Annotated in this window: 59 protein-coding genes (1 of these 59 cut by a window edge); 18 read left to right on the forward strand and 41 right to left on the reverse strand. The window is 41.4% G+C overall.

The genetic code is table 11. From position 1 onward, the window contains the following. Window positions 1-163: 163 nt before the first annotated feature. On the reverse strand, window positions 164-742 hold the full coding sequence (locus HFU86_RS14285; protein WP_036952050.1) for a YceI family protein: 579 nt from the start codon (window positions 740-742) through the stop codon (window positions 164-166). 13 nt (window positions 743-755) lie between these two features. Next, complete coding sequence (locus HFU86_RS14290; protein ID WP_036952053.1) at window positions 756-1,313, reverse strand: cytochrome b; 558 nt, start codon at window positions 1,311-1,313, stop codon at window positions 756-758. Between the two features lie 433 nt (window positions 1,314-1,746). Here HFU86_RS14290 and HFU86_RS14295 point away from each other — a divergent pair, with 433 nt between their 5' ends. Next, a complete protein-coding gene (locus tag HFU86_RS14295; RefSeq protein WP_132496664.1) occupies window positions 1,747-2,376 on the forward strand; it encodes a glutathione S-transferase family protein in 630 nt (209 codons plus the stop codon). Window positions 2,377-2,463: 87 nt separating this feature from the next. On the opposite strand, the gene HFU86_RS14300 is transcribed toward HFU86_RS14295, so the two are convergent. Beyond that, window positions 2,464-3,084, reverse strand: a complete 621-nt coding sequence (locus HFU86_RS14300) for a malonate decarboxylase holo-ACP synthase (protein ID WP_036952061.1) — start codon at window positions 3,082-3,084, stop codon at window positions 2,464-2,466. Between the two features lie 223 nt (window positions 3,085-3,307). Between HFU86_RS14300 and HFU86_RS14305 the strand changes: the two genes are divergently transcribed. After that, window positions 3,308-4,285, forward strand: a complete 978-nt coding sequence (locus HFU86_RS14305; RefSeq protein ID WP_036952064.1) for an FUSC family protein — start codon at window positions 3,308-3,310, stop codon at window positions 4,283-4,285. Between the two features lie 83 nt (window positions 4,286-4,368). Here the strand turns inward: HFU86_RS14305 and HFU86_RS14310 are convergent, their stop codons facing one another. Next, on the reverse strand, window positions 4,369-5,061 hold the full coding sequence (locus tag HFU86_RS14310; RefSeq protein WP_132496665.1) for a DAPG hydrolase family protein: 693 nt from the start codon (window positions 5,059-5,061) through the stop codon (window positions 4,369-4,371). A gap of 104 nt (window positions 5,062-5,165) precedes the next feature. Here HFU86_RS14310 and HFU86_RS14315 point away from each other — a divergent pair, with 104 nt between their 5' ends. Together HFU86_RS14315 and HFU86_RS14320 are read left to right on the forward strand one after the other, a co-directional pair. Next, window positions 5,166-5,801, forward strand: a complete 636-nt coding sequence (locus HFU86_RS14315) for a TetR/AcrR family transcriptional regulator (protein WP_187129523.1) — start codon at window positions 5,166-5,168, stop codon at window positions 5,799-5,801. Window positions 5,802-5,888: 87 nt separating this feature from the next. Next, window positions 5,889-6,530: an NAD(P)-dependent oxidoreductase gene (locus tag HFU86_RS14320; RefSeq protein ID WP_187129524.1), complete on the forward strand. Its 642-nt coding sequence runs from the start codon at window positions 5,889-5,891 to the stop codon at window positions 6,528-6,530. A gap of 492 nt (window positions 6,531-7,022) precedes the next feature. Here HFU86_RS14320 and HFU86_RS14325 read toward each other — a convergent pair whose 3' ends face one another. Beyond that, window positions 7,023-7,277, reverse strand: coding sequence for a helix-turn-helix domain-containing protein (locus tag HFU86_RS14325; protein ID WP_036952076.1), 255 nt, complete (start codon window positions 7,275-7,277; stop codon window positions 7,023-7,025). Between the two features lie 967 nt (window positions 7,278-8,244). Between HFU86_RS14325 and HFU86_RS14330 the strand changes: the two genes are divergently transcribed. Next, complete coding sequence (locus HFU86_RS14330) at window positions 8,245-9,129, forward strand: helix-turn-helix domain-containing protein (protein WP_132496667.1); 885 nt, start codon at window positions 8,245-8,247, stop codon at window positions 9,127-9,129. Between the two features lie 54 nt (window positions 9,130-9,183). Here the strand turns inward: HFU86_RS14330 and HFU86_RS14335 are convergent, their stop codons facing one another. From HFU86_RS14335 to napF, 19 genes are all read right to left on the reverse strand, one after another. Continuing rightward, window positions 9,184-11,226: a TonB-dependent copper receptor gene (locus tag HFU86_RS14335; RefSeq protein WP_187129525.1), complete on the reverse strand. Its 2,043-nt coding sequence runs from the start codon at window positions 11,224-11,226 to the stop codon at window positions 9,184-9,186. A gap of 182 nt (window positions 11,227-11,408) precedes the next feature. Then, window positions 11,409-11,837 (reverse strand): DUF2946 domain-containing protein, encoded by a 429-nt coding sequence (locus tag HFU86_RS14340; protein WP_187129526.1) that lies wholly within the window; start codon window positions 11,835-11,837, stop codon window positions 11,409-11,411. Window positions 11,838-12,016: 179 nt separating this feature from the next. Further along, the gene (locus tag HFU86_RS14345; protein ID WP_187129527.1) at window positions 12,017-12,895 is read right to left on the reverse strand and encodes a DMT family transporter; all 879 of its coding nucleotides are present in this window, start codon (window positions 12,893-12,895) and stop codon (window positions 12,017-12,019) included. Continuing rightward, entirely contained in the window at window positions 12,885-13,568 is a 684-nt protein-coding gene (locus tag HFU86_RS14350; protein WP_222717617.1) for a hypothetical protein, read from the reverse strand. The genes HFU86_RS14345 and HFU86_RS14350 overlap by 11 nt, the downstream gene beginning before the upstream one ends. After that, entirely contained in the window at window positions 13,565-14,680 is a 1,116-nt protein-coding gene (locus HFU86_RS14355; RefSeq protein WP_187129528.1) for a ThiF family adenylyltransferase, read from the reverse strand. The genes HFU86_RS14350 and HFU86_RS14355 overlap by 4 nt, the downstream gene beginning before the upstream one ends. Window positions 14,681-14,732: 52 nt before the next feature. Continuing rightward, window positions 14,733-14,822, reverse strand: a complete 90-nt coding sequence (locus tag HFU86_RS14360) for a pantocin A family RiPP (RefSeq protein ID WP_071992151.1) — start codon at window positions 14,820-14,822, stop codon at window positions 14,733-14,735. 382 nt (window positions 14,823-15,204) lie between these two features. Continuing rightward, complete coding sequence (locus HFU86_RS14365; protein WP_187129529.1) at window positions 15,205-16,278, reverse strand: cytochrome c-type biogenesis protein CcmH; 1,074 nt, start codon at window positions 16,276-16,278, stop codon at window positions 15,205-15,207. Continuing rightward, window positions 16,275-16,832 carry a thiol:disulfide interchange protein DsbE gene (gene dsbE / locus HFU86_RS14370; RefSeq protein ID WP_187129530.1) on the reverse strand — a complete coding sequence of 186 codons (558 nt, stop codon included), beginning with the start codon at window positions 16,830-16,832 and terminating at the stop codon, window positions 16,275-16,277. Before dsbE ends, HFU86_RS14365 begins: the two co-directional genes overlap by 4 nt. After that, complete coding sequence (locus tag HFU86_RS14375; protein ID WP_187129531.1) at window positions 16,829-18,760, reverse strand: heme lyase CcmF/NrfE family subunit; 1,932 nt, start codon at window positions 18,758-18,760, stop codon at window positions 16,829-16,831. Before HFU86_RS14375 ends, dsbE begins: the two co-directional genes overlap by 4 nt. Continuing rightward, window positions 18,757-19,236, reverse strand: a complete 480-nt coding sequence (gene ccmE / locus HFU86_RS14380; protein ID WP_036952093.1) for a cytochrome c maturation protein CcmE — start codon at window positions 19,234-19,236, stop codon at window positions 18,757-18,759. The genes HFU86_RS14375 and ccmE overlap by 4 nt, the downstream gene beginning before the upstream one ends. Next, window positions 19,233-19,445, reverse strand: a complete 213-nt coding sequence (ccmD, locus tag HFU86_RS14385; RefSeq protein ID WP_036952095.1) for a heme exporter protein CcmD — start codon at window positions 19,443-19,445, stop codon at window positions 19,233-19,235. Before ccmD ends, ccmE begins: the two co-directional genes overlap by 4 nt. Then, window positions 19,445-20,197, reverse strand: coding sequence for a heme ABC transporter permease (locus tag HFU86_RS14390; RefSeq protein WP_132496675.1), 753 nt, complete (start codon window positions 20,195-20,197; stop codon window positions 19,445-19,447). Before HFU86_RS14390 ends, ccmD begins: the two co-directional genes overlap by 1 nt. A gap of 136 nt (window positions 20,198-20,333) precedes the next feature. Then, on the reverse strand, window positions 20,334-20,936 hold the full coding sequence (gene napC / locus HFU86_RS14395; RefSeq protein WP_036952097.1) for a cytochrome c-type protein NapC: 603 nt from the start codon (window positions 20,934-20,936) through the stop codon (window positions 20,334-20,336). Window positions 20,937-20,945: 9 nt separating this feature from the next. Beyond that, on the reverse strand, window positions 20,946-21,395 hold the full coding sequence (gene napB, locus HFU86_RS14400; protein ID WP_036952098.1) for a nitrate reductase cytochrome c-type subunit: 450 nt from the start codon (window positions 21,393-21,395) through the stop codon (window positions 20,946-20,948). Further along, the gene (gene napH / locus HFU86_RS14405) at window positions 21,392-22,255 is read right to left on the reverse strand and encodes a quinol dehydrogenase ferredoxin subunit NapH (RefSeq protein ID WP_187129532.1); all 864 of its coding nucleotides are present in this window, start codon (window positions 22,253-22,255) and stop codon (window positions 21,392-21,394) included. Before napH ends, napB begins: the two co-directional genes overlap by 4 nt. Beyond that, a complete protein-coding gene (napG, locus tag HFU86_RS14410; protein ID WP_036952102.1) occupies window positions 22,242-22,937 on the reverse strand; it encodes a ferredoxin-type protein NapG in 696 nt (231 codons plus the stop codon). The genes napH and napG overlap by 14 nt, the downstream gene beginning before the upstream one ends. 6 nt (window positions 22,938-22,943) lie before the next feature. Then, window positions 22,944-25,430: a nitrate reductase catalytic subunit NapA gene (gene napA, locus HFU86_RS14415; protein ID WP_132496677.1), complete on the reverse strand. Its 2,487-nt coding sequence runs from the start codon at window positions 25,428-25,430 to the stop codon at window positions 22,944-22,946. Continuing rightward, the gene (napD, locus tag HFU86_RS14420) at window positions 25,427-25,696 is read right to left on the reverse strand and encodes a chaperone NapD (protein ID WP_006660695.1); all 270 of its coding nucleotides are present in this window, start codon (window positions 25,694-25,696) and stop codon (window positions 25,427-25,429) included. The genes napA and napD overlap by 4 nt, the downstream gene beginning before the upstream one ends. Next, complete coding sequence (napF, locus tag HFU86_RS14425) at window positions 25,680-26,171, reverse strand: ferredoxin-type protein NapF (RefSeq protein WP_154638098.1); 492 nt, start codon at window positions 26,169-26,171, stop codon at window positions 25,680-25,682. The genes napD and napF overlap by 17 nt, the downstream gene beginning before the upstream one ends. Window positions 26,172-26,929: 758 nt before the next feature. Between napF and nrfA the strand changes: the two genes are divergently transcribed. The 7 genes from nrfA to HFU86_RS14460 all read left to right on the forward strand — a co-directional run bounded on the left by nrfA (window position 26,930) and on the right by HFU86_RS14460 (window position 34,005). Further along, on the forward strand, window positions 26,930-28,363 hold the full coding sequence (gene nrfA / locus HFU86_RS14430) for an ammonia-forming nitrite reductase cytochrome c552 subunit (protein WP_036952243.1): 1,434 nt from the start codon (window positions 26,930-26,932) through the stop codon (window positions 28,361-28,363). A 45-nt stretch (window positions 28,364-28,408) separates the two neighbouring features. Next, window positions 28,409-28,981 carry a cytochrome c nitrite reductase pentaheme subunit gene (gene nrfB, locus HFU86_RS14435; RefSeq protein WP_036952108.1) on the forward strand — a complete coding sequence of 191 codons (573 nt, stop codon included), beginning with the start codon at window positions 28,409-28,411 and terminating at the stop codon, window positions 28,979-28,981. Further along, window positions 28,978-29,649: a cytochrome c nitrite reductase Fe-S protein gene (gene nrfC / locus HFU86_RS14440; protein WP_108478307.1), complete on the forward strand. Its 672-nt coding sequence runs from the start codon at window positions 28,978-28,980 to the stop codon at window positions 29,647-29,649. Before nrfB ends, nrfC begins: the two co-directional genes overlap by 4 nt. Continuing rightward, a complete protein-coding gene (gene nrfD / locus HFU86_RS14445; RefSeq protein ID WP_187129533.1) occupies window positions 29,646-30,602 on the forward strand; it encodes a cytochrome c nitrite reductase subunit NrfD in 957 nt (318 codons plus the stop codon). Before nrfC ends, nrfD begins: the two co-directional genes overlap by 4 nt. Window positions 30,603-30,625: 23 nt before the next feature. Further along, window positions 30,626-32,410 (forward strand): heme lyase CcmF/NrfE family subunit, encoded by a 1,785-nt coding sequence (locus tag HFU86_RS14450; RefSeq protein ID WP_187129534.1) that lies wholly within the window; start codon window positions 30,626-30,628, stop codon window positions 32,408-32,410. Further along, window positions 32,403-33,497, forward strand: a complete 1,095-nt coding sequence (gene nrfF, locus HFU86_RS14455; protein WP_187129535.1) for a heme lyase NrfEFG subunit NrfF — start codon at window positions 32,403-32,405, stop codon at window positions 33,495-33,497. Before HFU86_RS14450 ends, nrfF begins: the two co-directional genes overlap by 8 nt. A 106-nt stretch (window positions 33,498-33,603) precedes the next feature. After that, window positions 33,604-34,005, forward strand: a complete 402-nt coding sequence (locus HFU86_RS14460) for a hypothetical protein (protein WP_187129536.1) — start codon at window positions 33,604-33,606, stop codon at window positions 34,003-34,005. Between the two features lie 57 nt (window positions 34,006-34,062). Here HFU86_RS14460 and HFU86_RS14465 read toward each other — a convergent pair whose 3' ends face one another. Next, window positions 34,063-34,299, reverse strand: coding sequence for a GDCCVxC domain-containing (seleno)protein (locus tag HFU86_RS14465; RefSeq protein WP_132496683.1), 237 nt, complete (start codon window positions 34,297-34,299; stop codon window positions 34,063-34,065). Between the two features lie 184 nt (window positions 34,300-34,483). On the opposite strand from HFU86_RS14465, the gene yegD reads away from it, so the two are divergent. Further along, window positions 34,484-35,836 (forward strand): molecular chaperone, encoded by a 1,353-nt coding sequence (yegD, locus tag HFU86_RS14470; RefSeq protein WP_132496684.1) that lies wholly within the window; start codon window positions 34,484-34,486, stop codon window positions 35,834-35,836. Window positions 35,837-35,885: 49 nt separating this feature from the next. Here the strand turns inward: yegD and HFU86_RS14475 are convergent, their stop codons facing one another. From HFU86_RS14475 to HFU86_RS14525, 11 genes are all read right to left on the reverse strand, one after another. Beyond that, window positions 35,886-36,557 (reverse strand): ABC transporter ATP-binding protein, encoded by a 672-nt coding sequence (locus HFU86_RS14475; RefSeq protein ID WP_187129537.1) that lies wholly within the window; start codon window positions 36,555-36,557, stop codon window positions 35,886-35,888. Between the two features lie 27 nt (window positions 36,558-36,584). Further along, window positions 36,585-38,291: an ABC transporter permease gene (locus HFU86_RS14480; RefSeq protein WP_187129538.1), complete on the reverse strand. Its 1,707-nt coding sequence runs from the start codon at window positions 38,289-38,291 to the stop codon at window positions 36,585-36,587. After that, window positions 38,275-39,309: a Fe(3+) ABC transporter substrate-binding protein gene (locus tag HFU86_RS14485; protein ID WP_132496804.1), complete on the reverse strand. Its 1,035-nt coding sequence runs from the start codon at window positions 39,307-39,309 to the stop codon at window positions 38,275-38,277. The genes HFU86_RS14480 and HFU86_RS14485 overlap by 17 nt, the downstream gene beginning before the upstream one ends. A 453-nt stretch (window positions 39,310-39,762) precedes the next feature. Then, complete coding sequence (locus HFU86_RS14490; RefSeq protein ID WP_108478311.1) at window positions 39,763-40,704, reverse strand: fimbrial protein; 942 nt, start codon at window positions 40,702-40,704, stop codon at window positions 39,763-39,765. An 8-nt stretch (window positions 40,705-40,712) separates the two neighbouring features. Beyond that, window positions 40,713-41,204: a fimbrial protein gene (locus tag HFU86_RS14495; RefSeq protein WP_036952250.1), complete on the reverse strand. Its 492-nt coding sequence runs from the start codon at window positions 41,202-41,204 to the stop codon at window positions 40,713-40,715. A 34-nt stretch (window positions 41,205-41,238) separates the two neighbouring features. Then, entirely contained in the window at window positions 41,239-41,742 is a 504-nt protein-coding gene (locus HFU86_RS14500; RefSeq protein ID WP_132496805.1) for a fimbrial protein, read from the reverse strand. A 43-nt stretch (window positions 41,743-41,785) separates the two neighbouring features. After that, entirely contained in the window at window positions 41,786-44,422 is a 2,637-nt protein-coding gene (locus HFU86_RS14505; RefSeq protein WP_154639686.1) for a fimbrial biogenesis usher protein, read from the reverse strand. An 85-nt stretch (window positions 44,423-44,507) separates the two neighbouring features. Further along, window positions 44,508-45,206 (reverse strand): fimbria/pilus periplasmic chaperone, encoded by a 699-nt coding sequence (locus HFU86_RS14510; RefSeq protein ID WP_036952256.1) that lies wholly within the window; start codon window positions 45,204-45,206, stop codon window positions 44,508-44,510. A 64-nt stretch (window positions 45,207-45,270) separates the two neighbouring features. Further along, window positions 45,271-45,807, reverse strand: a complete 537-nt coding sequence (locus HFU86_RS14515) for a fimbrial protein (RefSeq protein ID WP_187129539.1) — start codon at window positions 45,805-45,807, stop codon at window positions 45,271-45,273. 77 nt (window positions 45,808-45,884) lie between these two features. Beyond that, a complete protein-coding gene (gene fimA / locus HFU86_RS14520) occupies window positions 45,885-46,433 on the reverse strand; it encodes a type 1 fimbrial major subunit FimA (protein WP_108478313.1) in 549 nt (182 codons plus the stop codon). A 149-nt stretch (window positions 46,434-46,582) separates the two neighbouring features. Next, window positions 46,583-46,858 (reverse strand): helix-turn-helix domain-containing protein, encoded by a 276-nt coding sequence (locus HFU86_RS14525; RefSeq protein ID WP_036952128.1) that lies wholly within the window; start codon window positions 46,856-46,858, stop codon window positions 46,583-46,585. Window positions 46,859-48,374: 1,516 nt separating this feature from the next. On the opposite strand from HFU86_RS14525, the gene HFU86_RS14530 reads away from it, so the two are divergent. The 4 genes from HFU86_RS14530 (at window position 48,375) to HFU86_RS14545 (ending at window position 53,179) form a co-directional block, all read left to right on the forward strand. Next, on the forward strand, window positions 48,375-49,007 hold the full coding sequence (locus tag HFU86_RS14530; protein WP_187129540.1) for a DUF1120 domain-containing protein: 633 nt from the start codon (window positions 48,375-48,377) through the stop codon (window positions 49,005-49,007). A 133-nt stretch (window positions 49,008-49,140) separates the two neighbouring features. Further along, entirely contained in the window at window positions 49,141-49,776 is a 636-nt protein-coding gene (locus HFU86_RS14535; protein WP_187129541.1) for a DUF1120 domain-containing protein, read from the forward strand. 183 nt (window positions 49,777-49,959) lie between these two features. Continuing rightward, window positions 49,960-52,410 carry a fimbria/pilus outer membrane usher protein gene (locus HFU86_RS14540; RefSeq protein ID WP_187129542.1) on the forward strand — a complete coding sequence of 817 codons (2,451 nt, stop codon included), beginning with the start codon at window positions 49,960-49,962 and terminating at the stop codon, window positions 52,408-52,410. 55 nt (window positions 52,411-52,465) lie between these two features. Continuing rightward, window positions 52,466-53,179, forward strand: coding sequence for a fimbria/pilus chaperone family protein (locus tag HFU86_RS14545; protein ID WP_187129543.1), 714 nt, complete (start codon window positions 52,466-52,468; stop codon window positions 53,177-53,179). A 287-nt stretch (window positions 53,180-53,466) separates the two neighbouring features. On the opposite strand, the gene HFU86_RS14550 is transcribed toward HFU86_RS14545, so the two are convergent. From HFU86_RS14550 to HFU86_RS14560, 3 genes are all read right to left on the reverse strand, one after another. After that, a complete protein-coding gene (locus HFU86_RS14550) occupies window positions 53,467-53,724 on the reverse strand; it encodes a helix-turn-helix domain-containing protein (protein WP_132496693.1) in 258 nt (85 codons plus the stop codon). 338 nt (window positions 53,725-54,062) lie between these two features. Continuing rightward, window positions 54,063-54,542, reverse strand: coding sequence for a hypothetical protein (locus HFU86_RS14555; RefSeq protein ID WP_187129544.1), 480 nt, complete (start codon window positions 54,540-54,542; stop codon window positions 54,063-54,065). A 1-nt stretch (window position 54,543) separates the two neighbouring features. Beyond that, window positions 54,544-55,248 (reverse strand): winged helix-turn-helix domain-containing protein, encoded by a 705-nt coding sequence (locus HFU86_RS14560; RefSeq protein ID WP_187129545.1) that lies wholly within the window; start codon window positions 55,246-55,248, stop codon window positions 54,544-54,546. A 506-nt stretch (window positions 55,249-55,754) separates the two neighbouring features. Here HFU86_RS14560 and HFU86_RS14565 point away from each other — a divergent pair. Next, window positions 55,755-56,045, forward strand: a complete 291-nt coding sequence (locus HFU86_RS14565) for a type II toxin-antitoxin system YoeB family toxin (protein WP_187129546.1) — start codon at window positions 55,755-55,757, stop codon at window positions 56,043-56,045. A gap of 62 nt (window positions 56,046-56,107) precedes the next feature. Here the strand turns inward: HFU86_RS14565 and HFU86_RS14570 are convergent, their stop codons facing one another. After that, window positions 56,108-56,512 (reverse strand): hypothetical protein, encoded by a 405-nt coding sequence (locus HFU86_RS14570; RefSeq protein WP_187129547.1) that lies wholly within the window; start codon window positions 56,510-56,512, stop codon window positions 56,108-56,110. A 105-nt stretch (window positions 56,513-56,617) separates the two neighbouring features. Beyond that, window positions 56,618-57,671 carry the 3' portion of an MrpH family fimbial adhesin gene (locus HFU86_RS14575; protein WP_187129548.1) on the reverse strand. It continues 29 nt past the right edge of the window, so the window shows 1,054 of its 1,083 coding nt (coding positions 30-1,083); its start codon lies off the right edge, out of view; it ends in the stop codon at window positions 56,618-56,620.

Genomic DNA, 57,671 nt, shown 5'->3' on the forward strand with positions numbered 1-57,671 from the left:
AGTCGTGAATGCGACCATATCGCTATAGGAATAGGAGTAAATGCGAAGAAAAAAGCAGAAAATTAACAGTTCTAATCAGAATTAAGAATGAAAAAACCGCAGACACTTATTTCAGTCCCTGCGGTTTTGATAAATTGAAGGAAACGCATTTCAAAAATACGAATTACTTAACTTGAACACCTTCAACAGACAGCATTAACTCAACTTCTTGAGATTTAGGACCTAAATCAGATTTGATATTAAACTCTTTCAGTTTAATGTTCCCTTTCGCTTCGAAGCCTGCACGGTAGCCACCCCAAGGATCTTTACCTTCACCCGTTAATTTCGCATCTAAAGTGATTGGTTTTGTCACGCCGTTTAAGGTGAAGTCTCCTGTTACGAGGTATTTGTCACCCTCTTTTTTCACTTCTGTGGAGACAAATTTCGCTTCTGGGAATTTTGCTGCATTTAAGAAATCTGGGCTACGTAAATGCTTATCACGCTCTGCGTGGTTAGTGTCGATGCTGCCAGTTTTAATTGTCACTTCAACTTTATCTTTTGCAGGATCTTTCGCATCGTAAGTAAAGTTACCATCAAAATCTTTAAAGCTACCGTATAACCAGCTGTAGCCTAAATGCTGGATACGAAATTCAATAAAACCGTGTTGACCTTGTTTATCAAATTGATAATTTTCTGCCAGTGCAGATCCTGCTGATAATAATAAAGTACCCGCAGCAAGACCTAAAATAGATTTCTTCAACATAACTCTCTCCACGTTATTTATCGGGATTAAAACCCAACATTCTTTTTAAAGTAATATCACCATCAAAGAAATGGTGTTTTAAAGCTGCAAATGCATGCAGAACAGATAACAAAACAACAGCCCAAGCTAAATAAAGATGAATTTCACCTGCTGTATCCGCTTGTTCTGCTGCACCTGTAAATAATGCAGGCACTTCAAACCAACCAAATACACTTATTGCTTGTCCATCCGCAGTTGAAATTAAATAACCGCTGATCAAAATAGAGAATAAAATAATATAAATTAAAAGCTGAACCGTAATGGAAGCAAATTTCGTTAATTTGCTATAGCTCGATAACGGCTTAGGTGGTGGAGAAATAAATCGCCAAACCACACGAAAAAGCATGATAAAGAATAGCAACATTCCTATGCTTTTATGTATTTCAGGAGCTTGATGATACCAGGTGTCATAGTAGCCTAATGACACCATCCATAAGCCTAATGCAAACATTCCATATACGACAATTGCGACCAACCAATGAATGAGCAGCGAAAGATGCCCATAACGAGTGGCGTTATTTTTCCATTGCATAATTTAAAAACCATATAGTTTTAAAGGTAATTACTTGTTTTACCAAGTAGGAATAATCATAAGGTTAATCTGGCTTTATTCCTATCCCAAAGTTAAACAAATATTTTGTCGAAGATATTCAAATAGTATCATCATCATGATGAAAAATAGATGAATTCTATTTTTCTTATTACAAGCGTAAACCTTTAATAAAGAATCTTCTATTTATGTAAATAAATTACACCTAATAGCGCCTAAGATTATTTAATCTGCTGATTTTCTTATTACCCATCATAATATGATAGATGAATTTGTTATAAATATAGTTCAGCTTTTCTAAAATAGGTAGGTGAAATTTTTATTTCAATGAATAAATTAATCTAATTTTCTCTATTCCTGCTAAATTGGTACTCTGTCTATAGGTTGTTTTTTCTTTATTCTTAGAGGCTAGCGTATGTATACATTATGGATTGCCAACAAAAATTACTCTTCATGGTCTCTAAGACCTTGGATCCTGTTAAAAGCATTACAAATCCCTTTTGAAGAGAATATTTGCTTCTTCGAAAATGGCAAAAGTAGCCATGAAAAATTTAGCCGTTTTTCACCTTCAGGCTTAGTGCCATGCCTGATTGATGGCGATAAGACCATTTGGGACTCTTTGGCAATTTGTGAATATGTTGCCGAAGATTTCCCTCAAGTTTGGCCCACTGAAAAATCAGCGAGAGCCTGGGCTCGCAGCGCGAGTGCTGAAATGCATGCTGGTTTTACCGCACTACGCCAACAGTGTCCGATGAATGTGACAAGAAATGAGCCTCTCACTGAAATTTCACATGAACTACAAGGAAACCTAAATCGCATTCAGCAATTATGGCAGGAAGGTTTTGATAAATTTGAAGGACCTTGGTTAGCAGGAAAACACTTTACTGCCGTCGATGCATTTTTTGCACCCGTAGCATTTCGTATTCAAAGCTACCAATTAAAAGTCAATGAGCAGGCTCAACAATGGATTGAGCGCATTATTGCATTACCAGCGATGCAAGAGTGGAAGCGTGCCGCAGAAATCGAGCCGTCTATCGAGCACTAAAAAAACACCTGTACGAGCATCAAAATTAATTTTTGAGCAGTTTGAGTAATAAGTAGTTCCAAACTGCTCATTTTAATCACAAATCACCTAGAGGCTTTCATCCCAAGGATCGGCAGTCATCACATCCCCCGTTGGGGTATGCAGCGTTACTTGGTCATTTTTAAACCATTCCGCTAAAGAAAACCCACCTTTCGGTGTTTCCACATGAATATCAATTGGGCAATATGGCGTATTCGCTTTGATTGCAAACTGCGCAAAATCTTCTTTTTGCTGGCGAGTTGGGCATCGAATCACCACATCAAGGTCGCAATCTGTCAGCATACTTTGAATATCCGTCGCCAGTGTATAAGCACAGCTTCCCGTCACGCCCCATTTCCAAGGCCAATTATGCTGAGAAATTAGCAACAAAACTTGGATAGGCGGTAACGCAATAAACATCGAACGTTGCAGTTCAATGGAATTCGACACTAAAGATTCCACATTCATAATGTGCGTAATAGCCGATTTTGAAATTTGGGTCGTCACACGCTGATGAGGCTTAATACCGCGAATAGCCACAGTGAGTTGGTTTTCATCGGCTTTTTCTCGGTGCACAATAAGGGGTAGTTTACTGTTCCACTGCGTTTGAACCCACTCCGGCAGAGTATCAAGAGGGACATCGCTATTACTACCAACCCAAACAAAATCATGGGGATTAATTATTTGCATTTATTCTTCCTTATCATGACGACAAATTGCTCTCGCTCTGCGCTATTATGCATTTTTTCAGATAGATGAATACATTCACTCATAATCAACATCTTTATTTGTACCATTAAAAACAAAGGTTCATATGTTATTAAAGGGGAAATTTGTCTTCAAATAGCAATATGTTATCATAGAATACTCTTAATAATTAAAGAGTTAGACTACGAATTTTGAGCATCATAATATGAAGAAAATCCCTGCTATCCATGACGGAATTCTGTTCAGCAGCTGCTTAGTTTTAAGCGCTCTCACGGCATTTGCACTGATCGACGTTCAGGCCGCCATGTGGGCAGCATTTTCAACGCTCTACTCATTTAACCTATTTAATGCCGCTAAAGAATATAAAAATTACCTCTATACTGCTTTTTGGCTATCCATGATTTTAGTCGCTATCTATATTGGCGATACGCTACGCTTAGGCACTGGGTTTTATATTTATCTAGCGATATTCTCATTTATCTATTATCAGCTCTATGGCACAGATCCGATCATGGACTTAACTATGAAATTCATGATTATCATGTCCACCATTGGCACAATCTTGCCTGAAGTATCAAAAAGCCTGACCTTAGGTTTTTTAATTGGCAGTGGCGTTACCTTGCTCACCTATTATTTTCTCAGCCACAAAATGACTCGCCATTCCATTATTACGCCACTTACTGTGGAAAAAAATCTATTTACCCTACGTAAAAATATTATTCCACGATCAATGACCTATACCATTGGGTTGCTATTAACGTTGGCGATTCCTCGGATGGTAGACTTAGGGCATTTCTATTGGACATTGCTGACTTTCGTTTTTGTATTGCACCCAAAATCTGAAAGTATTGTGCGCATTACACTGCAACGGGTGGCGGGTAGCTTAATTTCCGTGTTATTCCTATTTCTATTATTTAATACTCCGTTGATGCCTTATATTGGGCTAGTGGCTATTTTAGTTTTCGCCTTTTTGCTGCCAATGAGTTTTCATCACGGCTATACCTTTATGACTTTTGTCGTCACCAGCCTAATCCTCTCCGTTCTTGAACAAGTGGTTTATTGGCGTCATCCTGTCTACACCTTACTATTTGACCGAGTTCTTGAAACTGCCTTAGGTGGGGCTATCGCTATCATTACCAGTATTATCTTGAAGCTATTTCGCGAAAAAAGCCCGGAGAGCTAACACTATTCGGAGGTATAGCGCTAACCATCCAGACTTTGTTTATACCTGACTATATTTATACATCCTCAGTACTTCGTACTACTTCACCATGGCAATGGTGCATTTTCCCCATTCGCGTGCTCACCGTAATACAACGACGGCAAGAAACGAGACAAATAGGTAAATTCGTTATAACAGTGGCGCATTAACTCTAATCCAATTTCATCGGACAGCTGTGTGCGCGGATCCTCAAGAGATGCGCCTAGCAAGAAACGGCTACGTAATACACAACCAAACTCAGTATCACGGGCTAGATGCATCATTTTCCCATCAATAGGATACCCTTTAGCATCCATTTCAATATGCTCACCAAAGCCAATCGAAGAGCAAACTGCACCGGAGATATGCCCCTCTTTGATGGCTTTTTCATAAGCTGAAGCCTCAAAGAAATCCGTTGGATCTCTAAACTTTAACTTCGCAGCAACGGGCGGGATCGCACCGAGAGATTCAACCGCATGGATGGAAGCGCCAATAAAACTTTGCCCTTTTTGCCATTTATCATCCCAGCCGTGATGTGCAACATGGTCATGGGGATGCCACCAGCGGATATGTTGCGTGGTTTCAAAAAAGGTAAACCACCACGCTAACATTCGGCCTTTACAACCATGCAAATCGGTACGAACGGCGACTGTTAATAACCCATTTTCATCACGCTCAATACCCATTTCCATACGTAACGGGTGTGGAAGTAGCAACTGATTTATGTCGTCAACTGCCCATGTTTGATTTGTTTTCATGATGACCTACCTATCTCGATTAATTAGGAAACTTATCTTGTTTCCAAATTAGTTTTGAGCTAAAATGAAAAAAAGTCAAGATAGCAAAATGAGGTAAGCCATTTATGTCAAACAACAGCGAGAAGAAGCCAAATCGAGGTCGCCCAAGTATTCCTGAGGCGCTTCTCAAAGAAAAAATCATGGATGCAGCGCTGAATTCACTACTTGAAGATGGATACCAACTCACCAGTATTGATAATGTGGCAAAACGTGCAGGAGTCGCTAAAAAAACTATTTATCGGTTTATGGAAAATCGTGAAGAGCTTGTTGAAAGAGTCGTCCTCAATTGGACGGATAGCTTTGTACCATTGTTTGAACAAAAAGCCACAACGCGCGATGAGCTATTTAACCTATTGCAGAATAATTTAGAAATTGTCGCAAAAACTGTTCTTTCCCAAGAAGCCGTTGGGCTGTATCGCTTATTACAAACGGATTTTGTGCACAAAGAATTGCTATTAGAAAAATACCAAAAAAACGGTATTGAGCGCAGTCGCCAATTACTCAATCAATGGTTAACCCACCATGCACAAGACGAAATTATCCAACAGCATGATTTTGCCATTATCAGCGATTTGATCCTCTCTATGGCGATAGCTGAACCATTACGGCAAATTTCATTAGGGCTCTCCCCGGCTGGGCTGACACCCGAGTTTCAGCAAAGGATCACCCATGTGATTGATTTTTGTCGCTCTAGAGTTTAGAGAAAAAAAAACCAAATACATTTTCATGCTCTATACTTTCATTAACATTCATCAAGCCTGACAAATGAAAGGCAGCTGGAGCTAAACATGAAAATATCGATCCTAGGAGCTACTGGTTTTGTCGGTAAAGCGTTGGTTTCTGAAGCCTTAATGCGTCATCATCAAGTTACTGCAATTTCTCGTCACAGCAATCAGCTCGCCCAACATGCTCATTTAATTGCTGAATCAGGAGATATTACGGATGTGGCATGGCTAACATCTCGGCTTAAAGGTCAAGATGTGGTGCTTAGCGCATTTAATGGAGGATGGAGTAACCCTAATCTGTACCGCGATACGGTTGCAGGTAACCAAGCAATCTTAGATGCCGTAAAAAGAGCGGGTGTAAAACGATTTATTGTAGTTGGTGGTGCCGGCAGTTTAGAAATCGCCCCCGGTGTTTTATTGCTCGACTCCCCCGATTTTCCAGCCAATATTTGGCCTGGAGCCCAAGCTGTCAAAGAATTTAAAACGACGTTGGAATCTATCGATAGCTTAGATTGGACATTTGTTTCTCCTGCCGCGATGCTTGAAGATGGCGCTCGGACAGAAACATTTCGCCTTGGTGGAAAACAGCTATTAATGAATGGTAATACTCCCGCAAAAATATCCGTTCAGGATTTAGCGGTAGCGATATTAGATGAGGTAGAGCGACCACAATTTATTCGTCAGCAGTTTACAGCTGCATATTAATAACAAATGGATTCCGAGTAAATCATGACTAAATGTATCTGTTTATTTGTTTAACATAAAAAGTAATACAATCATTAACGTTTAATGAATATTCGTATATTCCCGTATAAAAACATGGCTACTCACTTATAAATAATTAAATTAAGATTATTATTTAAATAAAGTTAAGTTTAGCTATCAATATAATTTAAACTTGTGCGTTATTAATTCATATTGAGACTGGAGTTTTATTTTATTTTTAGATGCGATGATTTTGATGAGCTTTATGAGATTATTCATAATAGGCAGTTATTACATGCAGATATAATCTAAAAGCAGAGTATTAAGCCGGAAGAAACAACCTATAATAGTAAAACAGATAATCTCTTCCGGTCAGACGATTAAATTCATGGAATCCCTTTGATCAAAGCAGGGTCAAAAATAGAGAATTTTTGCTTTCCTAGTGATAGCTAACTATTAAAAATAAAGAAAAAACATAACATACTGATATTTTTAATGAAGTGTACTACGAGCGCCACTATTTATGTTTACAACACCATATAAGAATGATGCGGGTTCCAAGTTAAATAAATAGGCAAATTGAAAAAGTGAATCAACATCAATGCAGCTTTCTCCACTCTCGAAACGATTCATTTCATCTTCAGAAACACCAATTAAATCGGCCGCTTGCTGAATACTCATTTTATGACTTTCTCTTTGCATACGGATCTTAATCCCTAGCTTTTTCGCAATTTCATTTTCATTCATAAATGCTCCTTTTACTATTAGATTGAATACCAATTATGAGGGCAGCTAAATTATCATCACACCAAGTTTAATTAATTGACTTATGTTAATAAAACACGACATACATCACATCATTTAGTGACACTCATAAATAGATATTTTTCACTTAAAACTGCAATTGGTTGATTTAAATTACAAATAAAACCAATAATCCATGTAATATAAAAATAAAAGCGTGATAGCAATCACATAAAATTCAGATTAATACCTGTGTATATTTACTTATTATGCCTATCAAATAATGACGCAAAAATTTAATTACTCATTTAATGATGGTCTGCAGCATATAGCTATATTACAAAATCACAAAAACAATGATCAAGGATTATCTTAACTTTTTTCAAATAATGATAGCTTACGTTTATATACTTAAATTTATTCTTATATTTTAAATCATCTACTAATGACATATTCACTTAAACAACATGCAATATCATAATAATAACTGACTAAATCATCTATCACTATCAGAATAATTTTTTATCATTTATTTAACTTTTCTCAAATAACTCATTTTATCATACAAAATATGAATATTAATGAATGATAATTGAATTATATTCACACCAACTGAATCGAGTAACCTATTGAATATTTGCTTTAATTCTATTCATTTGTTAAACACTTTAATTCTATTTATATGAATAGTATTTTCTTTGCATAAAGACTGAGTTAACAAAAAATGCGCTGTAGACTATCAAAAAATTCAGCGTATTCCTAATACGTTACCTCTGTTTAATAGCCTAACCAACCATCATTTCGAGTGTAAAAACCCAATTAAAACTTACCTAACTTCACATTGCATATAAAAAAATTGCCAGTAGACATGCTATCCTATGTTCAATTACGATGAGTTTTATCTAACTTTAATGCTCAGATTTGGCGCTTAATAATAACGCCTGTTGTAAAAGTGACTGGAAAGGTAACCATGCTACAAGAAAGTGTTATCAGGGAAATTATTCTCTGGATCGAACAAAATTTAGAGTCACGGCTCTCCCTTGATACCGTGGCTGATAAATCTGGATACACTAAATGGCACTTTCAACGATTATTTAAAGCCCAAACAGGTCTTGCGTTAGGTGCTTATATTCGCGCTCGTCGTTTATCCTGTTCTGCGGTTGCTTTACGTTTAACAAGCGATAGCATCATGGATATTTCACTACGTTATCGATTTGATTCTCAACAAACTTTTTGCCGTGCATTCAAGAAACAATTTGGTGTAACGCCTTCAGAATATCGTAAACGCTCAGGCTGGCATATTGAAGGGTTCTGCCTTCCTCTGCGTGAAAGTAAAGAGCTTGAAGCTCATGTGGAATTAGTTGAGTTGAAAGAGATCCACTTAGTAGGAATGACTCATCGCTACACACAAGGCATTAACGAGTGGAACTTAAAAACTGAAGAGTTACGACGCCAGTATTGGAAAAACTTTTTAGATAAAAACAAGATTGTTGCCAAAAACTTGTATGCTATCCACGGAGTTGATAAAAGCTCCGATGAAGAAGGCCGCTTCCTCTATTCCACTGCATTTGATGAAAACGATCTTGATGTTATGCCACCATTTACTAAAAAATTGATGGTGCCTGCCGGCAATTATTTGCAAATTAAATTTATCGGTAACTTACAAGGTACTGACTATAACGACATTATTTATACCGTTTATGGAAAAGTGCTCGCCGAGATGGATATTGCTCGCGGCTTAGGCGCTGATATCGAACATTATGTTTTAAAATCAACGCCAACTTATGAGGATTTTACTAGCCACCCTCATACTTACATCCAAGAGCTGAATTACTATATTCCTGTGATTACATAAAAACTAACAACCCGCTTTTACACGGGTTGTTAGCTTCATTCAGTACTGAATAAATTAGAACGTGACGTTCAATTTACCCCAGAATGTTCGACCTGGCTCATTTACAGGGCTATTGGACGAATAACCAAATCCGCTATTACCTGCTAAGTTCAAGTGCTCACTGTAGGTTTTATCAAACAAGTTATCAACACCCGCACTCAGTTTTACACTTTCATTAATACGGTATGCAGTATTCATCGAAAATACTGTAAAGCCTGCACTTTCGCTGAAGTCTTTTCCGACAACGTTACCTTCGTTGATTGCCACGCGATCTTGGCGACTCACCATGCGCACCAACCCCGTCGTTGTCCAATCACCTTTCTCCCACGTTAAGCCTAAACGGCTTTCCAACGGTGGCATTTGAGGCAGTGCACGTCCATCAGTTCTATTTTTTCCCCAAGAATACGCAAGGCTTGCATCGGCTTTCCACTCATCACTCAGCTGATAAGCGACGCCCATTTCACCGCCCATGATCATCGCATTGACGTTTTCAACTTGGCTCATTCTGGCGTTAGTTGGGCTATAGCGGAATAAAATAAAATCATCAACGCGCCCTACATAAGCAGAAATCCATGCATTGGCTTTATCATCATTGTATTTCGCACCAATATCTAACTGTGTCGTTTTCTCGGTTTTCACGTTGTCGAAAACATTTTTGCTGCCATTCGGACCCATTTTTGGCGAGAATAACTCCCAATAATCTGGGAATCTTTCTGTATATCCTACCCCTGCGTATAACATCACTGGCGTTTCAGGTAATGCATGTTCATAGCGAACGAACCCTGCTGGCATGACTGTGTTACGACCGGATGACCCTACATCGGTGTAATTATCCACCAATACGCGGTCTAAACGTCCACCACCAATCACCTTACCTTGCTCGCTCGCCGTCCAAGTGACCTCACTAAATACCCCATAATCTTGGAATTCAGCATCTTTTTTCCAGCTATTATTGCTGTTTTTACGGTGTTTATTAATCTGCATATCTGCACCAGCACGCAGCTCATAATCACTCCATAACCACGTCCCCATGACTCGACCGCCCATCGTCTCGCGGTCAACACGCATTTTCATTGGCATATTCATCATCATACCGTGCCCGCCATGGCCACCGCCCATATGCCCACCGCCAGATCCCATTGTGCTCGTTGGGCTACGCAGTGAATAGTTATCCATAATATGGTCGGCGTAGTTGTAGTAAACATTCCCTTCGATTTTATCGAATACCTCACCGATATTGCTTTTCTCGAAACGTAATCCTAAGCTTTCACGCTTGAATTGAGAGCCATCCATTCCTCGCCCTGCATATCGCGCTTCACCATCACCTTTCCCTGCGGAAAGCTCGAATAATGTGTATTCATCTGGCGTCCAGCCTACTGCAACGTCCGCATTCCATTTATCCCATTTAGACGGTACTTTGTTCCCGTTACCATCTTTATAGTCATTAGAGCGAGATTTATTGCCCGTCAGGCGTACATAGCCTTTCTCATTGCCCAAGCTCACATCCGCATTAGCATCCCAACGCTGGTTCGATGCCGTCAATGCACTCGCATTACCTTGAATGCCCCCCTTGGTAAAGATAGGTTTTTCACGCTCAAAACGCACCGTTCCCGCCGAGTTTCCAGGTCCCCATAATACGGTTTGTGGACCTTTCACCATGGTGAGCAAGTCAAAGTTTTCCGGTGAAATATAGGATGTCGGCGCATCCATACGGGAAGGACACGCTCCCAACATTTCACTGTCATTCGTCATGATCTTAAGACGAGAACCAAACATGCCACGAAAAACAGGGTCGCCATTTGTGCCACCGTTACGGATTTGGGAAAAACCGGGGATTGTTTTCAAGTAATCAGAGCCATCACTCGCAGGTACTGGCTGTCTTGGGGTTTTCGGCGATGTTGAAATAGTTAACGGTGAGTCCACTGGCGCGGTGACAATCATCACTGAGCTATCGGTGATTGAGTTTTGATTTTCTTCTTTAGCGAAAGTGGATGTTGATGCGATAGCCGAAATCACCAGCGCAGTCACAGGTGCAAATTTAAAATTAATTGAGTTCATTTTTAGCCTATTTTTATCTGTTTCTTACTGCTATTGGCTCAAGGAGTTAATGACCACTCAGCTTTTTTTTGAAAAACAGCCTAGCCTCCTGAAGATGAAGCTCAATTTCAGGATAAACGAAGTGGTTTTGTCCATTGAAGACAAAATGCAGTTTTAAATTACGTTAAATAAAGAAATAAGAATCAATAGGATGTGGGAGGTGCTCGAGCTAGCTGTAATGACCAAGGACGGAAAATTCGTAATTGAATACAACGTTCGAAAGGAACAAAGATAGCGAGGGTTGCTAATTGGCGGATCACCGCAGCAACAAATAAAATCAAAAATGGGAAGTGAGCAAGTAGTTGGCAGTAACCACACGCGATGTCTTCCATCGGTGATTGCCCGATTCCCGTCATCAGCATATGGTTCATCGCACCGCCATCTTCGCAATGTTCAGACAATGGCATTTCTTGATGCTGCTGCATCGAATGCTCCGCCATTTCCCCATGCCCCATTGAGCAATCGTTCATGTGTGACATTGATTTTGAAATCAATGGCGCAACGAACAACATCGCAACAGCGAGTAAGGCAAGGTAAGCGGCAAATTGTCGAATCGCGTGACGTAAATGCAACGGTTTTCCGGTGTTTCATAGCCTATAGATGGGCGCAGATTGTATCTTAATAAGAGGCTTATTGTTATTGTTTTTTGGCATTATTGTTAAGGCAAAATGCAGCTCGCAAGCCTGACAAAAAAACTAACTAACTTGGGTTAAGCAATACAGAGTTAATTAATATTGGTAAAATGTACCCGTTAGTTTTTCTTCTTCAAAAAGACTAAAGCAACACTAGTAAAAATCAAAACCATTCCAATCAACATATTCACGTTTATTGCTTCACCTAAGTAGTAATACGAAATAAGCACACTCATCATCGGTGAAATAAGAATCGAATAAGACGATAGTTCAGCCCCGCCATTATCAATCATGTAAAACCATAAAATGTAAACTAATACCCCATTTGCTACACCGATAAAAATCACGGGAATCAGCAATTCCGTCATCAATCTATGGTAACTCAATCCATAGCTTGTCAGATCTAAATTGACAGATAGAAACATCGTAAAAATCAATATAATCAAAAATGAAGTGATATTTTGATAAAGCACCTTTGAAAAAACATCAACGCTGACGGCAATGTGTCCTGATAGAAAGGTTCCTAGCGCCCATGCAAATGCACTCAACAATATAATCACTTCACCATAGCTCATCGCATCAAATGAGGTAAAAAACAGAATTCCAAGCCCACAAAGTACCGAGACAACCAACGAGTTCAAGATTATCTTCCGCTGGCTTATCATCACAAAGCAAGACGTTATTGCTGGCATGGTATAGACCAATACCGATGCCTTAACGGAGTCCGTAAATTGGAGCGCAATGTTGTTTAATATTGGCACGAGGAACATATTTAAAATGCCAAGAGGAATGCAACGAATAAAATGACTCACTATAAATTGCTTTTTGTATATAAAGAAAAATACAAATAACAGCACCAGCAAAGCTATCAATGAGGAATAGAATCGGAATACCCATGCCCCAACAATTCCAATACCGATTTTCGAGATCGGAAACCCCATCCCCCACAGTATAGATATTATCGCTGCAAATATAATGACCGTATTTTTATGCGTCATATCGAGCAACCACCGCCATTCTTTTAGAGCCTCTAACACCTACCGAACTCACCATTGAGACAAAATGGGGAATGCTTTTTTCTCCCGTATCAATAATTAATGTACTCAAATACGTTGGTACTAATGCTTCTATGATGTTTTCTTTCTGTTTATCCAAAATAAAAGTCAAGCCACCATGGTTATGTTCCCAACCTTTCGTAAAGTTAATGACAATATTAATGCAGGAACCTGAGTCGCAGTGTGTGGTTAGGAAATCCCCTAAATCAAACCAGCTTAAATAACATAGCGATAATGTATTGATACTTTTTTTCGTTATTTCAGACAGAAAGGATTTGAATTCTGTGCTATCTAAAAAGGTCTTAATCGCTAAAAAAGATGACACTGACTTTCTTTGTTGGTTATCAGTTATTCGCTTAAATGAATAGCAAAAATTCCCTTGGTGATATTCTTGTAGTGCTTTTTCTCTTTCTTGTTCTATCTCAAGCTTAGAGTGCTTATTTTTATAGTAATCCACTGGAGCAAATTTATTTTTTATAATAAATGACCATTCAGCATCATTAATATCAAGAAAATCATCATAAAATTTATCTAACTCTGAAAAGTATTGTTCGATAGGAAACTGAACATATCCTTTGTTATTAAAACTATTAGTTAACTTATGAATTTCCCTCACAAAAGCTCCTCAGTCATTTTAAAGTCTCTTAGCGAAAAGAATATTTTCCTATTTTTCAATACCACATCATCATAGCCAGTAATTAACTTAACAATTTGGTCTGTTACTAATCCTGACATGACCGCAAGAGATGGCGTACTTTGCCAAGCGTTTACTTTTCTCTTGCCATTTAAAAACTGGTGTTTCATTCTTGCTAATTGAAATTTTTCAACTTCATGATTCTGGCTATAGAATTTATTTCTAATATTATTTTTTACCGCATGATAGCCTGAATTGTACCCATCATTTAAATAAATAGGTCCAACTGAAATGTCTAAAGGATCTCCCCCCAATTCAATTACCGGTATTTCTTTTTCATGGGCGATATCATGAATAACACCTTCAACTGTATTTTTTTTAAAATAACCTAAACTAGCCCATGCAATTAAAATGACATCTACGCCATCTAAAACTTCCATCAACCGATCTCTATCTATCGTTGCAAACTCATTGTACTTCTCAACCTTGGTATATCTATTATGCCGTTTAATACCTATTTCAGCAGCTTCAACTTTTGCGCTTCCAATATCATCAAAAGTATAAAGAACTTGTCTATTTAAGTTAGAAAGCTCAACCACATCACCGTCTACCAACCTCAATGTGCCTATACCTAACATAGCTAACTGCATTGCGCACCACGTACCCCATCCTCCCATACCTAGAATCAAAACTCGGCTATTTTTGAGTTTTTCTTGGTACTTTAAACCACCCACTTTTTGACTATCAATTAACGAAAATTGTAATAACTGCCTATCATATAAATTTATTTCTTGTTGACTAAGAATATCCGAATAAGTATCTGAAATTTCAATAACGCCTAACTGATTAAGCTTATTAATAAACTCAATAATACATTCTTTATCAACGTTAAATCCTAAAGATTTCAATTCCTTTACTATTCTGGGAATAGTATGCTCTCCATCAAGTTTGGGTAATAACGATAGTACCCACCCTTCCGGACTTTTAATAATACAACCCTTTTGAGGTATTTCCCCTATGCAAATATCGCCATCATCAGATATTAAAATATGATGTGAGCATTTAATTAATGGTTTTAGTAGCGAAAAATCCATATTTAGCCTCCATTAAGAAAAGCCGCAATTAGCGGCTATTCAATATAACTTATTATTCTAATTCGATAGATTCATCTTCGTTGTACATCGCATTTTCTTCATTAATAGCAGAAACACGTTCATTAAGAATGACAAATTCCATAAAGATCACCTCATGTGTTATTTAAGATAAAGTTTCAACAAACTACGCATTAAAATTAATTAACAAAATAGCATGCTGTCAACATTTATTTAAGAAATGAAAAACATAGATATATAAACATCTATTTATATATAGAATCATTTATATCAGTCACTCTAGTAAATTACTTAATGCTTTGATAATAAATAGATTTAAATAACAATCATAATAAATCAATAAAATACAGACGCTTTTTTATAATAGAACATCTAAATAATATAATTTTAAAAAACCATTTAGTTTTAAAAGAACGCCAATACTACATTACATCCTTATATCAAAAATAAAGGGAGCCTAAGCTCCCTTTATTCAATCACATTAATGCCAGATGCCCTGAAAAGCGTTATTTACCTTCCGGTGTCTCTTTCTTCTCATGCAGCATCATCAGCGATTGCTCGACACTGCGCTCAATAATCGCTCTACGCTGATCATTCTCAGGCAACAGCTTTAACATCATCTGCCAAGCCGAAATTGCTTCGGGATAACGCCCTTGTTCGAACGCATTAAACGCAAATATACTGAGCGCTTTAACGTTAGTTCGGTTCTTCGCAATCAGCTTTTTGAGTAGCTCATTACCTTCTTGGTTATCACTTGGGTCTGACGAACGGGTTAATACCTCCGCATAGCCTAATGCGACGGCATCATCGTCAGGGGATAAGCGGTAAGCGCGACCATAAGCATCGGTTGCCATGGTTGCGTTACCTAATACCATCCCAATGCGACCAAGCATCACCCAGCCATCAATATTTTGTGGATCCTCTTGAAGGCGAGTACGCAAACCTAAAGCCAAATTCTCCATCTCTTCATTATTCAGTGGAAGCTCATTGGCATTCAGCGCTCTATCTAACAATGCTGGCGCTTGCTGATAAGCCACATTCCAATCTTTCACTTTGCTGTAGCTACCCACTTCATAATACGCAGCACCTGCAACACCCAGCGCTATCACAATGCCAGGAACATACACCCAAGCACTCACACGGCTCGCTTCAGGCAACGACTCGTCATCATCGTTTTGAGCGACTTGGCTGGCTCTGACACGTTTTTTAGAACGGGCGTAAATCAACCATCCTCCGACGACGATAGCCACAAATGGCATCCCCCATAACATCACGGTCAGCGGCGTTAATGGCGGGTTATACGTCACGAAATAACCATATCTCGCCACCATATAATCGACGATTTCATCGCGGCTTTTCCCCTCTTGCATCAGCTCATACACTTTCTGGCGCAAATCGAGAGCGATCATCGAGTTAGAATCAGCAATGCTGTTGTTTTGGCATTTCGGGCAACGTAACTCTTCCGTTAGTTTACGAAATTGCTGCTCTTGCTGTTCATTTTCGAATGTGAAAACTTCTGTAGAAGCCAAGCTTACACCTGCGCTGAGCGCCCACATCATCAAGGCAATCACATATTTCATTGATTTGCCTCCTTGCTATAGCGATCCCACAGCGGCTTCAGCTCGTTTTGCCAAACTCGTTCATCGACCGCACCGGCGTGGCGATAACGAATAATCCCTTGCCCATCAATTAAGAAGGTTTCAGGCGCGCCATACACACCGAGATCAAGTCCCAGCATGCCTTGCCCGTCGAATAAACTTAATGCGTATGGATTACCCAATTCTCGCAGCCAGCTGATCGCTTTTTGGCGATCATCTTTATAATTCATCCCCACAACGCGGATCCCTTGCGATGCTAACTGATTCAAATATTGGTGCTCAGCACGGCAAGTCGGGCACCATGTCGCCCAGACATTCAATAAGATAGGTTGCCCTTGGATCAGTACCTTAGTGTCATATTCCTGCCCCGGATTTTCCAAGGATTCCAAACGGAAAACAGGCACTGGCTTACCAATCAAGGCAGACTCTAACAAGCGGGGATCATCCCCTTCCGCATTACGAACCAATTGCCATAACAGAACGGCAGCAATCGCCGCAAAGATAACAAAAGGAATTAAAAAGACTTTGCGATTCATACAGCTTCCCCTTGTAGCTTGCGACGACGATAACGCGAGTCAAACAGGCAGCATAGCGCGCCTACTGCCATAAATACGCCACCCGCCCATATCCAGCGGACAAACGGTTTATAGTATAAACGCAGTGTCCACACATTTGGGGAGATCTCCTCACCCAGGGCCGCGTATAAATCACGGGTGATCCCGCCATCAATAGCGGCTTCTGTCATCACTGCACGGCTGGTGCTATAAAAACGTTTTTCTGGATGCAACGTGGTGAGCACCTTGTCATTCTCTTTCACCGTGATAGTACCAATCACCCCTTGATAGTTTGGCCCATCCGCTTCATGCACCCCATTAAATACAAAGGTATATCCACGAATAGCAATGCTATCATCCGGCTTCATTTTCACATCACGTTCAATACTGTAATTCTGGCTAAAGGCGATCCCCACGATAGTCACCGCCAAACCAAGGTGGGCCAGTACCATTCCCCAATAGCTTGAGGTCAGTTTAATTTTTTTACTGATGCGCACCTTCATTTCAGCGAAGGCCAAAATAACAATCCAGCACGCCATCATTAAGCCCAGCACTGTCAGCGCTTCGACTCTGTCTTGCATTAGCCAAGGCAGCAAGAAAGAGAGAATGAGTGTCAGCACTAACGCTATTAGCAGCAATTTGCGAATAGCCGAAGGACGATCACGTCCCCAGCGCACTAGCGGTCCAATACCCAGTAACAGCGCAAAAGGTACCATCAAGGCAATAAACATAGTGTTGAAGAACGGTTCACCAATCGAAATCGTTCCCAAACCAATTTGTTTATGGACAAGCGGTAGCAATGTGCCTAACAACACCACCAACATGGCGGCGGTTAAAATCACGTTATTCCCTAATAGCAGGGATTCACGGGACCATAATGCGTTGTTCACCTTAGAACGTACTTTATGACCGCGTATTGCAAAGATTAATAGCGAGCCGCCAATCACCAACACCATAAAGGCAAGAATAAACAGCCCTCGAGCGGGGTCAGAAGCAAAAGCGTGCACCGAAACTAATACGCCTGAACGGACTAAGAATGTACCCAATAAGCACAGTGAGAAGGCAAATATCGACAATAATAGCGACCATGCTTTGAAGGTGGCTCGCTGCTCAGTGACTGACAATGAGTGGATTAAAGCAGTTCCCACTAACCACGGCATAAACGAGGCGTTTTCTACCGGATCCCAGAACCACCAGCCACCCCAACCTAACTCGTAGTATGCCCACGCCGACCCTAACATAATTCCCAGTGTTAAGAAGAACCATGCTGCTAGCGTCCAAGGGCGTGCAAAACGGGTAAAGGAGCTATCTAAGCGCCCACTGAGTAATGCGGCGATCGCGAAGGCAAAGGCCACCGAGAAGCCCACATAGCCCATGTACAGTAATGGCGGGTGGAAAATCAGTCCCGGGTCTTGCAGCAGTGGGTTTAAGTCACGACCTTCAATCGGGAAGGAGGGCAAGGTGCGAGAGAATGGGTTTGAGGTAAAAATGATAAACAGCAAAAAGCCGACGCTCACCATACCCATTACCGCGAGCACTCGCGCCACAATATCCAGAGGCATACGGTAACTGAATAACGCCACCGCAAATGTCCAGCCGCTCATGAGCAGTACCCACAGCAATAGAGACCCTTCATGAGCGCCCCATGTTGCCGCCACACGGTACCAAATCGGTAATTGCGTGTTGGAGTTATTTGCCACGTAAGTGACAGAGAAATCATTTACCACAAAGGCATTAATTAAGACTAAAAATGCCCCTGCGATAAACAGGAAAAGCAGCCAAGCTAGTGGTCTAGATGCCGCCATCAGGCGGGCATCATTACGTGCCACACCCCACAGAGGATAAAAAGAGAGTAATACAGAGACCCCTAATGCTAAACACAGCAGGATATTACCAATCTCAGGGATCATGATGCATTGTCCTTATACATTGCAGCAGGACGTTTATGGTTTTCTTGCATCGCTTGCTCAATTTCTGGTGGCGTGTAGTTTTCATCATGTTTGGCTAACACTTCTTTCGCCATCACATGGTTATTCGGTTCTAATTCCCCTTGCACCACCACACCTTGACCCTCTTTGAATAAATCAGGCAAGATACCGTCATAGCTCACGTCAATTTCGGCTTCCGCATCATAAACGGTAAAAGTCACTTTCAGTGAGTCTGGGTCGCGCACAACGGAGCCTGGCATCACCATGCCACCCACGCGTAAACGCTGCCCGACTTCAGGCACTTTTTGCGTTTCTCGCTTCCCGTAAATCACTTCACCGGGGGTATAAAACAGGTCGATACTGGAACTTAAGGCATATAGCACCAATGAAAAAGTCAGCCCAACACCTAAAATAATGGATGAAACCAACCACAGTCGGTTACGGCGACGAATATTCACATCCCCTCCCTGCGCGCTCTAGCGGCTTTTTGTCTTGCTTCTCGCGCTTGTTGCTGAACAATCGCGCTAAAAATCATTTTTCGTTGAATATAGGTATGGATACACAATGCTGCTAATGGCAAAAGGGTTAGCGCAACCGCTAACCAAACATAAAATCCATATCCACCCATGGCGATGAAGTCACTCCAAGAGGCAAATGCACTATTCATTATGATTTCCTCCCATGGCTATTTCCTCGCTTAGTCATTAGTTCCAGTACCCAAGGTCGGTTACGCTCTAACATTAACAGTTGGTTACGCAGACGAATTAGTGTCAACGAAATAAACAGGAATAAATACCCCAGAATAGCTAAACGTAATGGTGTACGCATCGCTGGGTTAATGCTTTCTTGCATACGTGTTGATGGTTGATGCAGGGTTTGCCACCACTCAACTGAGTAGTGAATAATCGGCAAATTGATCACCCCAATTAACACTAAAATGGCAGCCGCTTTTCCTGCTGTACGGCGGTCATCAAATGCGTGCCACAGGGCAATGACCCCAACATATAAGAATAACAGGATCAATTCAGATGTCAGGCGCGCATCCCATACCCACCAAGCTCCCCACATTGGCTTACCCCATGTGGCGCCGGTGACAAGCGCGATAAAGGTGAATACAGCGCCGACGGGCGCCATTGCAGCAATAGCTAACTCAGAAATTTTCATCTGCCACACAAGACCGATGAACGCCGTGATAGCCATAGTCGCATAAATCCCCATTGACCACATGGCCGCGGGGACGTGAATATAGATGATCCGGTAGCTATCACTCTGTGTTTTATCGGTTGGTGCAAAACCAAAGCCCCAAACCCAGCCCACCGCCAGAAAGATCACACTTAACACAATGAACCATGGAGCCAGTCGTCCACATATTCTATATAAGTTCATTGGAATTGCTAATTGGTGAAGCTTTTTCCACATAGTTAATAGCCCCGATTTATCTCACAAAATGCTGTGCATTAATAATAGCTACAATACACAAAAACCACGTAATTTTATTGATTTATCACAAATACAACTTAGGCTAGCTGACTCAATTAGCCAGCTAGCCTATTTCTTAGAAGCCTGGTTCCACTTCTCGCATATCTGGTAACTTATGCGCAATACCTTTATGGCAATCAATACAGGTTTTTCCGTCTTTTAACGCTTGGTCATGCATTTTTGCAGCGACACTTTTTTGAGCGGTAAAATCCATATAGTCGAAGTTGTGGCAGTTACGGCACTCTTGGGAGTTATTATCCTTCATCCGCCGCCACTCGTTTTGCGCCATTTCTAGGCGATGTGCTTCAAATTTTTGTGGTGTATCAATCACGCCAAAAATCTTACCGTATAACTCTTTACTGGCTTTGATTTTTCTCACCATTTTTGGCACAAACTCATGAGGTACGTGGCAATCAGGGCATGTCGCTCTCACCCCACTACGGTTAGTATAGTGAATGGTATCCATATACTCTTCGTAGACGTTTTCACGCATTTCATGGCAGCTAATACAGAATTCTTCCGTGTTCGCTTTTTCCATTCCGGTATTGAAACCGCCCCAGAAAATAACGCCACCGACGAAACCGATAATCAACAACGTCCCCAACGCTAAACGGCTTGGGCGCCACCACCATTGCCAAACTCGGCGAATGATCCCCGGTTTATCACTTTTATTAGTCATATCCGCCCCTTATTTCCCGAAGCCTTTAGATGGGGTAAAGGTATTATCGATAATCGGCGCAGTATCAGATTGAGGAACATGACACTGTAAGCAGAAATAACGATTTGGTGCCACTTCACCTAATACTTTACCAGTTGCATCCATAAAGTGTGTTGGGCTAATACGTGGTGCGCCAGTGGTACGATAATTTTCCACACCATGGCACTGCAAACAACGGTTTGTATTCGTGGTAATTTGATACCCTTCAACACTGTGAGGGATCATCGGTGGCTGGTTAACGTAGTTCAGTGCCATTTTTTCCTGCTCTTTAGGAATATGAATGCCACTTTCTGGTGTGCCTGACACTTCTGGTGATTGAGCCAGATCGACGCCATTCGCCGACCATGCAAAACTGCTCACGACAACGGCCATACCCGCTATCCAACGGCTTAAAGTTCTTTTCAGGACAGGGTTTTTCATGATTTAGCTCCCGAACTCCATTTTAGTGTTATTTTAAAAACGTCCTCAGAACAGACATCAATACAGCGACCACACGTCGTGCAATCTTTCGCCGTGATCTGTGCTGGGGCTTGTTTATCAAGAACCGGAACGCGCAAAACTTGCGGCTCAGGACAAACGTGGAAACAATCCATACAGCGGTTACACTGCTCTTTTTTATGGGCGGTCACGACTAAAGCCCCTTTACACCCCGCGACACCATACAGTGCGCCGAGTGGGCATAAGTGACCACACCAACCATGTTCCACGACCAATAAATCGAATAAAAAAAGTGCAACTAAAACTAAAGCGCCGCTACCAAAACCAAAAATCAAGCTACGTCCCATCAGAGAAACGGGGTTAATCCATTCCCAGAGCAACGTACCTGTTAATGCCGATCCCAACAAAATGACACCCAGCAAAACATAGCGGATGTAACGTGGTATCGTGGCGGATTGATTGAATTCGAATTTTCGACGTAGCCATGCCGCCGCATCCGTGACCGGATTCACAGGGCACACCCAACTACAGAAAACCCGTTTTCCTAACAGGGCATACACCCCGAAAACAATCCCAGCACCGATTAACGCGGAGATCCCCGGTAAGTAACCACTTGCTAAGCTTTCAAGAGTAATTAGCGGATCCGTTAATGGGATCGTATCCAGCAATAAGCTGCTACTGTAATTGCCATGTAAGATCCACACGCCTAACCATGGACCACTCAAAAACATGGCTAACACTAACAACTGACTGGTACGTCTTAATACCAACCATTTATGGCTTCCCCACCACCCTTTTTTCGCCAGAGCCTCACGTCCGGCATCGTGCTTACGATTTGCCATTGTTTCCCTCCAGCCAACCAAAACGGTAATGGTGACCTAATTCCCCTTTCGCCAGCGAACGTGGCAATACTTTAATTGCCGATTCCTCAAGCACACACGCTTGTTCGCATTTACCGCACCCCGTACAGTAATTACTGTTCACAGTCGGCAAGAAACGCGCGTGTTTACCGGTTCGATGGTTTTGTTCAAGTTCCAGTGTGATAGCTTCGTCAATCACAGGGCAAACTCGGTAGCACACATCGCATCTTAACCCTTGAAAGTTCAAGCAGTTCTCTTGGTCGAGTAACACTGCTAGCCCCATACGAGCATCATTGATAGAAGCAATATCCTTATCCAACGCACCACTTGGGCAGACTTTGGCACAAGGAATGTCTTCACACATTTCGCACGGGTTTTCACGAGCAATAAAATACGGTGTACCCGCTGCCATGCCAGACGCCAATGTAGCAAGTTTCAACATGTCGTAAGGACACGCTTGCACACATTGACCACAGCGCACACAGGCACTTGCAAAGGCACTTTCGTCTAAGGCACCCGGCGGGCGAAGATGCACTCCGCTCGCTCGGGAGGTTTGTTGCTGAAGCCCCAGTACCACACCAACAGCCGCCAGTCCACCCGCTGCGCGAGCAACATCACGCAAAAAACGGCGGCGACTATTCTGGGAACTCGGTTTCTGGGACATACGCAATTACACCTTTTCCAATTTAACTGCACATTTCTTGTAATCCGTCTCTTTCGATAGCGGATCCGTTGCATCCAGAGTGAGGTTATTCACTAACTGAGATGCATCGAAGAATGCCATATAAATCAAACCTTTTGGTGGACGGTTACGACCACGAGTTTCCACGGTAGAGAGCACTTCACCACGGCGAGAAAGCACTTTCACTTTATCCCCACGGCGCAAGTCTTTCGCTTTTGCATCCAGCGGGTTCATAAACACCACGGACTCAGGGAATGCACGGTGCAACTCAGGCACGCGGCGAGTCATACTACCGGTATGCCAATGCTCAAGAACACGTCCGGTGGATAACCATAAATCGTATTCAGCATCTGGCGCTTCTGCGGCTGGTTCAAATGGCAGTGCGAAAATCACCGCTTTACCATCTGGCTTGCCGTAGAATTGGAAACCTTGTCCAGCTTTTACGTAAGGGTCATTACCTTCGCTGTAGCGCCATTGGGTCTCTTTACCATCCACAACTGGCCAGCGGATACCGCGAGCTTTGTGGTATGCATCGAAATCCGCTAAGTCATGACCATGACCACGACCGAAACTTGCGTACTCTTCAAACAGCCCTTTTTGCAGGTAGAAGCCGAGTTCACGAGATTCATCATTCAGCTGGTCAGCAGCCAGTTCTGTAATTGGGAATTTGGTCACTGATTCGTTAGCAAACAGAATGTCGTATAAGGTTTTTCCGCGATATTCTGGTTTCTTCGCTAATAATTCTTCCGGCCAAACGTCTTCCGCTTTGAAGCGACGAGAGAACAGAACCATCTGCATTAAGTCAGATTTTGCTTCCCCTGGTGCTGGCACTTGCTGACGCCAGAATTGTGTACGACGCTCTGCGTTACCGTATGCCCCTTCTTTTTCTACCCACATTGCTGTCGGTAAAATCAGGTCGGCAGAGAGTGCGCTGACGGTTGGGTATGGGTCTGACACCACGATAAAGTTACGTGGGTCACGCCAGCCCGGCATACGCTCTTCATTAATATTTGGACCCGCCTGCATATTGTTATTGCACATCACCCAATAGAAATTGAGCTTGCCATCTTTCAATGCGCGGTCTTGAGCAACAGCGTGTAATCCCACTTTTTCTGGGATAGTTCCCGCAGGTAATTTCCAAACGTTTTCCACTTTTTCACGGTGTTTTTCGTTGGTAACCACCATGTCGGCCGGTAAACGGTGAGAGAAAGTCCCTACTTCACGCGCAGTACCACAGGCTGACGGCTGACCCGTTAAAGAGAACGGTCCACAACCTGGTTGAGAAATTTTACCGGTCAATAAGTGCAGGTTGTATGCCAAGTTATTCGCCCAAACGCCACGCGTGTGCTGGTTAAAGCCCATTGTCCAGTAGGAAACGACTTTCACATTAGGATCTGCATACAGCTTAGCTAACGCTTCTAACTGATCTTTCGGAACACCCGTCATTTCAGCGGTTTTGTCGAGGGTATATTCCGCAACAAACGCTTTGTAATCTTCGAATGTCATTGGATCAGAGGCATCCGAACCTGGGTTTTTCGCCTTCTGCTCTAAGGGATGCGTTGGACGTAAACCATAACCAATATCAGTAACCCCACGACGTAAATTAACGTGTTTATCTAGGAAGTCCTGATTCACCGCATTGTTTTGAATAATGTAGTTAGCGATGTAGTTGAGGATCACTAAGTCTGATTGCGGCGTAAAGACAATGCCGTTATCCGCTAATTCGAAGCTACGGTGTTTAAATGTAGACAGTACAGCGACACGAACATCAGGGTTAGATAGACGACGGTTGGTGATACGCGACCATAAAATTGGGTGCATTTCCGCCATGTTCGAACCCCACAGCACGAAAGCATCTGCATGTTCGATATCATCGTAGCAGCCCATCGGTTCATCCATACCAAAGGTACGCATAAAGCCTACAACCGCGGATGCCATACAGTGACGCGCATTTGGGTCTAAGTTATTTGAACGGAAGCCACCTTTAAATAGTTTGGATGCAGCATAACCTTCCCAAACCGTCCACTGACCGGAACCAAACATTCCAATACCTTCAGGACCTTTCTCTTTGAGGGTGGTTTTGACTTTCTCTTCCATCACATCAAAGGCTTTTTCCCATGTAATTGGGGTAAATTCACCGTTTTTATCGTACTCACCGTCTTTCATACGCAGAAGCGGTTGAGTTAAACGGTCTTTTCCGTACATGATTTTTGGTAGGAAATAGCCTTTGATGCAGTTCAGACCACGGTTTACAGGAGCTTCAGGGTCACCTTGGCTCGCAACGATACGTCCGTTTTGCGTTCCAACTAAAACCCCACAGCCTGTACCGCAGAAACGGCAAGGCGCTTTATCCCATTTAATGCTTTCTTGCTGACCAACCACTGCTTTCGCAATACTTGGTACGCCAACGCCTGCCGCCGCAGCAGCGGCCGCTATCGCATTGGCTTTCATAAAGCTACGACGACTGAGTTTCATACTTTTTCCTCACATTGCTCATCCTGCTGGTGATAAACCAGTGAAACATCCAATACACCATCGATATCACGGATAAAATCGATAGTATCTAAAAGCGTTTTGCTGTCTTCCCCTTCCACAACCACAATTAACTTGCCATTTTCAGGGGAGGAAATAGCCACTTCGCAGTTGGGTTCTTGATGTAATTCATCTGTCACAGCTGGAATGCGTTCACTTTTGACTTGAACAATCAAACTGCAAACTTGCCAGTTATTGTGCATCTTCATGCTCCATGGTAATGGCTGATACAGGACATCCTGCGACACATGCGCCACAACCTGTACAACCCTGCATATCAATGTTTGGCTGGTAAATACCGGCCAGTGATGGACGAAAGGCGATCACTTGAGGCTCACAACTGTCTTCACAACGACGACATTCAATCGATTTGTACGCCAGACAGTGTTGCCCAATGGCAATCTTGATATTCCAAGGCTGGGTATTTTGAGGAAGGAATATAGGCTCAGGACAGGCCTCTGCACATGCATAACAGAATGTGCATTCACCACGCTGAAAATCGACCATGGGATAGCCACCAGGACCCGGTTGCAAAATTGCCGTTTCACAACTCGAGATACACTGGTTACAACGAGTGCACTGTTCAATAAAACGTGCTTCGCTACCACTCCATGGTGGTCGAATTACGGGTGCAGCATTACGCCAAGCCCCCGTTAAAACTCCCCTACGGGTGATATCAACCATGTTTATTTCCTTTACATTGCCCAACCAAAAACTGCTAAAAGAGACTGATAAACCGTACTTTTTATATGATTATTTATTGTGAATATTAATTAGCTAACTATCAAAAATACATACTACCTAGTAGGTAAACTAACTTTTGGCGTTATTATGAAGAAAATAGTCATTCTTTGACGTTTCACATCGAAGACACTGTACAAATATCGAGAAAGGCAAGTTTGAGGTCGTTTTATAATTATTCATTAACATTTAATAAATATGATTTGCGAATTTAAACCTTATTTTTAATAGTCAAATTTATAATTAATGAAAATATATACCACTAAAGTGGTATATCATGAGCACTTTTACAAAAAACTATATTTACTTTTTTTGATTTTACGCACGTTTTAATTCAAAAATTAACCAACTTATTAATCCATTGTATTAGTAAAAATATAATTTATTATAAATATCAGAGTGATAATGAAAACCAAAGGGTGTAAATAACAATCATTATTATTTAATGATTTAATCCATACTCTGCATAAAAAAATAAAGTTTAATATTTTTTTATTTATTCAATTTTCTCCATTTTTATTATTTTTCATCGATTAAAAAGTAAACTCATTTTAATTATTGATCAAAGACAATATTTTTTGTGTGGTTTTTTGCTAATTATATAAGTTGGCAATTGTCTGATAGCAATAGTGCGATTGTTATCAAATATAAAAATAAATACAGCTAATGGGATGGCTGGCTTAAAAACACTCGAGGCCCTTATGGCAAAGATAAGAAATAATGCACTGTACCTACTGAGTGTGCTTGCAGGGATATTTCTATTTACCTCTGTACAGGCACAAACTCCAACAAAAGATTCCACATCAACCATCAACGCTCGAAACGAAACGTTTGAAGCGGCACACCCTGATCAATACCATTCATGGCGAGCAACTTCAGAACAATCACAACGAGAAGATGCACTGGCTGAAGATCCTCGCCTCGTCATCTTATGGGCTGGTTATCCATTCTCCCGTGACTACAACAAACCTCGTGGTCACGCCTATGCGATTATCGATGTTCGTGAAACACTGCGGACTGGCGCGCCAAAAAATGCTGAAGATGGTCCTCTTCCTATGGCATGTTGGAGCTGTAAAAGCCCTGACGTTGCTCGATTAATTCAGGAACATGGGGAAGATGGCTACTTCAAAGGCAAATGGGCAAAAGGTGGCCCTGAAGTCGTCAACGTATTGGGCTGTGCAGATTGCCACAAAACAGACTCACCTGAGTTTGCCAAAGGTAAGCCTGAACTCACTCTTTCTCGCCCATACGCAGAACGTGCCATGGAAGCTATCGGTAAACCGTTCGATAAAGCAAGCCGCTTCGACCAACAATCTATGGTGTGCGGTCAATGTCACGTTGAATACTATTTCTCTGGCGAAACTAAAGCCGTGAAATTCCCTTGGGATAACGGCACCAAAGTCGAAGACATGGAAGTGTACTACGACAACATTGCCTTCTCTGATTGGACAAACTCCCTGTCTAAAGCCCCAATGCTCAAAGCCCAACACCCTGAGTATGAAACTTGGAGCGCAGGTATCCACGGCAAAAACAATGTGACCTGTATTGACTGCCACATGCCAAAACTGCAAAACGAAAAAGGGGAACTGTATACCAGCCATAAAATCGGTAATCCATTCGATAACTTTGAACAAACCTGTAGTAGCTGTCATACCCAAAGCAAAGAGCAACTTCAGAGTATCGTTGCTGAGCGTAAAAAAGCTATCCAAGAGATGAAAATCAAAGTGGAAGATCAGTTAGTACGCGCTCACTTTGAAGCTAAAGCAGCTTGGGATGCAGGCGCAACCGATGCTGAAATGAAAGATATCCTTGCTGATATCCGTCATGCGCAGTGGCGTTGGGATTTAGCTATCGCGTCACACGGTATCCACATGCATGCACCAGATGAAGGGTTACGTATGCTTGGTGGGGCAATGGATAAAGCCGCGGATGCCCGAGCCAAACTGGCGCGTTTACTGGGTTCAAAAGGCATTACTCATGAAATCGCGATCCCAGATATCTCCACCAAAGATAAAGCGCAACAAGCCATCGGCTTGGATATGCAGAAAATTAATGCCGAAAAACAAGAGTTTTTAAAGACTGTGGTACCTGAATGGGATGCACAAGCTCGTAAAAACGACCTGTTAGCCAAATAACCACTCACCCCAGTTCGCTGGGGTGCGATAACCAATGGAGTGAATATGAGCGTACTACGTTCGTTATTAACTGCTGGGGTGCTGGCGTCAGGCTTGTTATGGGCGATATCCGCGTCAGCAACACCACAAATGGCTGAAGAAGCTAACAAAGACGGTCGTTGGCAAGTTACGCAGCAGCGTAATCCAGACAATGCTTGCCTTGATTGCCATAAACCCGATAAAGAAGGGATGCATGGCACTCATGCTGAGGTCATTAACCCGAATAATAATTTGCCGGTGACGTGCACCAATTGTCACGGCAAACCGGGTCCCAATCACCGTGAAGGCGTCAAAGACGTCATGCGGTTTAATGATCCAATGTACAGCGTGGAACAACAAAATAGCGTCTGTTTATCTTGCCACTTACCTGAACAACTACAAAAAGCGTTTTGGCCCCACGATGTTCACGTGACCAAAGTGGCTTGCGCGAGTTGTCATGACCTCCATCCTAAGCAAGACACCATGAAAGTGCTGAACGATAAAGGTAAGGTAAAAATCTGCGTGGATTGTCACTCAGATCAGCGAGATAACCCGAACTTTAACCCCGCTGCGGTGAATGTTCTTAAGGAGCAGCCATGAGTTGTTCTCGTCGTCAATTCATAATCTATTCAGGCGCACTGGCGGCGGTAGGCGGTGTGGCGGGGCATTCTCTCGCCAATACCATGAAAGTTGACGGGGTGCGATATGGCATGATCCACGATGAAACACTGTGTATCGGCTGTACCGCCTGTATGGATGCATGTCGGGAAGTCAACCAAGTTCCAGAAGGCGTATCACGCCTCACGATTATTCGTAGTGAACCCATCGGCCAATTTCCTGACGTCAAATATCGGTTCTTCCGCCACTCTTGCCAACATTGCGAACATGCCCCTTGTGTCGATGTCTGTCCTACAGGGGCTTCATTCATCGATAAAACCACGGGGATTGTGGATGTAAACCCCGATCTGTGCGTTGGCTGTCAATACTGTATTGCCGCCTGCCCTTACCGCGTCAGATTTATTCATCCCATCAGCAAAACCGCCGATAAATGCGATTTTTGCCGTAAAACCAATCTCAAAAAAGGGAAACAACCGGCTTGTGTCGAAGCCTGCCCAACCAAAGCGTTGGTGTTTGGTAATTTAGATGATCCAAACAGTGCGGTATCACTAATGCTCCATGAAAAACCGACCTATCGATTCAAAATTGCACTGGGAACGAAACCCAAAATGTACCGAGTTCCCTTTAAATATGGGGAGGTTAGCCAATGACAACCACTTCAGCTTTTCATTTTGAGCCGTTAGTCTGGGACTGGCCTATCGCCGTTTACCTGTTTTTGATTGGTATCTCTGCGGGGTTAGTGGTTCTGGCAGTATTGATGCGCCAATATGTACCCAATGCTGCCACCAGCAATAGTACTATCATGCGTACAACGCTAATTTTAGCGCCGACCACCATTATTCTTGGTCTACTGATCCTCATTTTCCATTTAACCCGTCCATGGACGTTCTGGAAATTGATGTTTCACTACAGCCCAACTTCTGTGATGTCCATGGGGGTGATGCTGTTCCAAGTTTACATGGCGGTGTTAGTGGTTTGGCTGGCTAAAATTTATGAGCAAGAACTCGTTGGGTTACAACAAAAATGGCTACCTAAGCTAACGATAGTGCCTCGCGTTTTAGGCTGGCTAAGTCGCATCATGCGCGGGTTAGATATTGCTATGCTAGTCTTAGCCGTATTACTAGGCGCTTATACGGGATTCTTGTTATCAGCCCTCAAATCCTATCCGTTCTTAAACAACCCAATATTACCGGCTCTATTCCTCTTTTCGGGAATTTCGTCGGGACTGGCGGTGAGTTTACTGGCAATCGCCCTGCGCTATCGCAAGAATGTTCATAACCCTGAAACGGTCTTTTTACACCGCGTAGAAAGCTTCGTTGTCTGGTTAGAGATATTTTTGCTAGCGGCCTTCTTTGTGGGGTTAGCGCTCGGTGATGATGGCAAACTGCGTTCATTAATTGCGGCATTAGGCGGAGGTTTCTGGACGTGGTGGTTCTGGCTTGGCGTCGTGGGGATTGGTTTTGTTATTCCCCTCCTGTTGAAAAAATGGCAACAACAAGGTAGCCAAGCTTTTCGGGTTATTGTGGTCAGTGGCGCAAGCTTAATTGGCGTGTTTTTCCTGCGTTTTTTCGTCCTGTACGCAGGGCAACTGACAGTCGCATAACCGACTTAAAATAAAGGTGATACTTGGAAATTTTCCTTCCCGAAATAGGGTTTATCAGCTTGCTACTGGCGCTGTGTATCACCGGCTATCATACCCTATTGGGGTTTATCGGCGTTTTCAGGCACGTCCCGAGGCAAATGTCTCAGGGCGTGCTCTGGACGTCTTTGCAATTCACGTTTTTACTAATCGCCTTTCTCTGCTTAACCGCCAGCTTTGTTTTCAGTGATTTTTCCGTTATCTATGTGGCTCAGCATAGCCACAGTTTATCCCCCCTAGTGATTAAAATTGCTGCCGTTTGGGGAGGGCACGAAGGTTCGCTGCTGCTGTGGGTTCTGTTTTTCTCTGGCTGGAGTACCTTATTTGCATGGCGTTATCGCCGCCAAAATAGCCCATTTTTCCCTTTAACGTTGTGTGTACTGGCTGCTATATGCACGGCGTTATTGCTGTTTGTTGTGTTCTATTCCAACCCATTTGAACGCCTGTTTCCGCCTGCAATTGAAGGTCGCGACCTCAACCCGATGCTGCAACATTGGGGGCTAATTTTACACCCGCCACTACTTTACCTTGGTTACAGCGGATTGATGCTAGTGGCAGCGTTAGTGCTCGCATCATTAATGGCGACACCTACCCTACTTCCCGAAAATTCCAGCCAGACTATTGCTCAGTTGTGTTGGCGATTTGCAGTACCAAGTTGGTGCATACTCACTAGCGGTATCATCCTCGGTTCTTGGTGGGCATACAGTGAATTAGGCTGGGGAGGATGGTGGTTTTGGGACCCTGTTGAAAACGCCTCTTTACTTCCTTGGCTTTCTGCCACGGCATTACTACACAGCTTATCTATCACTCGCCGAACAGGGCTATATCGTCACTGGAGCCTGTTGCTGGCGATTATCACATTAATTTTAGCGCTGCTCGGTACACTGATTGTCCGCTCGGGGATCTTAGTGTCCGTTCATGCATTTGCCTTAGATAACGTGCGTGCCGTTCCGCTATTTTTGCTATTTAGCGTTTTAAGCCTTGGCGCACTATTTATTTATGGTTGGAAGGCGAAATTTCCTCCTCAAGAGCCTCAGCGCAAAACATCACGTGAAATCTATTTATTACTGACTTTGATTTTGTTTACCGCGATTTTATGTATCGTACTGACTGGCACCTTATACCCGATGCTCTATGGTTTATTAGGGTTAGGTAAGATCTCGGTGGGCGCCCCCTATTTCAATCAGACATTACTGCCATTTGGCCTGTTTATGCTGGTGGTAATAGTGCTTGCCACGCTCAAATATCGCGATATTGCCAAGAACGAAAATCACAAGCCACTTCAACGGTTGTCGATGATTGTTCAGCAAAAACGCCCTGCCATTGTCGCTCACGCAGGGGTTGTTTTATTCGCCATGGGGATCGCTCTTTCCTCAACACAGAAAGCAGAAATCAGCCAAAATATCGCCGTCGGGCAATCAATCTCAGTTGGCGGATATCAATTCCAATTTCAACAATTACAACTGGCTGCTGAATCTAACTACACCACCGAGAAAGCGCTGATCCACGTCAGTCAAAATGCAGGTCAAAATGGCTTTGACCTTATCACTGAGCGCCGCCTGTATATGGCTCGCCAGCAACTGATGATAGAACCGGGGATCCACTGGGGATGGTTGCGTTCTTGGTATGTGGTGCTGGGAGAAAAAACGGGCACTGAGCGCTATGCAATGCGTTTTTATGTACAAGAAGGCATTCAATGGATTTGGGGTGGTGGATTTGTGATGTGCTTAGGTGCACTGATGAGTTGGTTTAGGGGGCGGAAACATGATTAAAAAAATCGTTATGCTGTTTCTGCTCTTGTGCTCCTTGAATGTTCACGCCCAAATTGTGGATACATGGGCATTTAATTCCAATGAGGAGCAGGAATTATCCTTGCAGATTGCTTCACAGCTACGTTGCCCGCAATGCCAAAACCAAAATTTATTAGAATCTAATGCACCTACCGCGGTCAGCATGCGCCATCAAGTCTTTAAAATGGTTTCTGAAGGAAAAAGTGAATCTCAGATTAAACGCTATATGACCGAGCGTTATGGTGACTTTGTTTTATATAATCCCCCATTAACGCTTAGTACCCTACTATTATGGTTACTTCCCGTATTTGCTGTTCTTTGTATTATCTTTATTTTATGGAAAACATTAAAAGTAAAAAATAAAATTAATCAGCCCGTTATTTTATTAGATAATGCGATTCCATTAATAGAAAAATACAACCAGACTCACTCTGACATACAGTTATTACCAGCTATCAATAATGAAAAAACACTTCAGCATTCTCATTGGAATAAGATAAGTAACACCCTTATTCTCATCATAATCTGCATTATGATAGCGGGATATTTTTTATTACCGCGATTCCATTCAACACTTGATTTATATCAAAGACAAAATGACCCTATCTTGCTGTTTACACCATTAGAGCGTGAAACGCAGGATCTACAACGTTTACAAGCAGATATCCGCCAATCCCCTGAAAACAGTGAGCTTTGGGCTGTTTTAGGTGAATACTATCTTTATCAAAATAGCTATGAAAATGCCTTAATTGCCTATGGCTATGCACTCAAATATCGCGGAGAGAATGCCCAACTCTATGCCGCAATTGCCACGGTGATGTATTACCAAGCCGGACAAGTGGTTACAAATGACACACAAAAAATGATAGACAAAGCATTAAGTCTAGATAAGAATGAAGTCACCGCATTGATGTTATTAGCCTCAGATGCCTTTATCAATGCCAATTACACAACGGCGATTAATATCTGGCAAAACCTACTTGATAGTAATAATCCTAGAGTCAATCGCGCTCAAATTATTGAAGCCATTCACATGGCTAAATTAATGGAAAATAGTGGGAAACAGTGAATACAAATAATAAAGGCGCCTGAACCTTTATTACCTCGCGGCATCCATAATTGATAAAAAATAATAATAATTTTATTTATTAAATATAATAATCTAGAAAAATACCATGACGAATAAGATGCTTTCTATCTTAGTGATTATTCTTATCGCAGGAGGATCATTTCTTGCAGGAGTAATGACTAACTACACACCTGATTTAGATGTTATCAAGAAATCAGAGCGGGCAGTGGAAGACCTGCTGAGCTTCCCTAAAACCGTCGAATTTAAAGATGTGAAATACCATGTCATCAGAGAGACCTCTGATCGCGGTATGCTAGGCTATGTTTGTGGTCAAGTTCTGGTATTTGATGCAAAAAATAGCTATAGCTACAAACGTTTTATGGTGAAAACGTATCTGAATGAAGATGGAAGAAATGTCGTTTCTATTCCACTATTGGATAGAGACGAAATGGAATTTCCGATCGAGGAATTTAATTATTTGTGGCGTAAAAATTGTCAGAATAGATAATTATACTTAATTGAATATTATCTATCCCCTACGAAATTAATGATTTTTCTCTGTACTTTATTTACAACAACATGAAGGCTTGCCTGTTAATTCTGCTTCTTGGATTGGCGGGCATTTCACTGTGCCATAAGAACAAAAAACGCAGCAATCCCCTTCTAATGGCTTTAATAATACACCGCAACCAGTGCATTCATAAAACCACTGACAAGCATTGGTTGGCATCTCTTCCATTTTCGAACACCTACATTCTGGGCATGTAATTTCAGACATCAATTCAATTTTGGCTTGACTCATTTGATACTCGATAGGGCATTTCACAATAAATAATATTATTTATCTTACAAAATTACGTTGCCCTTATCCTTGCGCCAAATTAGGTTTCCCACACAAAATAAAAATGCGGTTCCAATAGCATTTCCCGCAAGGTTGATATACAGTTTTCCACTTTTTTCAAAGCACCCTAGATTTTGGAGGCGAAATGTTTATTGGTTTTGACTACGGAACATCTAACTGCTCCGTCGCAATCATGAAAGATGGCAAACCACAATTGTTACCCCTTGAAGGCAACAATTTTTATATTCCATCAACCTTGTGTGCGCCGACAAGAGAATCGGTTTCAGAGCACTTATTTCGCCATCTGAATATTTCTCCGACAGACTCAGTTGGTCAGCAAATCCTCCGACGCTCTATTGCATTTAATCAGGATGAAGGCATTGAACTGGAGCCGGAAGATATTGTTTTCGGACAAGCTGCGCTGGACTTATATTTAAGTGACCCTCGTGATGTCTACTATGTAAAATCACCAAAGTCTTTTTTAGGTGCATCAGGCTTACACGAAACCCAAGTCAGTTTCTTCGAAGATTTAGTGTGCGCCATGATGGCAAATATCAAGCATACTGCCGAAGCAAGTACCCAACAAACCATCACTGACACCGTGATTGGTCGCCCAATTAACTTCCATGGACGTGGTGGCGAACTGGCGAACCAGCAAGCGGAAGCTATCTTATTAAAAGCAGCTAAACGTGCTGGATTTCAGAATATTGCGTTCCAGTTTGAGCCAGTTGCGGCAGGGTTAGAGTATGAATCCACCCTCACCAAAGATCAGACCATTTTAGTGGTGGATATTGGTGGGGGAACCACCGACTGCTCACTGATCCAAATGGGGCCTAGCTACAAAGATAGCCACGATCGTACAAGTTCTTTGCTAGCACATACCGGTCAACGTGTTGGCGGAAACGATCTGGATATTTTCATTGCCTTAAAACAGTTAATGCAGCTTTTTGGTATGGAAAGCCAGTATCAATCGGGAATCAAAATGCCTCTATTGCAGTTTTGGAACCCGATTGCCATTAATAATGTGGAAGCGCAAAAAGAGTTTTATTCTCGCGCTAACCTCAATGCATTAACCCGCTTACAACAAGATGCTCAAGAGCCAGCCTTGCTGGCACGTTTGCTCGAGGTTTATCACCAAACGCTGGGTTACAGCATTGTACGCAAAGCGGAAGAGGCGAAAATCGCACTCTCTGATGAGCAAAATTACTTGGCGAAAATTGCATTATCAAAAGAGCTGCTTGAAGTGAATATTGGACGTGACCAATTGATTGATGCGATTGAATCACCAAAAAGCAAAATGATTGAGTTGGTGAAAGAAGCCGTTGTACAAGGAGGCGTTCAACCGGACGCTATTTTTGTCACCGGGGGTAGCGCTCGCTCGCCTATCTTACATCAAGCGATTCAAGAACAACTGCCGAACATTCCCATTGTTCGTGGTGATGACTTTGGCTCGGTTACCGCTGGATTAGCCCGCTGGGCGCAAACCTGCTTTAAATAATCGACTTCCCAATGCCGTTTGTGCGGCATTGGGTTTTCACGATCCTCAACTACTCCTCGAGTAAACGCCCCTCTTTTAAGTAGCTGATTTTATTTGCCATTAACTGAGCTTCGTCTTCACTGTGGGTCACTAACAGCGCCGTCTGCCCCGCTGCACGTAAAATATCCCGCACTTCTTGCCCTAAGCGTTTTCGGCTATCCGGATCAAGGCTAGAAAGCGGTTCATCCAGCAACAGTACTGCTGGCTGTGGCGCTAACGCTCGTGCTAATGCAATACGCTGCTGCTGACCACCCGACATTTCGTGAGGATAGCGTTCCGCTAAGCCGCTCAATTCAACCAAGGTTAATAGTTGTTGAACGCGAGCGTGTTGCTGCTCTTTAGGCTGTTTTCTTAGCCCAAATGCCACGTTCTGCGCCGCCGTTAAATGAGGAAACAAGGCATAATCTTGGAAAACCATACCAACATTACGCTGTTCAGGCGGAAGATGAAGATTTGGACCCGCAACACAGCGACCACCCACGTAGATGGTTCCTTGCTCTACCTGCTCAAACCCAGCAATCGCTCTCAATGCCGTGGTTTTTCCGCATCCTGAAGCTCCAAGTAAACAGCCAATTTCCCCTGCATCGATATGCAAAGAAAAACCATTAAGTACATGGTTACGTTGATGTTTGTTGCCATAAGAAACATGGACATTGTCAAGAACTAAGGTTGAATCAGACACCGAAGACATTCCTTAACATAATCATTTTTATTGAGACGACCGTTTTGATTGAGATGAAGTCAGCTGACTGCGCGCTAGGAGGATCACAGGCAATGTCCCTGCTAGCACAATTAATAGTGCCGCGATCGCGCCTTCTTCATAGGTTCCTCGCGCTGCCTCTGCATATAATGAGGTTGCTAACGTCTCAAAATTCACCGGACGTAAAAGTAATGTGGTCGGCAACTCTTTCATCGCATCCGCAAAAACCAATAAAGCACTGGTGACGAGTGCCGGACGTAATAGCGGAAGGTGCACTCGAAAGAACGTTCGCAGCTCGCTTTCCCCTAACAGCCTTGAGGCTTGTTCCATACTCGGCGGAATACGGGTTAACCCAGCATCAATCGCCCCAATGGAGATCGCCATAAATCGAATTGAGCAGCAGATAACCAATAAAATTCCCGTAGATAACAGCGGTAATCCTCGAAAATCCAATAGCTCCGCCAGAAAATTATCCAGCGCCATACCCGGTGTTAACAAACCAATCGCTAATACCGTTCCTGGTACTGCATAACCCAGCGACGCAATTTTCATTAAGGCTCGTCGCCATTCTTGAGATGAACCAGAAATTGCACTCGCTCTGGCATACCACGCTACCACAATGCTCACCAACGTCACCACGGCGGTGACACCCGCCGCTAGCAATAATGAGTTTTGTAGTGATTGCAACAGGCTGCTTGAGATTGTCATGCTGTCACTGATGCGTTTAAGGCTTTCCCATCCCAAAAAAAGTGCCGGTGCTAAAAAGCCTAACACCACCGGTAGCGCGGTGACACACGTGGCTAATACGGCTCGCCATCCCGTTAAACGCGATGGCAAGATCCCACGCATTTGCCGCCCAGTACTGTAACGCTGATTTTTTCGACCGTAATATTCTAATGCTAGCAACAAGATAATCACGGTTAACATCGAGCAGGCAATTTGCGCCGCAGCGGGTAGATCAGAGCGAGTCACCCATGTGGTGTACACCGTCACGGTCAATGTATTCACACCTAAAAATTCCGATGCGCCGATATCATTGAGGGTTTCCAGCAGAGCGAGGCTAGTACCCACTACTAATGCAGGGCGCGCCATGGGTAACGCCACTCGGAAAAATGTTCCCGTGGAACTGAGCCCAAGGGTTCGAGCCGCTTCCAGCAAATGGGCTGGCTGGCTCATAAACATGGCTCGCATGGTCAAGTAAACATAGGGATAAAGCACCAGTCCAAGCAACAAAATGGCGCCCGTCATTGAACGAAGATCAGGGAGGCGGAATTGGCGCGGTGAGTCGTACCCTAACACGCTACGAATAAATTCTTGAATCGGTCCAATAGGATGCAGTAAATCTAACCATGCAAACGCCACAATATAGGTTGGCATCGCAAGGGGCAGTAGCAGCGCCCAGCTAAACAGCTTTCGACCTGGGAAATCAAATGCGGTGACCAGCCAGGCACACCCCGCGCCAATGGTCATCACCATGGCACCAACACCCAGCAGTAAAATTAAGGTATTTAAGGTAGCATCGGGAAGCACATAGCGCATCAAATGTTCCCAATGGCTGAATCCAGAGCTTGCGGCCAGACCCAATAAAAACAACAAAGGGGTCAGAACGCCAAGCGTAATGACCACCACGGAAAGAGTTAATGGCGAGAAACCGACGCGCGGCAGCCCGAAAGCCCCGCGCGTAGAGGTTAAGCCAGTTTTATTGATCGAATCCAACTTTATCTACCAACTGACTCGCTTGTTTACGGTATTTCACAATTTCAGTAAGTGGGAGGGTATCCACATTGATTTCCCCAATTGCGTTATTGATAGTGGCATCCAGTGGAACGCCTTTGCGAATTGGGTATTCATAGTTTGCTTGGGCGTACAGTTGCTGAGCAGGAACAGAAACCAGATATTCCATCAACTTAACCGCTTCTGCTTTATGGGGAGCATGACGCGCAACGGCTGCACCAGTGATGTTGACGTGCGTACCGCCATCGGTAAAGGTTGGCTGAACCACTTTGATAGCATCCCCCCATTTACGTGCGTCAGTGCCTTCTTTGGCATTTTTCATGTGACCCACATAGTAAGAGTTCGCTAAACCAACATCGCAGATACCGCCAAGGATATCACGAGCGACATCGCGATCACCGCCTGTTGCTTTGCGGGCTAAGTTGGCTTTCACGCCACGTAACCACGCTTCCGTTTTCGCTTCACCGTCGTGGGCAATCATTGCTGCCACTAACGCTGTGTTATACGGGTGCTGGCCTGCGCGGATACAAATTTTGTCTTTCCATTTAGGGTCGGCTAAATCTTCATACGTGATGCTAGTTAACGGTAAATCTTTTTCCGCATACAGCACTCGAGCGCGCATCGATAAACCAAACCATTGGTTATCTTTATCACGTAATGAAGCCGGAATAGCATCATTTAATACTTTTGAATCAACAGGCTGCGTAACACCGGCTTCGACTAAATCAATGAGGTTACCCGCATCCACCGTCATTAATAAGTCTGCGGGGGAGTTTTTACCTTCCGCTTTGACGCGCTCTAACATGCCGTCTTTGACATAGACAGTGTTGACGTCAATGGCAGTTTCTTTGGTAAAGGCATCCAGCAGTGGCTGGATCAGTCCTGGTTCACGAGTGGTATATAACGTTAAGGAATCTTTTGCCATGGCAGGCAGTGCACAGGTAACAATAAGCGATGAGGCCAACGTAATTAAACGCGTTTTATTACGTAAAAAATACATTTTTTTCAACATGTTGCTATCTTCTCCAAGGTGAAGTGATGCTTAAACTAGTATATTGAATATTTTTAACTGGTCGAAAAAAGTATATTGATAACCAATCTCGTTTGCAAATTGTTTTCATCGGTTAATAATACGCATTAATGACTATTAAAATTTATTTATAATTTATTATTTAGCATTTATTCTTTTTTGAAGGATTTTTTGCGTATGGTCTGCGGTCTGTATTCAGAGTTTGTAAAATAATATCCAAGATTACCAAAACGATAATGATAACCATATTCTACAATAATATTAATAGGTTGAGGTCTCGGTGATGGGAAAGTGATAAAAGATCCACTGCTCCCCTATCACAACGGATCATCCGAATTTCTGCTGAGCATATGAATCTTTATTTAACGCAAAAAGGCTCAAGATATTTCTTCTTGAGCCTTTTCATCTATCTAATTCAATTCACTAATCATACATAAATGTCACGCCAATCACCGACTGCACTTTCCCAGCAGTCACCTGACCTTGAGTTCTAGAATATCGCGCGCTTAGCCCTAAGTTCACCGCTGAACTTCCTACTCGACCTAACTGAACGTTTTGGTTTGCTGGGATTGCATTACCATTGCGAACCATCTGGATCCCGACCCCTTTTGCAGCGTTAGCGCCAGACAGTGTATTAGCAAAAATATTGCTGCTCGTATCGGTTGTTCCCGTTAAATAGTAGGAGATATTTTGGCTTGAAGCGCAATAGATCGATAAGGGTACCGGCTGAGCACTTCCCGGATATTCCGGTAAATTGACGACCACATTACGCGAAGAAACATCACAGCCACCAATAGGTACCACAACATCATTGTTGGCATACAAATTCCATGTAAAGGTCGATGTATTGACGTTACCGCCCCCTACTATGTTAGAACCAACTTGGTACATTACCAATGTCGCAAAGTGAGTTCCTCGGTTAACCACTACACCACCCGCCGCAGAAATTGGGGTTAAATACAATTGGGTATTCCATGCTGTGTAATTGCCCGATGGAAAATCTTGCTGGTGAGTTGGGTTAGTCAAAGGGAACGTATAGCTTGAGCCATAATACCGTAATGAGCCTCGAAAGTTATTCAATACCCCACCATAAGCGGAACCACGTATCATGTTCACTTGGTCACGTCGCGCTGATGGGTCATCGTTCTTACAAAATATTGAATTCGACAAATCGACCACTAAGTTTTGACCAGCTTGAACACTTGGCTGCAAATTAACATACGCATTAGCAGTCACTGGGCTTTGTGTGTAGCTTAAAACGTTTCCTGTTGAGTCGTAACAGGTAAAAGCATACACCGAAGAAACACCGGCAAAATAGATAAATGTGTTAACAAAGATTAATTTAACTAGCTGTTTTATATTCATAATATTGCTCACAGATACGTGTAGGTGACATCAATTGCCGCTTGGATGGTGCCTTGTGTCGCCCCGCCTCTAACCGATATTGCCCTTACCTGTAAAGGAAAACTGGTTGAAAGCGTTGCATCGCTGACTGGCATGCGTTTTTGTGCGCCGTTATTTAAATTATTGCCCGATGAATCTTGAAGTTGCAGCTGGATATTGCCTGCCGTACCTTGGTTTTTGTAGTATCCCACCGAATCAGCGACACCTTTAAAAGTCGCCATAACCACTGATGTACCAACAGGGCAATTGGTCAAATCCAGCGACACCGTATGCCAATCCGATGCCGACCCCGGTGAGGTCAAATTGAACGTGTAAAGATCACCCAGATCCACATTAGCTGTCTTGGTTGATACCGTACAAGGTTTCGCAACAACGCTCCCATTAACCGTCACGGTTACGTCAGCCGCGTGTGTGGAGGTTATTGATGAAGATAACAGCCCCAAAAATAAAGCTGTCATCATTGTTGATTTATACGTCATTCATCGCATCCTCTATTTACTGGAATTCGAGCGTAAATGTGGCGGTTGCTCGAATATGCCCTGCCGTAACGGGCAATTTTGACGCCATTAAACGTGCATTGAAATTGAGCGTATTGGCTTTTCCTGCCACTAAAGGCGTCCATACAATATTATTTGAGTCCGCATTGAGGACTAATGGATTTTTAGCACTGTCTAAAATCTGAATGCCTGCCCCTGTCGCATTTGCGCTGCCGGGTTCTAATGCCAACAAGGTTTTGTTACTCGAGTCTGCAATACCGACAAAACCGACCTTAACTGCCGTTACCGCTGAACCGCAGGGTGTTAGCTCAATACGAAACGGCACTGTTGGCGTCACTTCCCCCACTGAGTGCAGCTGTTTCACCGCATTCAGGAGCAAATCCACCACTTGATTTTGTGAACCAGGAGCCACGGCACAAGTGTTATCTCGTACATTGCCTGTAATGTTAATGGTGCTATCCGCCGCCAATGCATTGGAACACAAGCACAAAGAGGTCAACATTGAGGCAAAGAAAATATTCGATTTATCAAACACTATGGGCTCCTTAGAGGCACTCGGCACTATACTTACTGAGGATTTCATATTGGCTTTCTGCTGGCAGTGTGTAATTGACCTTACACTGAGCATCCGCTCCATCTCCCCAACGTGCGATTAATTGTCCGGTTAACGGCAAACCAGTTAAGTAAACTTGCCCATCTTCCGCCACAATGTTGCCACCACTATTTTCACCAGAAGAAACAACCGAACCGAATGGCACTGGTTTTCCATGGCGAGTTAATGTCATCAGAACTTTGACCCCAACTTTCGGTTGGAAATCAGCGCGAACGACAGCACCACGAGTTGGCACCACATTCAGGACAGGATCATCCAGATCCACGTTGTTCGCCAACGTATTGGTATTCAAAGCAATACGGTTTTCACGATATTCAGTGGCATAAGGTAATACCGCATAGCCCCGCCAGTCAGTCTCAACCCCTGTTTGGTTTTCGACTTTCACATGTCCCGCACCTGGCGCTTTCACTAATACCACGGTATCGTTCATTGGCTGGCTAAGCGTTAATCCATTTTCATGAGCTAAGACGCCCCCACTCACACCGTAGTAAACTTGGCGAATGTTATCGGCATAGCTATAACCGACGTTGGCATTTCCATAAGCCCCGCGATAGTTCAGTGACGTATAGCCTGTCCCCGAAGAGTTACCTTGACCACCACCAGCATACCCGGCTTGAACGCTATAACTTAAGTTATTGTCTTCTAATAACGTTCCGTATAAACCGGCGGTGTTGTTTACGCGACCTTTGAGATCGTGAGAAACGTTGTAACTTGCGCTGGCATTACGCCAGATAGACTGACTGTCCGAACGTAACCAATGGCTAAAAGGAATGTTGACGTTCAATGCCAGCATTTGGTCGTTACCATCCTGCCATGAGTTTTTGGACAGACTGTAACTTAATCCCCAACTAATCCCTTTAATCAGCGTGTTAATCCCTACCTGTAATTGCTTATCCGCTTTACTGGTATTCCAATACGTTTCATGACTTCCCGTCACATACATAGTGGATTGCTCACCCAACTGCTGGGTTAGAGTTAACTGAATTTTTTCGCGCTTGTTATAAGCTAAGTTGTAATAGTCAGAAAACTTAGGTGTCACTTGGATAATGCCGTCTTGCGTCGCAAGGTTATACCCTGACATCCGTTTGTACGTCGTATCCGCAAATGAGTAGTAACCCTTTGTTGAATACCGATAACCCGCCAGCTGAATAATCGTGCCCGTTTCATTCAGAGATTTGTTATATAAGAAACGAATTGACTGGCCTTGATGGTTGCTGTCATCCGGTAATTTGGCATTGGCATGGGTAATATCGATAGATAGCGCCCCAAAGACACCGATATTTTTACCTATCCCTGCGTTAAAAGCTTGGTAACGATTGGCTAACTGAGTTCCACCATAGAGCGTCCAGCCATATGACAAACCGTGCAGTAACGTGGTTTGTAAGAATGTCGGTTTTTCCTGATTGCCGCTTCCCGAACGGTAATCTCCTACCGTGACGGCATATTGAGTATGCCCTTCACGTTGGAGCAACGGAACGGATGAATATGGCACGGTGAAGCTCTGTACGGATCCATCCGCTTCCGTGATCGTCACATGCAAATCACCACTATTCCCCGCAGAATAGAGATCGTTAATCACAAACGGTCCCGGTGGGAATGTGTTGCGATAGATCTCATAGCCATTTTGCTTAACAGAGACATCCGCTGTACCGCGAGCGATCCCTCGGATCACGGGCGCAAATCCTTTTTGGCTTTCAGGCAACATATTATCGTCCGAGGCTAATTGAATGCCTCGGAAGTTAACACTGTCGAAAATTTCTCCCGGAGTGTAGCTATCACCCAGTGTTAAACGAGAGCGGATCACATTGATGCCACGCTCTAAATAGGTATTGATATGCTCCCAGCGAGTTTCGCTATTTGCTGTGCCTGTGCTGTGGCTCCATGTGGAGTTATCCCGTAAGCGCCACGCACCAAAGTTTAAACCACTTTGTAGATTCAAATAGTTATAGCTACTGTGCTTTCCGTCTTGATTACGTGCGCTGCTTCCCGTCAGGCTATAGTTTAAAATCCCTGCCGTGATCCCTGAATCCCAAAGCTCTGGAGGAATAAAACCTCGCGCTTTGTCTTTCATAAACAGTTGTGGAACGGTGATATATAACCGTTGCAAGCCCACATCAAATCTCGCCGTTGAATCCTTCACGGTGGATGATAATGGTTCACAGGTATCTTTGGGCTTCGTCTGTAATTCTGGCAGCGCTAATGTATTGATCCCCATCTTGGCCAATTCATTAGGCGTCAAACAAGGGGACAGCTGTTTATCATTTTTATCCAGAACAAAATTCACATCCCGGGTGAGTAAATAGCCATCATTAAGATAAACATCAACACGATAAGTCCCTTCAGGAACTTCTTGCCCTTGTTCAAACGCAGATAAATCTGCGACTGCTGAAGGATCATCCGCTAAGAAACGAGGGTTAAAATATAACTCTGCCGTCGCCCATGTTGGATAAAGGCATGCGCCTATCAAGAATGCCAGCGGAACCAAAGGAAAATGGCGTTCGAATCTGCATCCCAAAAATGATCCTTTTTTTGAAATTAATAGCCCTTTTTCAGATGTCAGATGTGACATGTCCCCTCCGCTCAACAATGTTGCTCAGCAAATTTCCAATTTGGAATGATGTTTAATTATTTTCGAGAAATAAAAACGTAAGTTTTTACTGCATTTTTCCTGTCATTTTCGGCGTTAGTGCGCCGTAATCATTAATGGTTTGGTAGCTAATAGCACCATTTCCATTGGAAGGAACATTCACTGACGCATCACCAAATGGAGGAACAAGCACGTTATCCAATTTTGCTGCACCGATTTTTAAATCTGTGACTGTGGCAAAATAAGGCGTTGGGTTAACCACAATCAGTGAGCTACCTTGGCGCTTAAAGCGTAATTCTTCAGCCACTTTATCCGGCGCAATAGAGAGACCTGTAGGACGGTAATACAATTTAATGCGGCTAATAATCGCTAACTGCAACGTGTTCTCGCTCATGTTCGCTTTGTCCATTGCAGGAATCGCTTTCACATTCAGCCAAAACAGCGTTTCTCTATCTTTCGGTAATTGGTTATTGGTCGCATCAATAATACGCAATGTATTTTCTTTAACACCTTTCATCGTAAAAAGAGGCGGAGTGATCGCAAATTGGCTATCTTTTTGACCATTGGCATTTTCAACCCACGATTGGATCAGAAAAACGCCCTTTTCATCATTATTGGTCACGGCAAGTTGAACCTGCTTTTGATCCGCAGGATAAATCACTCGCGTTGCACCTAATGCAACACCTGCATAAACCTGAGTGGATACGGTCGAACAGAGTAAAAGTAATAAGGCGGTAATGAACTTATATGTTTTTCTGGTTTTCATGTTTACATCTGTCCTTTTTTTACTAAAAAATGAAATAAATATGTCACTGTCTTTTTCGATATTTTTATTCATAAGTCAGTGAGAATAGTGCTTGAGCATTCGCTTTTCCGCCCATGATGTTCTCACTTGTCGAGCGATACTTAGCAACAAAGTGCAATGTCATATCCCCATCACGCAGATTCGCCACTTTACGTGGAGCACTATTCACCGGAATTAAGGTATTTTTTGAATCAAAAATGGCAACTCCCACACCTTTCGCGGTGTTAGGCCCATCACCGATGGAAAAAATATCTGGGTTCCTTTCATTAGCCACACCGTTGAAGGTAATGGATACATACTCGCTAACTGCATTGCTACACTCTCGGAGGTGAAGATCAAACGCAGTCGGTGCTGAATCTTGACCTGGAGCCTTGAATGCATTGGTGCGCACTTGTCCCATATTCACTACCAAATTACGGTCTGAAGTTTCAACAGTGCAGCCTTCTGCAATTAATTCCCCTTGAAAGCGCATCCCACCACCAGGAAGTTGAACTTTCCATTTATTCCCAGCGTGCAAAAATGGAGAAAACAGAAGGAGTGAAACTGTCAGCAGCTCTCTCATAAACTTCCACCTTTTGGTTCGTGAATAAAAGCCATCCTTGGCTTATCAAATGGGATATCCCTAATCCTTTTTAGTGATTACTCGTATTGAACAGCGAAGGTTGCATCTGCGTTAGCAACACCAGCAGTTGTTGCACCAAGTGCGAAGTAACGAGCTTGGAATGGCAGAACGTTTGCACCGTCATTCAGAGTGATAGGGTTACTGAATGTTGCACCATCCAGACCCAGAGGCGCGCTCTTACCATCTAAAATTTGGATACCAACGTTAGTCGCTGCACCTGAAGCTGAAGAAGCTATAGATAAAACAGTTGGGTTAGTTGCATTTGCAGCAACACCGGCAAAGGCAACTTTTGCAGAAGTAGCAACTGTTGTATCACAGTCGTTTAATTGGATGTTGAAACCAACAGAACCACTGGTATCGCCCAATTTAGCTAATTTAGCTGTACGAACTTGACCTAAACGAACAGTTTGCTCTACAGAACCAGCATCAACAGCACACGCTGCATTCACTAGCTCACCTTTAAAGTGTACCTGGCCGCCGTTTACGGTTGTTGTTGCAGCCATTGCAGCGACTGAACCTAAAGATAAAGCTGAAATAACAACAAGTGCTAGTGATTTAACTTTCATAATATTTCCTTATGTATATTTATTAAGTACAACTTGATAGAAAAAAACAAATACAGACTTCATGACACCATAATTAAAACGACCGAATTTAATTAAATTGCCTAAAACAATTTAATTAAATTTGAATGATTTTAAAAAATAAGGGTCTGTCACTCTATTTTTGAGTGTTTGTATACACTAGAATCAAACAGATACTTCATTTTTTCGAAGAAAACATCAATATCTCGACTACTCATCTCAAGTGCATTAAATAGTATGATAAGCTTGTCAAATGATATATTATTCACACCATTTTCATATCGAGATATTTGCTGTTGGCTTACATTAATACGCTTTGCCAATTCACTTCCTGTTAATCCTGTGCGCCTACGGTAGTCTTTTAACATCCTGCCAATATTATTTGATAATGGTTCATAATCTCGCATTTCAAACCTCTCAGATCATATTTCGCTGATTATTTTTTTATATTATCGATATAGGAAAATACGCTTCAGCTGTTATTAAGTTATAGAATTAAAACTGTAGTTAAAAATTGTTTTTTTCGATCGAAAAAGAGCTATTTGATATACGCAGGCTATCAATCATAAATATTAATTCATTTAAATCAATAAATAATCAAATATGAGTAAAATAATAAAACATAAAAATCAATGCTTTATGAGAATCTAAAAATACCAAAATAAATAATTGAAGATATTTCTTTAAATGAAATAAGGCGCGCATAACACGATATACATGTTAAATAGACACAATAATTTACAATAAGGACCATTATATAAAAATAAAACCGTTAATTAATGAAAAGCAATAACCACAAAATTACAATTAATTCGCAAAGATAAAAATAAAAACAAATCAAAAAAAGATAATCAATATTAGAATATCAAATAATTTATAATAAAACAGCATAAAATACCAATAACCCCAAACCCCAATTACGAGTTGAAAACAACTTTCAATAAAAACAAAAAACTGAATTCATTATAGCTGCATATAAGAATAATCCTAGTAAGAGTTAAATAAATATGTAAGTAATTATTACACCCACTATTTCACCTTTATTTCGTGTTTTTGATTATATTATTTAAATTAAATTTAATAATTTTATAACTTATAAAAAATAAGGATTTAAAATTGTAGGGTTAAAATATAAAAAACCTAGCCACTATTAAAATGAAAATTATTTACATGTATTTATGAATTTGAAGCTAACCATTGAGCATTAAAAATAGTTTAGAACTCGTAATGTATAGAGAACGATAGTCAATGCAAAATAGGATATGCAGACTGAGGAGTGAGTAGAGAAGATTCATCTATTAAAGACGTGCATTTTATGATGATGCATCGACCATATTCCCCCATAATCATAGTCAATATTGCAGCTACTATTATTCTTTAGATTATGGTGGCTAGACTATCTTCACGTCCTCATAGAGCACTTGAGCTATACATTCACTCTAACGTAGTCAGCTTGCCTTAGCACGTCTAAAGACTTGCCTTCGCGTCTCTTTCTTATTTGAATCAAAGAAGAATTCCTTTTTATTCATATTATAAAAACCGTAAATAGGCATTATTAAATATCTATGTCTTATTAAGTGTTTTTTATACATAAAAACACCTATTAGTTGTTTAATTATTTCAATTTAATACTCTCTACTTTTTATTGTTCTATTTTTTCTTTTTTTTACAAATTTTTCATTCATCAATACAAATTCAATTACACATCATATCATTCAAAAGTTAGCAACCAACCAAAAATCAGAATAAACATTCAAACTTAATAATAAAAACAACATTATATTTCATGTTTTTATTAATTATGCAATATTTACTTCAGTGTGAAATTATTCAATTAATGATCAATTCACTGTAAAAATAACAATAAATCACAGAGTGATAATTAAAGTTATGGCTGTATGACAATCAAAGGAAGTAAATGTAATGGAGAAGCAATTATACAAAAAAGATAAGACAACAAAGCTACAAACCTTTTGTCGCATAGGTATAGGAGGGCTAATTATTCTGACAACCAATGCGCTGCAAATGGCAAATGCAGGAACCGAATTAAAAGTAACTGGTGAACTGACAAAGCCAGGCTGTCAAATAGAAGCGACAAAACAAGGCGTTTACGAACTGGGTAAGCTAGAGCGAGTTGCATCAATGCGCGCATTACCCAGCATGACTCAGACATGGAAAATCTCTTGTGAATCAGAAACCTATCTATCCATGACACCTTTAGATAATCGGCATGGAATCTCCACCACAGATTTTATGTTGAATGACTCTTATGGCAATGTCGTCGGCTCATATCAGATGCGAGTCGGCAATATTAGAGTAGATCAAAACACCAAGATGATGGGATTAGTTGGGCAACAGAGTAAATCCAGCAATATCCTACAGCCTAGTACTCGCACAGACTGGCTCTCCGTTGATGGCGCTCGTCAGGCAGGAAGTACTTTTACAGTAGATATCACTATTCTGCCACAGATTAGCGTGCCAGAAAGTGTGATGGCTAACGCTGAGCCCATTGTATTTAACGGAGCAACGACATTGAACTTTATGTTTGGCTTATAAAACCCAATGTCAATGCACAAAAATTTCTCGAATGTAAGAGGGCTTAAAACCCAATCACTTTCGTAGAAATTCATACTACCCATTTCGGAGTAGTGTGAAAAAAACTAACAATTCAACAATATGGATATTTAAAATGAAAAAATCACTAAAGACAGTAACCGCATTATCAGCATTAATGATGAGTGCAACAACATTGGCAGCGATCACTGCTCCTGAATTAAAAGTTCAAGGAGAATTAATGGTACCCGCATGTAAAGTTGTTGCTGGTAATAACGGTGTTTATGATTTAGGTAAGCTATCTCCTTCATTAATCAAACCTACCGTATCTACATCACTTTCAAGCAAACTTCAATTATGGACTGTTGATTGTGACGCTGAGACCTTTTTAAGCTTTAGCGTAACAGATAACCGTGAAGGTACTGCAAGTGCCACTGGGGCTGAATATTTTGGTTTAGGTAACGTAAATAATACAGGGAAAATTGGTTACTACCGTGTTGCTATGAAAACTGGAGCTGTCGATGGAGAAAACTCTAGCGTCTACAGCACAACCTCAAGTTCTAGTTTCTCAGCATTATCTACCGCATATCTTGCGAAAGGTAACAAAATGGGCTGGGCTGCAGCAAATAATCAACAAAAGAGTGGCTTGAAATTCTCTACATTATTGAGTGTTGAGCCGGTATTGGCTTCTTCTGCTCAAATGGGCGGTCCTGTGACTGATACAGCGAAGCTTGATGGTTCCATGACCTTAAACTTTGCATTTGGTCTATAAGCATTACTCAACTACAAAATAAAAACTGATCCACAAGAAAACCATCAAGGAGCAATACATTGTTATTAAATAACAAAGCAATGCAGTTGCTCATGTTGCAATCAATAGGTACCGAACAACCTATGAATGGTTTTATCTTGAAGAACATGTCTTATTGGGGTCAGGTTTTAGGTTGCTAAAGTAATGAATCTAACTCGCATAAAGGGGAGAAGGAGACTTCTCCTCTTTGTTAAAATCAATGCTCGTAGAGTTCCTCAGAAATATGCTATCTGGCTTATTGGCACACTATTTTTTAATTATCCCTTAATAGCAGCGGATGGGTTTGACATCAAAACACTCGAGAACTTAGGCTATAGCGCTGATATTGCTAATTTTTTTAATGAATCACGATTTATACCGGGTCTCTACCCTATCAATATCGAAATTAATGCTGCAGATAGCTATCACACAGATGCTCGTTTTGGTGCTAATGGTGAACTGTGTGTTGATGAGCAACTTTTAAATACACTTAATTTAAAAACCGATATCCCATTATCTGAATGCACCCAAATGACGCAGCTATGGCCTGAAGCGATAGAAACGCTAAGTCCCGGAACATTTAGTGTTTACCTCACATTGCCAGAACAAGCATTTGACACCGAAAAGCGTCAGGGAAATATCTCTGAAGGGTATGCAGCATTACTCAACTATGACGTATTTCACAATCAAGTTCGTGGGCATTATGGACAACAAAATACCCTACAAGCGACTTTAGAACCTGCAATTAATATCAAAAATTGGGTAATACGCAATCGAAGTTATTATTCAAAGGATGAATCCAGATCACGCTTAACAATACAAGAAACCTCTGGTACACGAGACCTTGCCTCACTATCTTCATCAGTACAAATTGGTGAATTTGGTGCTTTAGGCTCTATCAATGGTGGAGTCCCGCTAACTGGAGCTCAAATTTATAGTAATGCAGGTATGCGTGATACCGCTAGACTGGCTATTCCAGTTCAGGGGATGGTTCAAAGCCAAGCAACTGTTGAGGTAAAACAATATGGTAATGTGGTTTATCGCACCCTACTTCCTGCCGGACCTTTCTCGCTAACCAATCTAGGGCAAGCCATTGGGGGGGTAGAAGCGGAAATCATTATTACAGAAAGTGATGGTCAGCAACAAAAAATCATCGTTACGCCCTCTATAGGGGGGAACAGTAGTGAAGCAACAACATACCAAATCGGTGCAGGACGTTATCGCCCTTATATGTCAACAGGCATAAACGAGCTGCCTATTCTCATGTTGGGCGAAATTGCCTTAAGTCCAATACAAGGAAAACGTATTACTTTTGGTGGATTATTGAGTAGAAACTACCAAAATTTTGGGCTTCGAGGAGAAACGAACTCAAGTTCAGGGCATTGGCTTTCAGGCGATATTAACTATGCCAAAGGTAAGCAAAATGGTATTCAAGCCAATCTTCAAGGACAGCTATCCTTAACCAATAATCTATCTTTAGCGCTAGCCACTCATTATCGTTCAAAAAACCATCAAACCATTGATGATGCGGTTATGGAGACCTCATTAGATAACAATCGAAATCAAGTGCAACAAAGTCACAGTATTTCCATTTCATGGAGTACTATGGCTCTCGGTGCAATTTCTTATAGCCAATCTATAAATCAATATCATGGCAACACTCCCCGTGATCACGCTCAAACGTTAGCTTTTGGTCGACGTTTTGGTTCAACAACTCTCAGTTTGAATATGCAGTGGTCTGATAATGGTAATAAAACGATTTATGCTGGAATTTCATTTCCTTTATGGGGAGGCAGCAGTAATAGTCGATTACAGCAACAGCGAAATCTCTCTCCAACGATAGGAAGTAGTTGGCAAGGTAATTTAGGTTCCCAGTTATATAGCTCCCTTGATATAGCTCGTGATAGTAATGGTATTCACGATATTAGTGGAAGTCTTAGTGGAAATACACCTTACAGCCATTTAACCGCGGGGCTATCACATAGCGGTAATGGTAATAAATCAATGATGTTGTCATCTTCAGGAACGATGGGGATCGCCAATAATATTTGGGTTACCTCTCCTAATCAAGCTGGCGATACGTTAGCCATTGTCAGGATCCCAGGGCAACCTGGTGTTCACGTCTCCGGTACGGGGGGTGATGGTATCACTGACTTTGCTGGCGATGCATTACTGACTTCCGTTCAACCCTATCAGCTTCAAGAAGCGATTATTAATACCCAAAAACTTCCTCTAAACTTACGTTTAAATAGCACCAGTGCAGAATTCAAGTTAGCTAGGGGAAGCGTTAAAACTCAGCGTTTTCAAGCGAGCATCGTCAAGCAGTTACTGCTAACCGTGCGAGATAAAAATGGCGCTACATTACCTGTAGGCGCCTCAGTTCATCGCACAGATGGCTCATTGATCGGGACATTAATTGGCGATGGCAACGTCATGTTAGTGAATGATGATATAGGCAAACCACTCACCATACGTCGTATAAACCTTCCTGAATGTCAACTCAGCTATCAAACACCCGAGGCTTTTCTACCGGATGTTTTGTATGAAGAACGGGATGCTTTATGTACAGAAGCATCCTCAACAAATCAAGAGATACCCACCCAAGATAGTCAGTAATCACGAGAACTCAGTGAGTTCATCTATTTTTAAACTTATGGATATATGAAACATTATGATTAACAACAGCATCAAATTTCTCAACGTATCCCGTTGGTTCAATATAAAAAACTACGTAGCTATTTCTGCTCTTTGGATAGGTTACCTAGTGCCTGCCTACGCGTCTTTTCAGTTGGAAACCATGACAGTAATTCTCAATGAGGCTGAAGGTCGCTCTACTTTTACAATTAAAAATATTGGCAATGAGCCTTTATTATTAGCCACTAAAGTCACTGACCTTGATAAAAACCAGTACAGTAAGCAAATATTAATATCTCCGCCAATCACACGGATTGATGGAGGGCAAAGTCAACAGATTAATTTTGTCTTGAAAAAAGGAGAGCCACTAACCCAAGAAGTGATGTTAAAAGCATCATTTGAAGGAGTTGGGCAATCTACGGAAAATAGTGCCAGAATGCCCGTAAGGCAAAGCATTGCTATGATCGTTCAACCAGCAGCCGTCGCTGTTGATGCCACACCTTGGAAAGGTCTTTCCGCACATGTTGATGGTAGTCATTTAGTTTTAAAAAATACCAGTAAACATGTGGTTCGTTTATCACCTCAGCTAGAATTACTTCCAAATAATGAGACAGTAACCATCGAAAATTACTTTCTCATAGCTGGTGAAGAGAAACGCATTGCAATAAAATCAAAGCCTACATCTCTAAAAATCACCCCACTCAGTCGCTTTGGATTTAAACAAAGCTCGGTATCTATTCCATTAAAATAATTACTCGCCACTGATTAAATATCAACCAACCCCTTTATTAAACAATAAAGGGGTTTATAGACAGTTCATATTTTATGACTCTCTTGGTAATATAGGCCTAAAAAATAGATATATTACATTAATAATACATATATTTAAAATATAGTTAGAATAGCCAAAGTTTCAAAATAAAGAAAACCAGAAAAATACCAAAGAAATAAAACAAATTATCTAGTATAAAAATTTCATCCATTAAAACATGGCTAAAAATCAATAAATAGTCCATAAGTTAACAACTCATGATAACATTACATGTCGGATAATCTTGTGTCTTCAAATACATTTTTCATATAGTCATTGGGTGAAATATCTAGCGTTGATAATATATTTAGAAGTGTGTTCACTTTCATATTATCACAACCTCTCTCATAGCGAGATATTTGCTGTTGAGAAACATCAATTAATGATGCCAATTGAGTTCCTGTTAGTTTTTTCTTTTTTCTAACTTTTTTTATCTCATCGCCCATGACTAATAAAACCTTACTTTTATAGTTATCGTTACTCATCTATTTCACCCTTTATGTTCAAATTAAATTTCAACTTAGTATATCGTGCATGTTTGTCTTTACATGCCTCAGAAGATACTTACTGAGCGAGTGAATTCTACCCATAAAACAGGTTTGGGCTAATAATTTATCCTCAACAAATCACATCAGGTTTTTTGACTAAAAATCATGATGGTTTAATGTTTTTAATCCAATAAATATTATTATTTGGAATAAATGACCAAAAATACAGGTTGTATAATTACTAGTATTAATTTCAGTATCAAAAAACAATACTAATAATGATGGGGTTTAACCAAAACTTATACCTTTATTTTAAAAAATTTAAAATAAATAGCTTAAATCGAGCAGTAAGTTAATGTCATTGAGTCATACAAAAAATAGGCATTTTCACTCATTTTTCTAAAATCTACAGGGTAAATTTCACCCTCCTTCTTATAAATTGCAGGTAGCAAATTATAATGTTCATCATTAATATTTCCCATTAACGTATCACCGAAATCGACAATGCCCTCTGATTTAAAAACATATGATTCTGCAATGTTGGTATAAGAAAAAAAGATCTTTCGATTAAAATTAACTTCCGTATCTTTGTTCTTATAAATTCCTCGATAAACAACAAACCCTGTTTTATCACTACGAATCTCAATTAAAATATGGCCTTTCGATGATCCCTCTTTTAGCTTCATATCAAAACCACCATTACAATAAATAACATCATCGCTATATTGAATATTTTTAATAACAAAAAAGCCTAATATAAAAATAGAAATTATCACAAAAGAAATCAATACTACTGATATCATCTTTTTGTTCATATTAGCCTTCATAAAAAATAGTGTTGCAATCAACAATACTATCAGGTGTCACTGGTTTATTGCAGGTGATCACTGAATAGTAATTACTGTACTCTTGCCAATTGACATATAAGTGACCATTTATTGAACAGTTAATTGGGTATTCTTCAATGAGTCGCTTTATAACGTTTATATCCAACTCTTTCTTCTTACGGTTAACATTAAAAGTATAAATATGACAACCATCCACCATAGCGGTCTCTGTATAGCCATAATCAACCTCTTTCGGGCTATATGCAAAGTACCGTATTGATTGATAAAAGATCATGATGACTAGACCAATTAAAACAAGAGAAAGAGCTATCAGGCCCAATGTTCCACTTGAAATTCGATATTGCCTTTCATTTTTATTGTTATGACTGGTTTCAGATGAAGTTTCAGATTTTTTTTCTCGAATAGAAACTCGAACATCGGAATGTAGTTTAAATCCCTTTTTAGCAACCGTTGTGATGATTTCGTCAACAATTCCCAGTTCTTTCAAGCCTTTCCTCAAAATTGAAATATTTTGATAAAGCGTATTCAAACTGACATATTCGCCATTTGATTCCCAAACCGTCTTGAAAAATTCATCCTGTGGGATAATTTGGTTACCTCTGGAAAGAATTAAGTATAAACATTCGCTAGTTGGTGTATTTAGCTTAATTTCAGAAAATGAATTATCATCCACCCGTTTTAGTATTTTTTTTCGGGATCAAACTCTAAAGTATCATTTACTAAAAACAGTAACCGTCTTTTTTCGATGCTCATCTCATTATCAATGTCTAATCAAAAGAAATAACACTATATTAAATTTATTAAGAAATTCAACAAATTTACGTACTTATTAGTATCCTATTGATCCTATAAGGTAATTAGCTATCTAGTGATAAATTAACCTATAAAAGATTCTATGCTTTAAAATGATCTCTATATTAAATTTAAAAAAAACAATGTATATTTTATGATGAAAAATTGTACTACCAAATAATTAAATACCCTCCTGATGGGTTATTTTAAAAGTTATTTAAACCTCTGGTAAGAACGATAACATCAAAGGAGTTTTTGAGAAAATAAAAATACTTTTCCCATTTAATTAGTTTATAATTAAAAAAATATAACTTAAGTCAAATGCAGTTCTCAAGCCAAATTTTGAAGATCTTTGGTATTTTTGATATTAAAGAAAGGAGAGTGATAATGTCATACTATAACTTTGATGATAGTGAACAGAGAGCAAGATATAATAGGAATGGGCATATACCCGTTCCACCTTCTGCAATGAGAAAATACAACGAGTGGCGTCGTCTTATCGCAAACTATGGATATAATCCTAGAACAGCCGCTGAGCACGTAGGTGATACCAATCCAGAAAGACTACGAGGAAATACCTTTTCTATTAGATTAACTCAAGAACATCGTGTTATTTACTCTGTTCAAGGTCAGAATATCACGGTGCATTCCATTGGCGGACATTATGTTCGTCAATAAGTGAATTGAAATATCCCTATCCTCTTTCTATATATAGGGATATTGTATTTTCTAGATAGCTTTTAATATACTTTCTTCAACTCATCAATGCAGTTAATCAAATACTTCGATGAAAATACCTGCTCATCTCTATATAATGAAAGCGTTAATTTATTCAAATTGATGTTTCTCAAACCAATCTTATTAAGTTGTCGACCAAAAATATAAGGCTGTAAAAAAAACTCCTCATCGTCTTTATTTTTTACTATTTCAGACAAATTTAACTGAGGGTCAAGGGTGATTTCAATTTCATCACTTGGTCTAATAAATGTAATCAATTGATAATCGATGATTTTATCACAAGCAATCGCAAACTCTTCGCCATCATTTTCGATCAATAAGCAGATATCTTCTGGCATGCACACGTCATTCGCCATCATATTGCTGGCAAAAAACAACGAAAGATAGACCAGGACATTCAATTTCATTATTGCCCCTAGATTATCGAGATGAAAAATATTTAAACAGCATAAACACAAAACCATGCTTACTTTGAATATAGAATAAAATCAAAAAAACATGGTTTATATTGATTATTTCATAGTGGCAATTAATATCGCTGAGCCGTGATAGTTACCAGCAGTGGCATTTTTGCCTTTAAGATGGCTGCGAACGGTGATTGTCTTTAACGTTTCAATATTCACATCAAAATTGGTTCCGGACATGCCCGTCGATTCATCCTCCATCGTTAACTCACTGTATATTTTGTCTTGAGTCGAACTATTGAGTAGAGGAAGCCGTTTTTGAGCATCATCCGTCGCATACTGCAATTTTAAATTGACCAGCGTTTTACGACTAAAATGACAATTGTACGTGATTTGACCCGATACTTGGCTATCATACTCCATGGAGTTTAAACTCCCGTGGCGAAGCTCCAATGTACCTGGAGTTCCAGAATTAACGGTTGTTTCACAATAGCTATCCATATATAGCCGTGTCTGCCTAAATCGAAACGGCATGGAAGCTTGAGTTATGGGTATAAAATCTGCCGGTGGTGGGCCACTACGATCAAAAGCCAGTACATATCCAAGTAAATCGGTTTGAGGAATATCGACAATGCCGTCAATGATTTTTCTATCGATAAAAAGTTGAATACGAACGTCAGGCCAATTATCAAAGTCGTGTATACTCTGGGTTGAATTCTGATTCGTCAGATTTGCACAAGTCGACTCATACGCTACTGACCAGCTGTCACTTCGACCTATATCAATATTGGCAAAGATACCATCCGCAATTCTATACAGTGGACCGACACCTTGCAGGTGCACATTCGCAGGTGGCGCAACAATAAAAAAACGCTGCCAAGAATCAACTGGATAAAAATCATACCATCCGTTACCTTCATATGTTCGCCCCACACATTTTACATCTCCTTTTCCTGGCACATCCCATGCTAAGTGGGTAGATACTTCAATATACCATCCCATACCATAGTAGGCATTTCCATCCGACCCTATAACCGGATCATAGTTAAAAGGGTGTTCTGTATCAGGCGAAAAGAGGAAACCGTCATTAGGATTCGTAATTTGAGCATAATATGAGGCTTGTGAATGAACGCTAGTAAGTAATAAAACACTGGCGTAAAAA

Source organism: Providencia sp. JUb39, from assembly GCF_012272845.1.
GTDB classification, from domain to species: domain Bacteria; phylum Pseudomonadota; class Gammaproteobacteria; order Enterobacterales; family Enterobacteriaceae; genus Providencia; species Providencia lanzhouensis.

Coding starts and splice junctions, on each gene's coding strand:
- HFU86_RS14525 (WP_036952128.1), bottom strand. CDS start 46,858: ATGCGAGATTATGAACCATTATCAAATAATATTGGCAGGATGTTAAAA.
- HFU86_RS14330 (WP_132496667.1), top strand. CDS start 8,245: ATGCTACAAGAAAGTGTTATCAGGGAAATTATTCTCTGGATCGAACAA.
- HFU86_RS14285 (WP_036952050.1), bottom strand. CDS start 742: ATGTTGAAGAAATCTATTTTAGGTCTTGCTGCGGGTACTTTATTATTA.
- HFU86_RS14465 (WP_132496683.1), bottom strand. CDS start 34,299: ATGAGTCAAGCCAAAATTGAATTGATGTCTGAAATTACATGCCCAGAA.
- HFU86_RS14325 (WP_036952076.1), bottom strand. CDS start 7,277: ATGAATGAAAATGAAATTGCGAAAAAGCTAGGGATTAAGATCCGTATG.
- napG (WP_036952102.1), bottom strand. CDS start 22,937: ATGTCCCAGAAACCGAGTTCCCAGAATAGTCGCCGCCGTTTTTTGCGT.
- HFU86_RS14500 (WP_132496805.1), bottom strand. CDS start 41,742: ATGTTGACCTCTTTGTGCTTGTGTTCCAATGCATTGGCGGCGGATAGC.
- HFU86_RS14530 (WP_187129540.1), top strand. CDS start 48,375: ATGGAGAAGCAATTATACAAAAAAGATAAGACAACAAAGCTACAAACC.
- HFU86_RS14360 (WP_071992151.1), bottom strand. CDS start 14,822: ATGGAATTTGTCATTCTTAATGAACGTGTTTCTGCTATTAATGAAGAA.
- HFU86_RS14570 (WP_187129547.1), bottom strand. CDS start 56,512: ATGAAATTGAATGTCCTGGTCTATCTTTCGTTGTTTTTTGCCAGCAAT.
- HFU86_RS14505 (WP_154639686.1), bottom strand. CDS start 44,422: ATGTCACATCTGACATCTGAAAAAGGGCTATTAATTTCAAAAAAAGGA.
- napC (WP_036952097.1), bottom strand. CDS start 20,936: ATGACTAATAAAAGTGATAAACCGGGGATCATTCGCCGAGTTTGGCAA.
- HFU86_RS14310 (WP_132496665.1), bottom strand. CDS start 5,061: ATGAAAACAAATCAAACATGGGCAGTTGACGACATAAATCAGTTGCTA.
- napA (WP_132496677.1), bottom strand. CDS start 25,430: ATGAAACTCAGTCGTCGTAGCTTTATGAAAGCCAATGCGATAGCGGCC.
- HFU86_RS14540 (WP_187129542.1), top strand. CDS start 49,960: ATGAATCTAACTCGCATAAAGGGGAGAAGGAGACTTCTCCTCTTTGTT.
- HFU86_RS14510 (WP_036952256.1), bottom strand. CDS start 45,206: ATGAAAACCAGAAAAACATATAAGTTCATTACCGCCTTATTACTTTTA.
- HFU86_RS14490 (WP_108478311.1), bottom strand. CDS start 40,704: ATGAATATAAAACAGCTAGTTAAATTAATCTTTGTTAACACATTTATC.
- napB (WP_036952098.1), bottom strand. CDS start 21,395: ATGAAAAACCCTGTCCTGAAAAGAACTTTAAGCCGTTGGATAGCGGGT.
- HFU86_RS14460 (WP_187129536.1), top strand. CDS start 33,604: ATGACGAATAAGATGCTTTCTATCTTAGTGATTATTCTTATCGCAGGA.
- HFU86_RS14315 (WP_187129523.1), top strand. CDS start 5,166: ATGTCAAACAACAGCGAGAAGAAGCCAAATCGAGGTCGCCCAAGTATT.
- HFU86_RS14295 (WP_132496664.1), top strand. CDS start 1,747: ATGTATACATTATGGATTGCCAACAAAAATTACTCTTCATGGTCTCTA.
- fimA (WP_108478313.1), bottom strand. CDS start 46,433: ATGAAAGTTAAATCACTAGCACTTGTTGTTATTTCAGCTTTATCTTTA.
- HFU86_RS14550 (WP_132496693.1), bottom strand. CDS start 53,724: ATGAGTAACGATAACTATAAAAGTAAGGTTTTATTAGTCATGGGCGAT.
- HFU86_RS14545 (WP_187129543.1), top strand. CDS start 52,466: ATGATTAACAACAGCATCAAATTTCTCAACGTATCCCGTTGGTTCAAT.
- HFU86_RS14485 (WP_132496804.1), bottom strand. CDS start 39,309: ATGTATTTTTTACGTAATAAAACGCGTTTAATTACGTTGGCCTCATCG.
- nrfB (WP_036952108.1), top strand. CDS start 28,409: ATGAGCGTACTACGTTCGTTATTAACTGCTGGGGTGCTGGCGTCAGGC.
- HFU86_RS14495 (WP_036952250.1), bottom strand. CDS start 41,204: ATGATGACAGCTTTATTTTTGGGGCTGTTATCTTCATCAATAACCTCC.
- dsbE (WP_187129530.1), bottom strand. CDS start 16,832: ATGAATCGCAAAGTCTTTTTAATTCCTTTTGTTATCTTTGCGGCGATT.
- HFU86_RS14355 (WP_187129528.1), bottom strand. CDS start 14,680: ATGGATTTTTCGCTACTAAAACCATTAATTAAATGCTCACATCATATT.
- HFU86_RS14535 (WP_187129541.1), top strand. CDS start 49,141: ATGAAAAAATCACTAAAGACAGTAACCGCATTATCAGCATTAATGATG.
- HFU86_RS14300 (WP_036952061.1), bottom strand. CDS start 3,084: ATGCAAATAATTAATCCCCATGATTTTGTTTGGGTTGGTAGTAATAGC.
- HFU86_RS14515 (WP_187129539.1), bottom strand. CDS start 45,807: ATGAGAGAGCTGCTGACAGTTTCACTCCTTCTGTTTTCTCCATTTTTG.
- HFU86_RS14365 (WP_187129529.1), bottom strand. CDS start 16,278: ATGAAATATGTGATTGCCTTGATGATGTGGGCGCTCAGCGCAGGTGTA.
- HFU86_RS14305 (WP_036952064.1), top strand. CDS start 3,308: ATGAAGAAAATCCCTGCTATCCATGACGGAATTCTGTTCAGCAGCTGC.
- HFU86_RS14290 (WP_036952053.1), bottom strand. CDS start 1,313: ATGCAATGGAAAAATAACGCCACTCGTTATGGGCATCTTTCGCTGCTC.
- HFU86_RS14335 (WP_187129525.1), bottom strand. CDS start 11,226: ATGAACTCAATTAATTTTAAATTTGCACCTGTGACTGCGCTGGTGATT.
- yegD (WP_132496684.1), top strand. CDS start 34,484: ATGTTTATTGGTTTTGACTACGGAACATCTAACTGCTCCGTCGCAATC.
- napH (WP_187129532.1), bottom strand. CDS start 22,255: ATGGCAAATCGTAAGCACGATGCCGGACGTGAGGCTCTGGCGAAAAAA.
- HFU86_RS14555 (WP_187129544.1), bottom strand. CDS start 54,542: ATGAACAAAAAGATGATATCAGTAGTATTGATTTCTTTTGTGATAATT.
- napD (WP_006660695.1), bottom strand. CDS start 25,696: ATGAAGATGCACAATAACTGGCAAGTTTGCAGTTTGATTGTTCAAGTC.
- HFU86_RS14390 (WP_132496675.1), bottom strand. CDS start 20,197: ATGTGGAAAAAGCTTCACCAATTAGCAATTCCAATGAACTTATATAGA.
- HFU86_RS14320 (WP_187129524.1), top strand. CDS start 5,889: ATGAAAATATCGATCCTAGGAGCTACTGGTTTTGTCGGTAAAGCGTTG.
- nrfD (WP_187129533.1), top strand. CDS start 29,646: ATGACAACCACTTCAGCTTTTCATTTTGAGCCGTTAGTCTGGGACTGG.
- nrfC (WP_108478307.1), top strand. CDS start 28,978: ATGAGTTGTTCTCGTCGTCAATTCATAATCTATTCAGGCGCACTGGCG.
- nrfF (WP_187129535.1), top strand. CDS start 32,403: ATGATTAAAAAAATCGTTATGCTGTTTCTGCTCTTGTGCTCCTTGAAT.
- napF (WP_154638098.1), bottom strand. CDS start 26,171: ATGGTTGATATCACCCGTAGGGGAGTTTTAACGGGGGCTTGGCGTAAT.
- HFU86_RS14375 (WP_187129531.1), bottom strand. CDS start 18,760: ATGATCCCTGAGATTGGTAATATCCTGCTGTGTTTAGCATTAGGGGTC.
- HFU86_RS14565 (WP_187129546.1), top strand. CDS start 55,755: ATGTCATACTATAACTTTGATGATAGTGAACAGAGAGCAAGATATAAT.
- HFU86_RS14345 (WP_187129527.1), bottom strand. CDS start 12,895: ATGACGCATAAAAATACGGTCATTATATTTGCAGCGATAATATCTATA.
- nrfA (WP_036952243.1), top strand. CDS start 26,930: ATGGCAAAGATAAGAAATAATGCACTGTACCTACTGAGTGTGCTTGCA.
- ccmD (WP_036952095.1), bottom strand. CDS start 19,445: ATGAATAGTGCATTTGCCTCTTGGAGTGACTTCATCGCCATGGGTGGA.